Genomic DNA, 56,576 nt, shown 5'->3' on the forward strand with positions numbered 1-56,576 from the left:
CGTTGAGGGTTTTTGTTTTTTAGCGTGTCAGATCCGGATCTTTATGCCGTGCAGATGCAAAAAAACCACCGTCGAGGTGGTTTTTGATTTTTAAAGAGACTCAATCTCCGCGATATTCACACCCGCTGGTGCATGTCTCGTGAATACGAACGGCTGATAGCTCGGGCAGCAAAGGCTTCAGTTCATTCCAGATCCATTTTGCCAGGTTCTCACTGGTTGGATTTTCAAGTCCTGGAATGTCATTCAGGTAATTATGATCAAGGCGCTCGTACAGCGGTTTGAAGATAGCCTTGATTTCCGAAAAGTCCCTGATCCAGCCTGTATGGGGATCAACCTTGCCGGCCAGGTGAATGCCGACACGAAACGAATGCCCATGCAGACGCCCGCACTTGTGCCCTTCTGGAACGTGAGGGAGACGGTGTGCAGACTCGAAGGTAAACTCTTTGAAAATTTCCACTGTGTATTGGCCCCGGAAAAATGGCGATCGCTGACGCGATAAATGCAATCGACGAGTTTAACAGCAATGCTCCGAAACTCCATGCAGGGCTTGGTATGAAGCTCTTTTCAGACCCGAATTCGGATGATGGCATTCGGCCAGAACTATTCAGTTTGAGTTAAGTTGCACCGCGTAAGGTAAGCACCATAGAAGCATCGATCGCTATGGATACCTTCGATAATGAAAACGCGGACAACCCTGCTGGCGGCAATGACATGTGTTTTGGCAGCCACTGGCATTCAGGCACGCGGAGTCGATCCGCAGGAGGTATTGCGCCTCAGTGATGCCGGAACGCTTCAGTCGGCTGAAAAGCTCGAGGCCAAGGCGCTGAGCAAGCACCCCGGCGCCCGTATCATTGGTACGCAGTTCAAGAATAGATATGGCAGGTACGTTTATAATGTCGAGCTGCGCGACAAGCAGGATATTGAGTGGGTCCTAGAAATAGATGCCGCCACGGGCCAGGTCTACAGGAATCATCAGGATAACTAATGAATGTCGACAAGCGTCTCTGTGTCATCCTTGGTTTGAGTCTGACCTGCTCTTTTGTCTATGCCAGAGATCTTAATCAGGATGAAGCGCTCAGTTTGCGTCAGCGCGGTGTCATCCTGCCTCTCGAACAGTTTATCGAACGCGCATTGAGGCTTCACCCAGGGGCTCGTCTGCTGGAGGCTGAGCTTGAGGAAAAAAATAATATGTATGTGTATGAATTTGAGTTGCTGACCCCGCAGGGAGTTGTTCGTGAGCTCAAGTTCGATGCACGCGACAGCCGATTGCTGAAAGACGAGGATGATGACTGATGCGCCTGCTACTGGTTGAGGACCATGTGCCACTCGCAGATGAGCTGCTTGCGGCGCTAGGGCGGCAAGGCTATGCAGTAGACTGGTTGGCTGACGGTCGTGATGCGGTTTATCAAGGTGCAACCGAGCCTTATGACCTCATTGTTCTGGATCTGGGTTTACCTGGCATGCCCGGGCTCGAGGTCCTCCAGCAATGGCGTGGCAAAGGTCTGGCTACACCCGTACTCATTTTGACCGCGCGGGGATCGTGGTCAGAACGTATAGAAGGCTTGAAGGCAGGTGCTGACGATTACCTGACCAAGCCTTTTCATCCTGAAGAGCTGCAATTGCGCATTCAGGCGCTGTTGCGGCGTTCGCATGGGCTGGCTAACCAGCCTACGCTGGAGTCTGCGGGCCTTAATCTGGACGAAGGTCGTCAGTGCGTCAGTCGGGATGGCGTCGATATTCAGCTCACCTCTGCAGAGTTTCGCCTGCTGCGCTATTTCATGCTCCACCCTGGACAGATTCTCTCCAAAAGCCATCTATCAGAGCATTTGTACGATGGCGAAAACGAACGTGATTCCAATGTCATCGAGGTTCATGTCAATCACCTGAGGCGCAAGCTCGGTCGCGCAGTGGTCGAGACACGTCGTGGCCAAGGCTATCTGTACGGTGGGGCAGGAGGGTGAAATCCATCCAGCGGCGTCTGAGCCTGGGACTGATCGCAGTCATGGTGGTTGTCGGTCTGGTGATGGCGCAAACCGGCCTGTGGTTGTTCGAAATGGGCTTGCAGCGTTATCTGGAATCGGGTTTACGCAATGAGAGTGAGAACCTCCTCGTTGCGTTGGTACGAGGCCCTGCCGGGTTGCAACTGGATGACCATCGACTGTCGGGTGCATACCAGCGTCCGTTGTCCGGCCACTATTTCCGCATGGACTTGCCCCAGGGCCACTGGCGCTCCCGCTCCCTGTGGGATTTTGAGCTGCCGCAACCTGGCGCTGGTTTGCACGCCAACCTTGAACTCGGCAAGACAGGCCAGTCGCTGTTGATGCTGACAAGCGAATACCGAAAGTTCGGCAAGCAGGTTTCAATAACCGTCGCACAGGATTACACGCCGGTCAGGGCAAGCTTTCGTCTCATGCAGCAGATCGGTCTAGGGCTGGGGCTTGCAGCACTGATACTGGTGCTGGTTTTGCAACGCATCACCGTGCGAAGGGCGCTGCGTCCTCTGGAAACCGTTCGCGAGCAGATTTTCCAGTTGCAACAGGGGCAGCGTTCACAACTGGACAATCAGGTTCCCCTTGAGCTCGAGCCGCTGGTTGCGCAGATCAACCACCTGCTCGCGCATACCGAAGACAGTTTGAAACGATCACGCAATGCCCTGGGCAATCTGGGGCACGCCTTGAAGACTCCACTTGCCGTTTTGCTCAGCCTGGCGCTTAGCGGGCAATTGGACGCCAACCCGGCATTGCGCAAGACGCTGCAGGAACAACTCGAGAATATTCGTCTGCGTCTGGAGCGTGAGCTCAACCGTGCACGCCTTTCCGGGGATGCGCTGCCGGGAGCCCGCTTTGATTGTGATGCAGAACTTCCTGGGCTGTTTTCCACACTGGGCATGATTCATGGTGCTCATCTTCAGTTGGTCAACGACGTCGAGGCGGGCATGTATCTGCCGTGGGATCGGGAGGACATTCTCGAGTTGCTGGGCAACCTGCTGGACAATGCCTGCAAATGGGCCGACAGCGAAGTGCGTCTGAGCATTCTGAATCATGCTCAGGGCTTCAGCCTGCTGGTGGACGACGACGGGCCTGGTATCCCCGAGGCGCAGCGTGCCGAGGTATTCAGCCGTGGCGCTCGACTTGACGAGCAGATTACCGGTCATGGTCTTGGCTTGGGTATCGTGCGCGACATTGTCGAAGCCTGGGGCGGTCAACTGCAATTGCAGGAGAGTCCTGCCGGGGGGCTTCGCGTACGCATTGATCTCCCTGAACGCTCCGCTCCATGAGTTGCCGGACCGCAACACTTCAGAGTCTTCATACAAAAAAATACGCAAGGTCTTAATGTCGGCCGGATGAGGCCGATAGCCTGATGGGCACCTCTGACTTATAAAAATAACCATAAGGCCACTCCTATGCGTCTCAGTCTGAAAGCCAAGGTTCTGTCGCTGGCAGTCTTGCCGGTTCTGATATTTGCGCTGGTGATCAGCGCCACAACGGTATTCATGTTGCACCGGCAGGCTGAGCGTGAGGTCAGCGATACGCGAGAGCGTCTGCTCTCCGAGGCCAAGGCAACCTTGCAGAACTACGTTGCGATCGCCATGACGGCCATCAAGCCGCTGTACGACGCTGCGCCACCAGGCGATGAAACTGCGCGTGCTACTGCGATAAAGCTGCTTTCCTCAGTCAGTTACGGTAAGGATGGTTACATCTTTGGCTATGACTCTCAGGTCATCCGGATTTTCAGAAGCAACAGCGCGGATGGCGTGGGCAAGAGCTTCAATGACGCCCGAGATGCGAACGGTGTTTACATCAACCGGGAACTGGTAGCGGTCGGCAAGGCAGGCACTCATTATGTAATGTACTCGTCGGCCCTGCCTGGCAAGACCGAGCCTGTTCCCAAGATCGGTTACACGGATTATCTGCCTAAATGGGATCTGGTCATCGGCTCTGCCGTCAATATCGATGGCATCGATGCTCAGGTTGCCGAAGTGAGGCAAAACGTCGAGGCGCGTTTGAGGGAGATGCTTTACAGCATTCTGGGTATTACCGTTCTGGTGCTGGTCATCATCGGGGTTATCGGAATATTGATGGCTGGTACTCTGCTGCGTCCGCTGGGTTTGATGAAAAATAACCTGGATGATATCGCCGCAGGCGAAGGCGATCTGACTCGGCGTCTGGCCATTACCAGTAATGACGAGCTTGGCGATCTGGCAGGCTCTTTCAACCGGTTTGTCGACAAGATTCACGGCATGGTTCGTCAGGTTAGTGAAATGACCGGGCAACTCAATGGTCTGGTCGGAGAAGTTTCATCCCAGGCACAGCGGTCAGAAACCGCTATGGATCGCCAGCGTCACGAAACCGATCAGGTAGCAACGGCAATCAATCAGATGTCGGCTGCCGCCCAAGAGGTTGCCAAGAGCGCACAAGGTGCTTCCGTGGCTGCCCAGCAGACCGATGAACAAGGGCGCGCCGCCAAGCGCGTCGTGGATGGCAGCATCAGACAAATCCATGCGCTGGTAGACGACATCCGCAAAAGCGGTTCTTCACTGGACGTTCTGCAGAAGGATGTTTCTTCGATAGTCAGTGTGCTGGGCGTCATCCGCTCGATCGCCGAGCAGACCAACCTGCTTGCACTTAATGCCGCCATCGAGGCCGCAAGGGCAGGAGAGGCGGGGCGCGGTTTTGCTGTGGTGGCCGACGAGGTTCGTGCGCTGGCCAGTCGTACGCAGCAAAGCACACAGGAAATCCAGAGCATGATTGACCGTCTGCAGCAGGGTACTCAGGAAGCGGTAACGGCAATGCGCCACTCCAGCGAAGCGGGTGACGGGACCTCGGCGCAAGCCAACGAGGCCGGTACGTCTCTGGTGACCATTGGTGAGTTGATCGCCACTATCAATTCGATGAACGCACAAATCGCCAGTGCAGCCGAAGAGCAGACGGCGGTTGCGGAAGAAATAAATCGCAGTGTCCATCAGATCGCAGGCGCAGTCGAAAGCGTGGCCGATGAAACCAGGCAAAGCGCACAGACGTCACGCAGCCTGGCTGAGCTGGGCTCGCGCCTTGGCAGCCTGGTAGGTCAGTTCCGGGTCTGATGTCTCGCTGGCAGGGGCGCAATCCCCTGCCACCGCGTGTGCCTGTCGCCGTCATATTGCCTTCATATAATATGGCACTCGTACGTTCGAGTGCTGACTAAGCTCTAGGCCGGGCGCGAGGCGCGGTCTATTGACATGGACAGGACATGAACGAAACCACGTTGCAATACAAAACCCTCATTCTGCTACTGGTGCTGGTCACCATCGCTTTCATATGGATTCTGCTGCCGTTCTACGGCGCGGTCTTCTGGGCGGTGATCCTCGGGATCATCTTTGCACCCGTGCAGCGCAGGTTGCAGATCAAGTTCAACTGGTCACGCAACCTCACCTCCCTGTGCACTCTGACGATCTGCCTGGTCATTGCGATTTTGCCGGTGATCGTCATCAGCGCCTTGCTGGTTCAGGAGGGCACCACGCTGTACAAGAACGTCGAGACCGGGCAACTGGATATTGCCGGTTATCTGGCCGAGTTCAAGGACCTGCTGCCACACTCGGTCCAGGCACTGCTCGACCGGCTGGGCATGGGCGATCTTGAAGGGTTGCGTGACAAGATCACCAAAGGCGCCATGCAGGGCAGTCAGTACCTTGCCACCCAGGCGTTCAGCTTTGGGCAGGGCACATTCGACTTCGTGGTGAGCGTGTTCATCATGCTCTACCTGCTGTACTTTTTCCTGCGCGACGGCCAGGAACTGGTCCGCAAGATCCGTACGGCTTTCCCGTTGGGCGAGCAGCAGAAGCGCCGTCTGCAACTCAAGTTCACCCGAGTGGTACGTGCCACGGTCAAGGGCAATGTGGTGGTCGCGGTGACACAAGGCGCGCTGGGCGGCTTTATCTTCTGGGCGCTGGACATCCCGAGTGCGCTGCTCTGGGCGGTGATCATGGCTTTTCTTTCGCTGTTGCCTGCGGTCGGGGCTGGCATTGTCTGGGCCCCCGTAGCGATTTACTTCCTGCTCAGCGGTATGATTTGGCAAGGTGTGGTACTGGGGCTGTTCGGGGTCTTCGTGATCGGCCTGGTGGATAACGTGCTGCGTCCTATCCTGGTTGGCAAGGACACTAAAATGCCTGACTACCTGATCCTTATCTCTACGCTCGGCGGCATGTCGGTGTTTGGCTTGAACGGTTTTGTGATTGGTCCTCTGGTGGCTGCGCTGTTTATCTCCAGCTGGGGGTTGTTCAGCGGGGCCAAGAAGCCGGTCAAGTTACCGGGCTAGTTGTGCACGAACGCATGGACGTTGCATACCCGCGCATGTGCCGAGCTGCTTTATTGGGCAGGCCGCATACGCGGGATTTTCAGCAAGCTGGCGACAACTGTCAGCCAGAACGCTTGTCTGCCAAAACTGCCGGGTTGATAGAGGTTGTCGGGTCATGATCGAAGCGCTATGCCTCTTCCGGGATTGGCGCATGATCTGACTCTTCGTGCGTTCCACGTGTTGCCGAACAGCCCGTTTCAAGCGTTTTCAAGAACAAAAAAAACCCTGCGCCATGGCAGGGTTTTTTTGTTCCGGATGATCAGCCTGCTACGTGCAGGCCGGCATTGACCACCAGATCCAGCAGCGGTTGCGGGTAGACACCCAGCACGAAAGTCAGAATCGCAACGGCCAGCAGCATTACGCCGCCAGTACGTTGCGCCCAGTTGATTGCAGCATCGTGGCGAGGAAGCTTGTTGTCGACCAGATACATGGTGACCATCACCCGCAGGTAGTAGAAAACGCCGATGGCGCTGCCTATGACCAGGGCTCCGATCAGCCACCACAGTTGCGACTCGACACCGGTAGCAATGATGTAGAACTTGCCGATGAAGCCTGCAGTAAGCGGGATACCTGCCAACGACAGCATCATCAGGGTCATGACTGCCGTCAGGTATGGACGACGCCAGAACAGCCCGCGGTATTCGAACATCGCGTCGGCGTCACGTCCGCTATAAGGCGAAGACATCATGGTGATCACGCCGAAGCTGCCCAGCGAGGTCAGAACGTAAGTCGCCAGATAGACGCCAATGGCCTCGACCGCCATGCCTTTGCTGGCCACCAGTGCAATCATCAGGTAACCGAAGTGTGCGATGGAGGAGTAACCCAGCAGGCGCTTGAGGTTGGTTTGAGTCAATGCCAGCAGGTTGCCAACCAGTATCGACGCGACGGCGATCACCGCCAGTACGTCGTGCAGTACGCCGCTGCTGGCTGCCGGAGAAATCTGGAACAGACGCACCAGCACGGCGAAAACTGCCACTTTGCTGGCCGTGGCCAGAAAAGCTGCGACCGGTGCAGGAGCGCCTTCGTAAACGTCCGGGGTCCACAGGTGGAAAGGCACCAGTGACAGCTTGAACGCCAGACCGACGACCATCATGCCCAGACCCAGGCTTGCAATCGGGCTTGGCATGCCGGTCGCGGCAATGGCTTTGCCGATCCCATCGAAGCTCAGCGAGCCTGCTTCGGCATACAGAAGCGCCATGCCGAAGAGCAGGAAAGCCGAACCTGCGGCCGACAGCACCATGTACTTGATGCCGCCTTCCAGCGAACGCTTGTTGAAGAAGGCATACGCCACCAGACCGTAGACCGGCACCGAGAGCAACTCCAGGCCAATGAACAGCCCCGCCAGGTGTTGAGCACTGACCAGTACCAGACCGCCGGCAGCTGCCAGCAGGATCAGCAGGTAAAGCTCTTCACGATTGCCTGGATAGCCGGCCTTGCCATCACCCAGATAGGCGTGGGCCATGGTCACACAGGCCAGGGTAGAGGCGAGGATGATCGCCATGTACAGGCAGGCAAAGTTGTCGATATGCAGCAGTGGCGTCACGACCAGTGGGGCAACTTTCAGTGCCGGATAGATCGACAGCAGGGCCAGGTTAAGACCTGCCACCGAAAGCAGGAACGTTTGCGAGTGATTGCGGCGCCAGGCAATCGCCAGCATCACCACGACGATGGTGAGGCTGGTGATCAGCAGTGGCGCAAGCGCAATAAAGTGTTGAATCGTCAGGTCCATAGCGCTCTTACCGGGCCGAAGCGAGTTGAGTGAAGGCAGTGCCTAGCCATTGCTGCACGCCGTGCATGGTCGCTGCCGATGTGTCGAGGAACGGCTGCGGGAAAACCCCGAGCACAACCAGCAACACGGCGAGGCCCAGCACCATGATCATTTCCCGTGCGTCCATACCCTTCAGAACCTCGTCGGACTTCGACGGGCCGAAGTAGGCGCGATGGATCATGATCAACGAGTAGACAGAACCGAACACCAGGCCGGACGTGGCAATTGCCGTGATCCAGGGCGAGCTGGCGAAGCTGCCCAGCAGAATCAGGAACTCGCCCACAAAGTTGCCGGTGCCCGGCAGCCCCAGAGAAGCGGCGGCAAAGAACAGGCTGATGGCCGGGATGTAAGCGATGCGCGACCACAGACCGCCCATTTCACGCATGTCGCGGGTGTGCAAACGCTCGTACAACTGGCCACTGAGAATAAACAGCGCCGCAGCCGACAGGCCGTGGGCAATCATCTGAATCAGTACCCCTTGCAACGCTTGCTGGCTACCGGAATAGATACCGATCAGTACGAAGCCCATGTGCGAGACGCTAGAGAACGCGATCAGGCGTTTGATATCGGTCTGGGCAAATGCCAGGAACGCGCCGTAGAAGATACCGACCAAGCCCAGCGTCATTGCGATCGGTGCAAACTCGGCCGATGCGTTGGGGAACAGCGGCAGGGCGAAGCGCAACAGACCGTAGGCAGCTGTTTTGAGCAGGATACCTGCCAGGTCGACCGAACCGGCCGTTGGTGCCTGGGCATGCGCATCCGGCAGCCAGGAATGCAGTGGCACCACCGGGAGCTTGACGGCGAAAGCAATGAAGAAGCCCAGCATCAGGATGTATTCGGTACCCGGTGCCAGCTTGGTCTTCAGCAGGTCAGCGTAGGCAAAGGTGATCACGCCTGTCTGATTAAAGTGCACCAATACCAGACCGAGGATCGCCACCAGCATGATCAGGCCGCTGGCCTGAGTGAAGATGAAGAACTTGGTTGCCGCGTAGATACGGGTCTTCTTGCCGTCCGAAGAGCTATGACCCCAGAGCGCGATGAGGAAATACATCGGCACCAGCATCATTTCCCAGAAGAAGAAGAACATGAACAGGTCGATGGCCAGGAATACGCCGACGACACCGCCCAGGATCCACATCAGGTTCAGATGGAAGAAACCGACCTTGCGCTGGATTTCCTTCCACGAACACAACACCGACAGCACGCCAAGCAGGCCGGTCAGCAGGATCATGAGTAGAGAAAGGCCATCGAGTGCCAGGTGCACGTCGATGCCGAAGCGGGTGATCCACGGGTGGTGGAATTCCAGGGTCCAGGATGGATCGGCACCGGGAACCGGCGCATAGCCGAAGTTGCCGGTAGCCCACAGCCAAAGGCCGAGAACCAGTTCCAGGGTCATTGTCAGCAGCGCGATCCAGCGCGGCAGGGTGGAGCCGAAGCGCTCACCCAGCCAGCATAACAGGCCGCCGATAAAGGGGATCAGGATTAGCCAGGGCAGAATCATGACGGGCTCAATTCCTTTCGCAAATTCGCAAGGTTCATATCAGATCGCAACCAGAACGACGGCACCGAGTACCAGAACGGCACCCACGGCGATCGAGGCAGCATACCAACGCAGCTGGCCGGTCTCGGTGCGACTCATGGTGTCATGACCGCCTTTGACCAGACGTGGGATCAAGCCGATGGTGCGGTCGAACGGATCACTACGCAGCACATGGCTTATCGCCAGGTAAGGTTTGACGAACAGCTTGTCGTAGATCCAGTCGAAGCCCCAGGCGGCAAACCACCAGGCTGAGAGGAAACGGCCCGGGCCACTGTTGGCGATCGCCGTCGCCAGACGGCGCTTGCCAAGAAACAGCAGCGCTGCCAGCAGGATACCGGCCAGCGCGATGGCGCCGGAAGCGATCTCCAGACTGTGCTTGGCTTCTCCACCGGCGTGGCCCACGCTCTGCGGCAGGACGCCGGCCAGTGGCGGGGTGATCAGCGCGCCGATGAACGTCGACAGCACGATCAGCACCGACAGCGGCAACCAGTGAGCAATGCCATGACCTGCGTGTGCTTCGGTCTTGGCTTCACCGTGGAACGCGATGAAGATCAGGCGGAAGGTGTATAGCGACGTCATGAACGCGCCCACCAGACCGGCATATAGCAAGCCGTTGTTACCGCTGGCAAATGCTTCCCAGAGAATTTCGTCCTTGGAGTAGAAGCCTGCTGTCAACAGCGGCAGTGCGGCCAGGGCTGCACCGCCGACGATGAAGCTGGCATAGGCCAATGGCAGTTTCTTCCACAGGCCGCCCATCTTGAAGATGTTCTGCTCATGGTGGCAGGCAACGATCACCGCACCTGACGCAAGGAACAGCAGCGCCTTGAAGAATGCGTGCGTCATCAGGTGGAAGATCGCGCCTTCCCAGGCCCCGACACCCAACGCCAGGAACATGTAGCCGATCTGGCTCATGGTCGAGTAGGCGAGGATACGCTTGATGTCGGTCTGTACCAGCGCCGCAAAGCCCGCCAGAACCAGCGTCACGCCGCCGACGATGCCCACCAGGTGCAGGATGTCAGGTGCCAGTGCGAACAGGCCATGAGTACGCGCGATCAGGTAAACGCCGGCCGTTACCATGGTCGCTGCGTGGATCAGAGCCGAAACCGGGGTAGGACCGGCCATCGCATCTGCCAGCCAGGTTTGCAGCGGCAACTGCGCGGATTTACCCACAGCCCCGCCCAGCAGCATCAATGTCGCCAGCACGATCCAGAAATCGCCAACCTTGAAGTGCTCCGGTGCCTTGACCAGCAGCTCCTGAACATTGAGTGTGCCCAATTGCTGGAACAGGATGAACAGACCGATGGCCATGAACACATCGCCGATACGCGTAACGATAAACGCTTTCAGCGCTGCATTACCGTTGTTGCGGTTGCTGTAATAGAAACCGATCAACAGGTAGCTGCACAGGCCCACGCCTTCCCAACCAAAGTAGAGGAACAGCAAGTTGTCACCCAGGATCAGGAACAGCATGCTGGCAATGAACAGGTTGGTATAGGAGAAAAAGCGCGAGTAGCCCGCTTCACCACGCATGTACCAGGACGCGAAGAGGTGGATCAGGAAACCGACGCCAACCACTACGCCCAGCATCGTGACGGACAGCCCGTCCAGATACAGCGCGAAGTTGGGCTGGAAACCGTCGACGTCCATCCAGCGCCACAGCACCTGAGTGTAGTGGCCCCCTTCAGGCGGTGCGACGTTGAACTGCCAGATGACCCAGGCCGTGACGATGGCTGACAGACCGATGGAACCGACGCCAATCAGCGCGGCGAGGTTTTCCGAGATACGTCCACGCGAGAACGACAGCAGCAGAAAACCGATGAGGGGGAATACGAAAGTCAGAAAGAGAAGATTCATCCGCGCATCTCGCTGGCAGCATCGATATCGAGAGTGTGGAAGCGGCGATACAGTTGCATCAGGATCGCCAGGCCAATACTGGCCTCGGCCGCCGCAAGGCTGATCACCAGAATGAACATGACCTGCCCATCCGGTTGCGCCCAGCGACTGCCGGCAACGACGAACGCCAATGCAGCAGCATTCATCATGATTTCCAGGCTCATCAACACGAAGAGAATGTTGCGGCGCACCATCAGGCCGACCAGACCCAGGCAGAACAGCACCCCGGCGACTGCCAGACCGTGTTCAAGAGGGATAGCATTCATTGGCTTGGCTCCTTGGCCTCGTTGCGGCCCAGATGGAACGCCGTGATGGCTGCAGCAAGCAGCAGCATCGAGGCGAGTTCCACCACCAGCAGATAAGGCCCGAACAGGCTGATGCCGACCGCCTTGGCGTCGACCGTGGTGTGACCGACGCCAGCGCCGGTAGGGTTGGCGAACAGCACATACAGCAATTCAGCCAGCAACAATACGCCGAGAATGACCGGGCCGATCCAGATGCCGGGCTTGAGCCAGGCACGCTCCTGTTGAACCGAGGCCGGACCGAGGTTCAGCATCATCACCACAAACACGAACAGAACCATGATCGCGCCAGCGTAGGCGATCACTTCCAGTACACCGGCAAATGGCGCACCGAGGCTGAAGAAGGTCATGGCAACGGCGATCAACGAAATGATCAGGTAGAGCAGGGCATGCACCGGATTCGTGTTGGTGATCACCCGCAGGGTGGACACAACAGCGATACCGGATGCGAAGTAGAAAGCGAATTCCATCTTTACTTCCTTAAGGCAGCAAGCTCTTGACGTTGATCGGCTCGGCTTCGTTCTGTGCGGAGCCCTTGGGCTTGCCGCCGATGGCCATACCGGCAACGCGATAGAAGTTGTAGTCAGGGTTCTTGCCGGGACCGGAGATCAGCAGATCTTCCTTCTCGTACACCAGATCCTGACGCTTGAAGTCGGCCATCTCGAAGTCCGGTGTCAGCTGGATTGCAGTCGTCGGACACGCCTCTTCGCACAGTCCGCAGAAAATGCAGCGCGAAAAGTTAATGCGGAAAAAGTCCGGGTACCAGCGTCCGTCTTCTGTTTCGGCCTTCTGCAGCGAAATGCAGCCGACAGGGCAGGCCACTGCACACAGATTGCACGCCACACAGCGCTCTTCGCCATCGGGGTCGCGGGTCAGAACGATACGGCCACGGTAGCGGGGCGGCAGATAAACCTGCTCTTCGGGATATTGCAGGGTGTCGCGTTTGCGGAAGCCGTGGCCGAAGACCATGACCAGGCTGCGCAATTGGGTACCTGTACCCTTAACGATGTCACCAATATATTTGAACATGGGTCAAATCCTCACTGAACCGAGCCTGCCGGCGTGTTCAACAACACAATCGCAGCAGTCACCAGCAAATTGATCAGGGTCAGCGGCAGACAGAACTTCCAGCTGAAATCCATGACCTGGTCATAACGCGGGCGCGGAATGGAAGCGCGCAGCAGAATGAACAGCATGATGAAGAACGCGGTTTTCAAGGCGAACCAGAAAAATGCCAGCGATGGCAGAATGTCGAACGGGCCATGCCAGCCACCGAAGAACAGCGTCACCAGCAGCGCGGAGATCAAAATGATCCCGATGTACTCACCCACGAAAAACATGCCCCATTTCATGCCGGCATATTCAATGTGATAGCCGTCAGCCAGTTCCTGCTCGGCTTCGGGTTGGTCGAAAGGGTGACGGTGAGTCACCGCAACGCCCGCGATGAAGAACGTACAGAAGCCGAAGAACTGCGGAATGATGAACCACAGGTTCTGAGCCTGATATTCAACGATGTCGCGCATGTTGAACGAGCCAACCTGAACCACGATACCCATCAGCGCCAAGCCCATGAATACTTCGTAGGAAACGGTTTGCGCCGAGGCACGCAGGCTGCCGAGCAAAGCGAACTTGTTGTTGCTCGACCAGCCGGCGAACAGCACTGCATACACTGACAGACCGGCCATGGCGAAGAAGAACAGCAGACCGATATTCAGGTCCGCCACGCCCCAGGTCGGGGTAATCGGGATGACTGCAAAGGCGATCAACAAGGCGCTCATGGCAACGACCGGAGCCAGGGTGAAAATCACCTTGTCGGCGAACGGTGGTGTCCAGTCTTCCTTGAAGAACATTTTCAACATGTCTGCTGCGATCTGGAACATGCCGAACGGACCGACACGGTTCGGACCGTAACGATCCTGCCACCAGCCCAGCAGACGACGTTCGATGAAACTCAGCAGTGCACCGCAGACAACGACAGCCAGCAGCACGACAATGGCCTTGACCACCGCAATGATTGCGTCGATCACATCAGGAGTGAACCAGGTCATTGCGCTGCCTCCTGCAGACCGTCGATGGATTTGCCGAAGATTGCCGGCGGAATGCCCGGCAGCCCGGCTGGCAATGCCACAAGACCTGCGCCGAGTTGCTCATTGATGCGCAGCGGCAAGGTCAGCGATTCACCGTCAACGCTCAAGGAGAGCAGGGCACCGTCGTTGACGCCGAGACGATCGGCTTCGGATTTTGCCAGCGCTACATAAGGCTGCGGAATGCGTTCCTGAACCGGAGCGGCCAGAGAAGAGGTCTCGTCGCTGCCGAACAGGTGGAAGAACGGCACGACCTGCCAGGTGCCGCGCTCCGGAGAGAACGCGCGTGGTACGTCGGAGAACCATGACAGACCATCGCCCTGGCTCTCGATCAGACGAGCACCCGGATCGCCCGCACGCAAGTGGCCACCGACTTCGTCCTGGAACTTGTTCCAGGCCTGCGGCGAATTCCAGCCCGGAGACCAGGCGAAAGGCACTTGCTGACGAGGTTCGGCAGAACCCGAATATCCTTCCATAGAGAAGGAAAAAGCGGTATCGATGTCTTGCGAGGTGCGAGGCTCATGCACGCTGATGTTGGCACGCATCGCTGTGCGACCGCTGTAACGCAACGGTTCACGAGCCAGTTTCAGGCCTTTGATGCGGAATGAAGCAGACGGAGCCGCGTTGACGATGCCAGCCAGTTGAGCCGTGCTGCCGGCACAGGCTTCGGTGACGTGATCGAGTTGCGTCCAGTCTACCGGCTTGTTCAGCAGTGTGGCACGCAGGGCATGCAGCCAGCGCCAGCCTTCATGAACCAGAATGCTGGCATCCAGATAGGTCGGATCGAACACCTGGAAGAAACGCTGGGCGCGACCTTCCTGGCTGACCAGCGTACCGTCGCCTTCAGCGAAGCTGGCAGCGGGCAGGACCAGATGTGCACGATCACTGGTCGGTGTTTTCTGATGGTCGGCGACGATGACCACTTTTGCAACGCTCAGTGCAGCGTCGACGATTTTAGCGTCAACGCGACGATACAAGTCGTTTTCCAGCACCACAATGGCGTCTGCCTGCCCGGAAATGACTGCCTGCAGGGCGGCATCCACAGAACCGCCGCCGAACATCGCCAGACCCATGCTGTTGGCTTCCGGAACGATCAGGCTGATGGAGCCCTGCTTGTCGCGCAGTTTCAGTGCCTTGGCAATGTTTGCAGCAGCCTCGATCAAGGCTGTCGAACCCAGCGAGCTACCGGAAATGATCAACGGCCGTTTGGCAGCCAGAAGTGCGTCGGCAATACGTTGCGCCAGTTCCAGCGCTTCGCTGTCCAGACCGTCGACGGCCGGAGCACTGGCGTCCAGAGCATGAGCCACTGCAAAACCGATACGAGCAAGGTCGTCAGGTGCAGCGTGTACGCACTCTTCTGCGATGTCGTCGAGGCGGGTTTCGGCAAGGCTGGCGATGAACAGAGGGTTCAGTTCGTGTTGGCCGATGTTCTTCACGGCGGCGTCCAGCCACGGCTGGACTTTCATCGCTGCAGCCATGTCTTCAGCCTTGCCTTTGACCGCCTGACGCAGGCCGAGGGCCATACGAGCAGCGGTCTGGGTCAGATCTTCGCCGAGGACGAAAATGGCATCGTGATCTTCGATGTCGCGCAGGGTCGGGATCGGCAGAGGGCTGTCGTTCAGCACCTTGAGGATCAGTCGCACCCGCTCGAGTTCGCCGGCTTCGATGCCACTATAGAAATGCTCGGCTCCGACCAGTTCGCGCAGTGCGTAGTTGCTTTCAAGGCTGGCCCGAGGTGAGCCGATGCCCACGATGTTACGACCGCGCAGCAAGTCGGCTGCCTTGTCCAGTGCCTCGTCCAGGCTCAGTTTGACCTGACCGTCAGTCAGCAATGGCTGACGCGGACGATCTGTACGGTTGACGTAGCCATAGCCAAAACGTCCACGGTCGCAGAGAAAATACTGGTTGACCGAGCCGTTGTAGCGGTTTTCGATCCGGCGCAGTTCGCCGTAACGCTCGCCCGGACTGATGTTGCAGCCGCTGGAGCAGCCGTGACAGATACTTGGCGAGAACTGCATGTCCCACTTGCGGTTGTAGCGCTCGGAGTGGGTCTTGTCGGTGAACACGCCAGTCGGGCAGACCTCGGTGAGGTTGCCGGAGAATTCGCTTTCCAGCGTGCCGTCTTCTACGCGACCGAAGTAGACGTTGTCGTGAGCGCCGTAAACGCCCAGATCTGTACCGCCTGCGTAGTCTTTATAGAAGCGTACGCAGCGATAACAGGCGATGCAGCGGTTCATCTCGTGCGCGATGAACGGCCCCAGCTCCTGATTCTGATGGGTGCGCTTGGTGAAGCGATAGCGGCGCTCGTTGTGGCCGGTCATCACCGTCATGTCCTGCAGGTGGCAGTGGCCACCTTCCTCGCAGACCGGACAGTCGTGCGGGTGGTTGGTCATCAGCCATTCGACGACACTGGCCCGGAAGGCTTTGGATTCTTCATCTTCGATGGAGATCCAGGTGTTGTCGGTGGCTGGCGTCATGCAGGACATGACGATACGACCGCGTGTGTCGTTTTCGTCGGTGTACTGCTTGACCGCACACTGGCGACAGGCGCCAACGCTGCCAAGGGCGGGGTGCCAGCAGAAATAAGGGATGTCGAGGCCCAGCGACAGACATGCCTGTAACAGGTTGTCTGCGCCATCGACTTCGAGCGCTTTGCCGTCTACGTGAATAGTAGCCATGGTTCAAAGGTCTTCGTTGGCCCGTTGTCAGCGGGCGTGGCTAATGGAATCTCGGTAGTACCCGTATCGTTCAGCCCGGAGGGCGTCAGCAGGTACGAGGACGGCAGCCCGAACAGCCGCCGACCGTTGTGTCTTGTTATGCGCCGACCACGGTCGGACTCTTGCCCGGAACGAGTGTGGCTGCGCTGGCTGGCGCTATACCGGCTTCGAACTCCGAGCGGAAATACTTGATCGCACTGCCCAATGGTTCAACGGCACCCGGTGCATGGGCGCAGAAGGTCTTGCCAGGGCCGAGGAAATTGACCAGACCCAGCAGGGTTTCGATGTCCCCCGGCTGACCTTGACCTTTCTCGATGGCGCGAAGCATTTTCACGCTCCACGGCAGACCGTCACGACATGGGGTACAGAAGCCGCAGGATTCCTGAGCGAAAAACTCTTCCATGTTGCGCAGCAACGAAACCATGTTGACCGAATCGTCGACAGCCATGGCCAGACCTGTACCCATACGGGTGCCGACCTTGGCGATACCGCCTGCGTACATCTGTGCGTCCAGATGCTCGGGCAGCAGAAAACCTGTACCGGCACCACCGGGCTGCCAGCACTTGAGCTTGAAGCCGTCGCGCATGCCACCGGCGTAATCTTCGAACAGTTCGCGAGCCTGCACGCCGAACGGCAGCTCCCACAGGCCAGGGTTTTTCACCTTGCCGGAGAAGCCCATCAGTTTGGTGCCGTGGTCTTCACTGCCTTCGCGGGCCAGCGATTTGTACCAGTCGTTGCCGTTGTTGACGATAGCGGGCACGTTGCACAGCGTTTCGACGTTGTTTACACAGGTCGGTTTGCCCCAGACCCCTACCGCAGCGGGGAAGGGCGGCTTGGAGCGCGGGTTGGCACGGCGTCCTTCCAGCGAATTGATCAGCGCTGTCTCTTCGCCGCAGATGTAGCGCCCGGCACCCGTGTGGACAAACAGTTCGAAGTCGAAGCCGGTGCCAAGAATATTCTTGCCCAGCAGACCGGCTGCCTTGGCTTCTGCCACCGCACGATTGAGGTGTTTGGCGGCGGTCACATATTCGCCACGCAGGAAGATATAACCGCGGTAGGCTTTCAGCGCACGCGCACTGATCAGCATGCCCTCGACCAGCAGATGGGGCAGTTGCTCCATCAGCATCCGGTCTTTCCAGGTGTTGGGCTCCATCTCGTCCGCATTGCATAGCAGGTAGCGGATGTTCATGGATTCGTCTTTGGGCATCAGGCCCCACTTCACACCGGTGGGAAAGCCCGCACCACCGCGGCCCTTGAGGCCTGAATCCTTGACCGACTGGACGATGTCGTCGGGCGACTGCTGCGTCAGCGCCTTGCGCGCCGCAGCGTAGCCGTCCTTTGCCTGGTACTCTTCAAGCCAGACCGGCTCGCCGTCGTCACGCAGACGCCAGGTCAGCGGATGGGTTTCTGCCGTGCGCGCAATGCGGTTGGCAGGGCCGAAGGAAGTGATGGTCATAGGTAACCCTCCAGCATTTTGGCAACGCCAGCAGGCTGTACATCGCCGAAAGTGTCATCGTCGACCATCACGGCCGGCGCCTTGTCACAGTTGCCGAGGCAGCAGACCGGCAGCAAGGTGAAGCGCCCGTCAGCGGTGGTCTGACCCAGGCCGATGCCCAGTGAACTCCTGATCTCGTCCACCACGTTTTCGTGGCCGCCGATGAAGCACACCATACTGTTGCAGACACGAATGATGTGACGTCCGACAGGCTGGCGGAAGATTTGACTGTAAAAGGTGGCAACACCCTCGACGTCGCTGGCGGGGATGCCCAGCAAGTCGCCGATCGCGTAGATGGCACCGTCGGGCACCCAGCCACGTTCCTTTTGAACAATCTTCAGGGCTTCGATGGACGCCGCGCGCGGGTCCTCGTAGTGATGCATCTCGTGCTCGATGGCCGAGCGCTCGGTTTCGCTCAATGCGAAACGGTCAGTCTGGATTAGCGGGCTATTCATGCTTAGCGGTCCACGTCGGCCATAACGAAGTCGATACTACCCAGGTACGCAATCAAGTCCGCGACCATGCTGCCTTTGATCACCGAGGGGATCTGCTGCAGGTGCGGGTAACTCGGGGTGCGGATCCGGGTACGGTAGCTCATGGTGCCGCCGTCGCTCGTCAGGTAGTAGCTGTTGATACCCTTGGTCGCTTCGATCATCTGGAAGGATTCGTTGGCCGGCATCACCGGGCCCCACGAAACCTGCAGGAAGTGCGTGATCAGGGTCTCGATGTGCTGCAGGGTGCGCTCTTTCGGCGGTGGCGTAGTCAGCGGGTGATCCGCCTTGTACGGGCCTTCCGGCATGTTGCGCATGCACTGGTCGATGATCTTGATGCTTTGGCGCATCTCTTCGACGCGGACCATGCAGCGGTCATAGGCATCGCCGTTGGCGGCCAGCGGCACTTCGAATTCGAAGTTCTCGTAACCCGAGTAAGGACGGGCCTTGCGCAGGTCGAAATCGCAACCGGTGGAGCGCAGGCCTGCACCCGTGACGCCCCATTCAAGGGCCTCCTTGGTGTTGTAGGCGGCAACGCCGACGGTACGACCCTTGAGGATGCTGTTCTGCAGGGCCGCCTTGGTGTATTCGTCGAGGCGCTTGGGCAGCCAGTCGACGAAGTCCTTGACCAGTTTTTCCCAGCCACGCGGCAGGTCGTGAGCAACCCCGCCGATGCGGTACCAGGCCGGATGCAGGCGGAAGCCGGTAATGGCTTCGATCACGGTATAGGCTTTCTGCCGGTCGGTGAACGTGAAGAATACCGGTGTCATGGCGCCCACGTCCTGGATATAGGTACCCAGGAACAGCAGGTGGCTGGTGATGCGGAAGAACTCGGCCATCATGATACGGATGACATCGACTTTTTCCGGCACCTTGATGCCTGCCAGCTTCTCGACCGAGAGGACATAGGGCAGGTTGTTCATGACCCCGCCGAGGTAATCGATACGATCGGTGTAGGGAATGAAGCTATGCCATGACTGGCGCTCAGCCATCTTTTCGGCACCACGGTGGTGGTAGCCAATGTCCGGGACGCAGTCGACGATCTCTTCGCCATCGAGCTGCAGAATGATACGGAACGCACCGTGAGCAGACGGGTGGTTCGGTCCCAGGTTGAGGAACATGTAGTCCTCATTCGCGCCGGAGCGTTTCATGCCCCAGTCTTCCGGGCGGAAGCGTGCGGCTTCCTCTTCAAGTTGCTGTTTGGCGAGGGTCAGGCTGTAAGGGTCAAACTCCGTGGCTCGGGCAGGGAAGTCCTTGCGCAGCGGGTGACCTTCCCAGGTCGGCGGCATCATGATGCGGCTCAGGTGCGGGTGGCCCGGAAAGTCGATTCCGAACATGTCCCACACTTCGCGCTCGTACCAGTTGGCGTTCGGCCAGATACTGGTGATCGTCGGCACGCTAAGGTCGCTTTCGGACAGCGCTACCTTGATCATCACGTCGCTGTTTCGCTCGATCGACAGCAGGTGATAGAAAACAGTGAAGTCCGCACCTGGCAGGCCGCGGCGGTGGGTGCGCAGGCGCTCGTCCACACCATGCAGGTCATAAAGCATGGAGTAGGGTTTGGGCACGTTGCGCAGGAACGTCAGAATTTCAAACAGTCGGGCGCGCTCGACCCACAGCACAGGCATGCCGGTGCGAGTCGGCTGGGCGGTGAAGGCCTCGGCACCAAAACGGTTGTTCAGTTCAACGACGACATCTTGGTCGTCAGCCTTGTAAGGCGGGATGTACAGAGCGTTGTCTGCAGTCATAGGTCTCAATCACTTCGGTCAACGTACAGAATCAACCCCGGTTCTTGTCTTTTTTATAAGAAGAACGGGCTGGATCAGACTTCGTCGGGGCTGCGCAGGTTGGTTACCTGAATACGCTGTTCGCGGCGCTGTTCCTTTTGCGAAGGCATCTCGGCGCGGTAAACGCCTTGATCGCCAACGACCCAGGAAAGAGGGCGACGCTCCTTGCCGATGGATTCCTGCAGCAGCATCAAGCCTTGCAAAAACGCTTCGGGGCGGGGCGGGCAGCCGGGCACGTAGACATCCACGGGAAGGAATTTGTCCACCCCCTGGACCACTGAGTAGATGTCGTACATGCCACCGGAGTTGGCACATGAACCCATGGAAATGACCCATTTGGGTTCGAGCATTTGCTCGTAGAGACGCTGGATGATCGGCGCCATCTTGATGAAGCAAGTCCCGGCAATAACCATGAAATCCGCCTGCCGTGGCGATGCCCGGATGACTTCCGCGCCAAAGCGCGCAATGTCGTGGGGAGCCGTGAAGGCGGTGGTCATTTCCACATAGCAGCACGACAAGCCGAAATTGTAGGGCCATAGGGAGTTTTTACGCCCCCAGTTGACCGCACCGTTCAGCACGTCTTCCAGCTTGCCCATGTAGATGTTTTTGTGGACTTGATCTTCTAACGGATCGGAAACGGTTTCCCGTTTGCCGATGGGGTACTGCTCGTTAGGAGCGTCCGGGTCGATCCTGGTGAGATTATATTGCATCGCCAAAGCCTCATTGTTTCAGCTTCGCTTGCCGGTTACGGCGACCTTCAGGAGCCCAGTCAAGTGCTCCAACCCGCCATAGGTAGACAAGACCTGCCAACAGAATTGCTATGAAAACGAGAGCTTCGACGAATCCGGTCCAGCCGCTTTCGCGGACGGACACAGACCAGGCAAAGAGAAAAAGGGCTTCAATGTCAAAGATCACGAAGAGCATCGCGACCAGATAGAATTTTGCGGAGAGCCGCAGACGCGCGCTGCCGGTGGGCAGCATGCCGGATTCGAAAGGTTCGTTCTTGCTGCGGCCCCATGCCTTGTTTCCGAGCAGGCTGGACAGACCGAGCATGAAGGCGCAAAGGCCGACAACACCCAAAAGGAAAATGGCGAAGCCCCAGTTGTGGGCAATCAGACCTGTCGATTCGGGCATGCTGGCAGTCCTTGTTAGAGAGCAAAGGTCTCTGTGCTTGATAAAGAGTCGAGGCAGTGACGAAATGTCGCAGCGCGGTCAACGGATTGATTTTATGTGCAAACAGTTGGCAAGTAAATTTTCTACATCAAATTTATTTACGGAATTAATCGCATTGTGCCCTTGGGGAAGGCTGCAAGGCCTGCCAGGCGGGCGTCAGCAGGCTTTTCGCTAATTATGTTTCTTGGTGACGAAAAGGAATAAAAGGCAATTTGAATGATAATTGATATCATTTAAAAGGGTTTGGGTAGTTCATTGCCGGATCCTCAGACCCTAGTTGTGAAGAAGGCCGCTTATAAACTGCGTCTTTTGTAGCATCCGGTGTGGAACTGCGCATTGTCCGAAATCAATACCGGCGATATCTGACACAAAAAACAGACCGCCCTTACGGACGGTCTGTTTTTTCAACGCCTTGCGCGGTGGATCAGTGGAATTGCTCCTCTTCGGTCGAGCCAGTCAGCGCGGTTACCGAGGACACGCCGCCCTGGATCACTGTGGTCATGTCATCGAAATAGCCGGTGCCCACTTCCTGCTGGTGAGCGACAAAGGTGTAGCCCTTGGCAGCGTCGGCGAACTCCTGTTCCTGCAGTTTCACGTAGGCAGTCATGTCATTGCGGGCATAGTCGTGGGCCAGATTGAACATGCTGTGCCACATGTTATGGATGCCTGCCAGAGTGATGAACTGATGCTTGTAGCCCATGGCCGAAAGCTCGCGCTGAAACCTGGCGATGGTCGCGTCGTCGAGGTTTTTCTTCCAGTTGAAGGAAGGCGAGCAGTTGTAGGAAAGCAGCTGGTCCGGGTATTCCTTCTTGATGGCCTCGGCAAAGCGCCGTGCTTCATCCAGGTCCGGTTTGGCGGTTTCACACCAGATCAGATCCGCATAGGGCGCGTAAGCCAGGCCGCGTGAGATGGCCTGATCAAGACCTGCACGGACCTTGTAGAACCCTTCATGAGTCCGCTCGCCTGTCACGAATGGCTTATCGTACGGGTCGCAATCGGAGGTCAGCAGATCTGCAGCGTTGGCGTCTGTTCTTGCCAGAATAATCGTCGGCACACCGGCCACGTCAGCGGCAAGCCGGGCGGCGACCAGCTTCTGGACCGCTTCCTGAGTCGGAACCAGAACTTTGCCGCCCATGTGCCCGCATTTCTTCACTGATGCCAACTGATCTTCGAAATGCACCCCGGCAGCACCCGCTTCGATCATGCTCTTCATCAGTTCGTAAGCATTGAGCACACCGCCGAATCCGGCCTCGGCGTCTGCCACGATCGGTGCGAAATAGTCGATATAGCCTTCGTCACCCGGGGCTTTGCCGGCTTTCCACTGGATCTGGTCAGCACGGCGGAACGAGTTGTTGATACGCTTGACCACGGTTGGCACTGAGTCGACCGGGTACAGCGACTGATCCGGGTACATTGATTCGGCAGAGTTGTTGTCGGCAGCGACCTGCCAGCCAGACAGGTAGATGGCCTGAATGCCGGCCTTGACCTGCTGAACGGCCTGACCGCCTGTAAGAGCGCCCATGCAATTGACGAAATCCTTGTCCGGTCGGAAGGATGGCTTCGCACCCTGGGTCACCAGATTCCAGAGTTTGTCTGCACCCAGTCTCGCGAAGGTATGTTCGGGTTGGACCGAGCCGCGCAGGCGGACCACATCTGCTGCGGAATAAGTACGGGTCACGTCTTTCCAGCGCGGATTTTCAGCCCAGTCTTTCTCGAGAGCCGCTATTTGTTGTTCGCGTGTCAGTGCCATGGTGATAAACCTCTAGAAGTAGGTCTCGTTGGAAAGTCCTGCTCCGCCAATACGCCCTGTTTATCGAAGGCACTGTAGATGGCTGCTCGCTGTTTCGAGGTCTTGCGTGAGGCCGCACTTGATGTGGGTCGCGACGGATGAACGATGTGCTCAAGGGGGGAGCGGGTGTCCGGACACGATGCTGTCAGGTGGACAGTCGGGCCTGCAGTAGCGTTGTTCACCACCGTCAGCCTTGCCAGGTTACCGTTTACGCTTCCGTCCCTCGGGACAACTTCGTTCCAGTCGCAACCTCGTCAAACTGCCTTGTGGGCGGTACGGACACGAACCGGCTCTGGTGGGTGGGTGAGAGCGGCGATTCGAAGGCTCTTTGCAAAGCCTCTGATTAGCGGGAGCGAGGCAATCATGCCTCGCACATTGAGGGTCGTCAAACGTTTTGTAGTGATTTTTTCAAGTCACTACATATTCGCGTAAAGCCGACTGGTCAGTCACCAAAAGGCCCGCAGGTGCTGGGTTTCAGGTCAGCGCAGGCTAATCAAGGGTTTCGACCTTCACACGTAAAATCATGTCGTCCCTGCCCTGTGTGGAATAGCGTTGCGCCAGCCCTCTCTGATCGGCAACGGATTGATCGCTGTTGCTCGCCAGTGTGATCCATTCTCCGAGTCGTCCGCTGACCTGGCTGTCGGTGCTTTGCACCTTGATAGCGTCAGGCCGTTCCTGGCTCATACGGTCATGATTGGTGCTGATATTCAGGTGGACGGTATCGCCGGTCACACTGGCGGTCACGTAAAACCCCTGGGTCACATTGCGATATTCAGTGTTGTTCTGCGAGTAGCCGTAGGAGTCCGTGGAAGAAGACGTCAGCGGAACGCTTTGGCCGATCTGGATAAGCGCAGGCGTGCCTTCACTCGTCTGCACCTGTTGCACGCCGCCTTCACGGCTGGCCGTGCCGTATTCTATGACGCGTGATCCGCCGCTATTGCGCGTTGCGTTATCGCTGGTATCGACACTGATCAACAGGCGTTTTGGCGCGATGTCCAGCTGTGAAATCAGGGCGCGAAGCTCTTCGATCTTGCGTGACTCTGCGTTGACGATCAGTTGATTGCCATAAGCGCTGACCGAGCCTTCGGTACCCAGAAAAGATTTGGCGACCGGTAGCAGATCGGCACTGGTGCGGTAGTTGAGCGGGACGACTTCGGTCGCCGCGAGGCTATGAGCGCTGAATACGATCAGCATTGAGGTGAGCGCTGCATTGAGCAAGTTACGTACTGACATGTTCATTCTCCGCGGTAGGCGCGTAAAGCATGAGTTTGCCACTGTGTCGGCTGCATGCAATCAAGCTGGATGGTGAGGCATAAAAATGCCCTGCCGTTTTTCGCTCCGACCTCGGTAGTGGCGAGTGAAAAAGGGCAGGGCGATCATTATGTAGTGCCTCGATAAGCGCCTACACAAACACACCGATCACGCTTCGCGAAGCATATCGACATGCGGTAGACCGGCTTCGAGGAATTCGTCGCTGATAACCGAAAAACCGAAGCGCTGATAAAACTCTACCGCCTGTACTTGCGCGCTGAGCTTGAGCGGTTTGAGCCCGCGCTGTTCGGCCTCGTGAATCACCGCGCGAAGCAGGGCTTCACCGACCTTCAGGCCGCGCCAGTCCTTGAGGACTGACAGTCGCCCGATTTCACCGTCCGGTAGCAGGCGGGCAGTACCGACTGCGTACTCGCCTTCATAAGCGAGAAAGTGCACCGCACCTGCGTCTTCGGCATCCCATTCGAGCTCCGGCGGCACCGATTGCTCGGCGATAAATACCGAGTCGCGTATGCGCCGGATGTCGGCATTGTTCTTCTGCCATTGTGCGACAGCTACAGTGACTTTATTCATCGGCAAATCCCAGGCTTCCTTGTTTTACGAGTTCGCAAAGCAGACTGCGTCCATCGTCGTCAGCCAACCATTGGCTGAGATTTTCACTGTGCAGGGCGTCGGCGGCACAGATGAGTTTGAGCAGTTCGCGCAGGCTGCCCGGTAGCAGGCGACTCTGGCCACTGGCAAACAGTAGCAGATCGTCGTCAACTTCAGACCAGGCCAGCCTTGCGCTCGGGTTACGAATCAGCACTGCACCCTGTTCGAGACTTTCGAGGAGGTCGTCTTCTTCCAGTTCCGGTCCGGTGACCAGCTCCGGGTAGCGCGGTTCGGTCATGAACTGGCCAAACCAGGTCAGCAGCAGACGCTCGTCACTCATATGTTCTGTCAGCAGCGCCTTGAGGCGGTCGAGCGCGTCGTGCTGGATCTGATGGGGATCACTGACCGGCTGGGCGTCGGCGTCGGTGTAACGCTCCTCATCCGGGATGAACTGGCTGAGAAAATCGGTGAAATGAGTCAGGACCTCGGCAGCGCTTGGCGCGCGGAAACCGACCGAGTAGGTCAGGCAGTCGTCGACGGCAATGCCGCAGTGAGCCAGTCGGGGAGGCAGGTAAAGCATGTCGCCCGGTTCCAGTGTCCACTCTTCGGTTTTTTCGAATTCGGCAAGGATGCGCAGGTCGGCATGCTGGAGCAGCGGGCTTTCTGCATCGCACATCTGGCCGATCTGCCAGTGACGCTTGCCATGCCCTTGAAGCAGGAAGACGTCATAGTTGTCGAAATGCGGGCCTACGCTGCCGCCAGGCGCGGCGTAGCTGATCATCACATCGTCAATGCGCCAGCTTGGCAGAAAGCGAAAGTTTTCCAGCAGTTCACTGACTTCCGGAACGAACTGATCCACAGCCTGAACCAGAAGGGTCCAGTCGCGCTCGGGCAGTTTGCTGAATTCATCCTCGGCGAAAGGGCCTCGGCGCAGCTCCCAGGGACGTTCACCGTTTTCGAGAACCAGGCGTGATTCGACTTCCTCCTCCAGAGCAAGGCCGGCAAGCTCGTCCGCATCGATCGGGCTTTGAAAGTCCGGCAGAGCCTGGCGGATCAGCAGCGGTTTTTTCTGCCAGTAGTCACGCAGAAAAACGCGTGCGCTGATGCCGCCCAGAAGTTGCAGAGGAATATCAGGATTCATGTGTAAGCCCTTGAAATGAAAACGCCCGGCACAGCCGGGCGTGTGCAATTTTTTTGCGTGTCAGATGCGCTTGGCCTGAGCCGCTGCGTTACCGATGTAATTGGCTGGCGTGAGCTTCTTCAGCTCTGCCTTGGCTTCGGCAGGCATGGCCAGACCGTCGATGAAAGTCTGCAACGCTTCAGGGCTGATGCCCTTGCCGCGGGTCAGCTCTTTCAGTTTTTCATACGGGTTTTCGATGTTGTAACGACGCATCACGGTCTGAATCGGCTCTGCCAGAACTTCCCAGCACGCGTCCAGGTCGGCAGCAATGCGTTGTTCGTTCAGCTCCAGCTTGCTGATGCCCTTGAGGCTGGCTTCGTAAGCAATCACGCTGTGGGCAAAACCGACACCCAGGTTGCGCAGCACGGTGGAGTCGGTGAGGTCGCGCTGCCAGCGAGAGACAGGCAGTTTGCTCGCCAGATGCTGGAACAGTGCATTGGCGATGCCCAGATTGCCTTCCGAGTTTTCGAAGTCGATCGGATTGACCTTGTGTGGCATGGTCGAAGAGCCGATTTCGCCGGCAATTGTGCGCTGCTTGAAGTAACCCAGCGAGATATAGCCCCAGATATCGCGATCGAAATCGATCAGGATTGTGTTGAAGCGTGCAATGGCATCAAACAGCTCGGCAATGTAGTCGTGCGGCTCGATCTGCGTGGTGTAGGGGTTGAAGCCCAGACCTAGTTCGTCTTCGATGAACGCACGCGCGTTGGCTTCCCAGTCGATGTCCGCATAAGCGGAAAGGTGCGCGTTGTAGTTGCCGACTGCGCCATTGATCTTGCCCAGCAGGGGAACTGCGGCGATCTGGCCAATCTGGCGCTCCAGGCGGTATACAACGTTGGCCAGTTCCTTGCCCAGCGTGGTCGGGGAGGCTGGCTGGCCATGAGTGCGCGAGAGCATCGGAACGTCGGCGAAGCGGATCGCCAGCTCGCGGATGGCATCGGCAATCTGGCGCATCAACGGCAGCACTACCGTGTCGCGGCCCTCGCGCAGCATCAACGCATGGGACAGGTTATTGATGTCTTCGCTGGTGCAGGCGAAGTGGATGAACTCACTGACCTTTTCCAGCTCGGGCAACTTGGCAGCCTGCTCCTTGAGCAGATACTCCACGGCTTTGACGTCGTGGTTGGTGGTGCGCTCGATCTCTTTGACGCGTTCGGCGTGCTCCACAGAGAAGTCTTCAGCCAAGGTGTCGAGGATGGCGTTGGCTTGTGCGGAGAAGGCCGGGACCTCGGTAATCTGCGGGTGGGCCGCCAGACGCTGGAGCCAGCGAACCTCAACCATCACGCGAAAACGGATCAGGCCGTATTCGCTGAAAATAGGGCGCAAGGCCTGGGTTTTGCCGGCGTAGCGGCCATCAACAGGGGAAACCGCAGTGAGCGAAGAAAGCTGCATGGGATGCTCTCGGACAGTCGGGCAACGAAAAGGGCGCATATCATACATGAAAAGTCAGTCGGACCGGAGCCCGCTGACCAGCGTAGACGGCGTCGTGCCTGAGGTGGTGAAGGTCATTGGTACGCGGCGGTTCAGCCGTGAAGCAATGGATAGAGTTCTTTCAACAGCTTGCGACGGCTGAACACCAATTGCCAGCGATGACCGCCAACTTGTCGCCACAGGCGAGCGGAGCGAATACCTGCCAGAAGGATGGCGCGAATCTTCGAAGCGTTGTTCGGTTGCTGAAGATTGCGCATGTCACCCTGGACCTGAATGCGCTGGCGTAATGTGCTCAAGGTGTCCTGATACAGCGCGCCTGTCGCGGCAATCACGTTCTCGTGTGCCACGCCGAAATGCTCGACCTGGGACTGAATGACCGGGATGCGTTTGCCGATCACTTCGAGCAGGTCATCGCGCTTGGCCAATTGGCGTTCGAGCCCGAGCATCGACAGGGCGTAACGCAACGGTTCACGCTGCAGTGTGGCCGGGTCGCGTTCGAGGGCGCTGGCCATCGCTCGATAGCCTTCGTGCAGGTTAAGGTCATCGCCGCCATAGACATCCAGCGTATCTTTCGGGTCAACCACCAGCAGGCTGCCGAGCATGCAGCTCAGCGCCGCTTCGCTGACCTGACCGGTCTTGGCGATCCGGTCGACCAGCACGGCGGCCTGGAATACGCCGCCCAACGCGATCAATTGTTCCTGAATCGGGGTCATCAACGCTTGTCCTTGCTGGTCCAGGGCTCGGCAATTTCGATCACGCCGCCGCCCAGACAGATTTCGCCATCGTAGAACACCACTGACTGGCCGGGTGTTACAGCGCGTTGCGGGTCATCGAACGTGGCTCGGTAGCCGTCAGCAGTCTTTTCCAGCGTGCATGGCTGGTCGCCCTGACGATAGCGGACTTTTGCCGTGAGCCTGCGCGGGCTGCTCAGATCAACCGGGTTGACCCAGTAGATCTCCGAAGAAACCAGAGCGCGGGAAAACAGCCACGGATGGTCGTTGCCCTGGCCAACGATCAATTCATTGTCGTCCAGGTCCTTGACCAGTACGTACCACGGGTCATCGCCGGCATCCTTGAGGCCGCCAATGCCCAGACCCTGGCGCTGACCGATGGTGTGATACATCAGGCCGCTGTGACGGCCGATGACTTCGCCTTCTGTGGTCTTGATTTCGCCGGGCTGGGCGGGCAGGTACTGGCGCAGGAAATCCGTGAAACGGCGCTCGCCAATGAAGCAGATCCCGGTGGAATCCTTCTTTTTGGCAGTAGCCAGGCCGTGTTTTTCAGCGATGGCACGTACTTCCGGTTTTTCCAGCTCGCCAACCGGGAACAGCGTCCTGGCAATCTGTTCGCCGCCGACGGCGTGCAGGAAGTAACTCTGGTCCTTGTTCGGGTCCAGGCCCTTGAGCAGTTCCGTGCGGCCATCGATATCGCGGCGGCGCACATAGTGGCCGGTGGCGATCAAATCGGCACCCAGCATCAATGCATAGTCAAGAAATGCCTTGAACTTGATTTCACGGTTGCAGAGGATGTCCGGGTTGGGCGTTCGTCCGGCCTTGTACTCTTCCAGGAAATGCTCGAAGACATTGTCCCAGTACTCGGCAGCGAAGTTGGCTGTGTGCAGCTTGATGCCGATCTTGTCGCAAACGGCCTGGGCATCGGCCAGGTCTTCGCGGGCGGTGCAATATTCCGTTCCGTCGTCTTCTTCCCAGTTCTTCATGAACAAGCCTTCCACCTGATAACCCTGCTCCATGAGCAGTACGGCGGAAACGGAAGAGTCCACGCCGCCGGACATGCCGACTATGACGCGCTTCATTTCTGAGTTCGAGGGGGCTGGATCACGCATGGGGATTCAACGGCTGACCTGTAAAAGGACGCGATTCTATCAGGCTGAGGGCGTCGAGTCTCACGCCTTGTCGCGCAGCAGGTCGAGACTGAAATGTTCGGCATTGAGGTAATCGTCCAGGCAGCGCAGCACCAGTTCGCTGCGCCAGCGCTCCTGTTGGGCCAGCAGCTCGTCGCGAGTCAGCCAGACCGCGCCAACGATGCCCTCGTCCAGCTGATATTCGGGATTGTGTCGCAAGGCCTTCGCGGCGAAGCAGATACGCTGGTAGGTCACGCCATTGCTCGGCGCGGTGTAAAGGTAGATGCCCACCACGCCGCTCAATTCGACGTCCCAGCCTGTTTCCTCAAGGGTTTCACGTATTGCCGCGCGTTGCAGGCTTTCGTTCGGATCGAGGTGCCCGGCGGGTTGGTTGAGTACCGCGCGTCCACCTTTGATTTCCTCGACGAAAAGAAAGCGGCCTTGATCTTCGACGATGGTTGCGACGGTAACGTGGGCTTGCCAGGTCATGAAGTAGTCTCTCTGTCAGTTGATTTTGGCTGATTTCAGGCGTGCCATGCGGCATTACCTTGATTTGCCGTGCCATCAATGCAAAAGCCCCGGCGCGCAGGCCGGGGCTTTTGGCTGGGCGACGCCGTATCGCGCCGCACCGCTCATGCCGTTTACGCTTTCAGCGCATCGATAGCGGCGTTGAGAGTCGCGCTCGGGCGCATGGCCTTGCTGGTAACTTCCGGGTTAGGGAAGTAGTAGCCGCCAATTTCCACCGGCTTGCCCTGAACAGCGTTCAGCTCGGCAACGATTTTTTCTTCGTTGTCGGTCAGGGTCTTGGCCAAAGGAGCAAATTGCGCCTTGAGGTCTGCATCGTCGTTCTGAGCAGCCAGTGCCTGAGCCCAGAACAGGGTCAGGTAAAAGTGACTGCCGCGGTTGTCGATGCCGCCGACCTTGCGCGAAGGCGACTTGTTGCGGTCCAGGAACTCGCCAGTGGCCTGGTCGAGGGTCTTGGACAGCACCAGCGCTTTCGGATTGCTATAGGCATGGCCCAGATGCTCGAGAGACGCTGCCAGAGCCAGGAATTCGCCCAGCGAATCCCAGCGCAGGAAGTTTTCCTCGACGAACTGCTGGACGTGCTTCGGAGCCGAGCCACCAGCGCCGGTTTCGAACAGACCGCCGCCGTTCATCAGCGGAACGATCGACAGCATCTTCGCGCTGGTGCCCAGTTCCATGATCGGGAACAGGTCGGTCAGATAGTCGCGCAATACGTTGCCGGTCACCGAAATGGTGTCCTTGCCAGCGCGAGTACGCTCCAGGGTCAGCTTCATTGCATCGACCGGCGACAGGATCTGGATATCCAGGCCCGACGTGTCGTGATCGCCCAGGTACTTACGCACTTTTTCGATCATCACGCCGTCGTGCGCGCGCGACGAATCCAGCCAGAAGATAGCCGGGGTGTCGCTGGCGCGAGCGCGGTTGACGGCCAGTTTTACCCAGTCCTGAATCGGTGCATCCTTGGCCTGGCACATGCGCCAGATATCGCCGGCTTCGACGTTCTGTTCCATCAGCAGGTTGCCCTGGCTGTCGGTAACACGAACCACGCCGTTGGTCTGGATGTGGAAGGTCTTGTCGTGCGAGCCATATTCTTCGGCTTTCTGGGCCATCAGACCCACGTTCGGTACGCTGCCCATGGTAGTCGGGTCAAACGCGCCGTTTTTCTTGCAGTCTTCGATGATCGCCTGATAGATGGTGGCGTAGCAGCGATCCGGGATAACTGCCTTGGCATCGTGCAACTGGCCGTCTGTGCCCCACATCTTGCCGGAGTCACGGATCATCGCAGGCATCGATGCGTCGACAATTACGTCGCTTGGCACGTGCAGGTTGGTGATGCCCTTGTCGGAATTGACCATCGCCAACTGAGGGCGAACGGCGTAGACCGCTTCGATGTCAGCCTTGATTTCTGCCTGCTTGTCGGCGGGCAGGGTAGTGATGCGGTCGTACAGGTCGCCGATGCCGTTGTTGAGGCTGAAGCCGATCTGCTTGAGGGTATCGGCGTGCTTGGTCAGCGCATCCTTGTAGAACTCGTCGACGATCTGGCCGAACATGATCGGGTCGGAGATCTTCATCATGGTGGCTTTCAAGTGCACCGAAAACAGTACGCCCTGCTTGCGGGCGTCTTCGATTTCGGCAGCAATGAAGCTGCGCAGTGCCTTGGCGCTCATTACAGAGCAGTCGACGACTTCGCCAGCCTTGACGGCGGTTTTTTCCTTCAGAACGGTGGTGCTGCCGTCCTGAGCGATCAGTTCGATCTTGACGGTGTCGTCAGCTGCGATCTCGGCGGCTTTTTCACTGCCGTAGAAGTCGCCGTTGCTCATGTGGGCAACGTGAGCCTTGGAATCGGCAGACCAGGCGCCCATCTTGTGCGGGTGCTTGCGAGCGTAATTCTTGACCGAGAGGGGCGCGCGACGGTCGGAGTTGCCTTCACGCAGGACCGGGTTCACGGCACTGCCTTTGGTCTTGTCATAGCGCGCGCGGGTTTCTTTTTCCGCGTCAGTGTCAGGGTTTTCAGGGTAGTCAGGAATGTTGTAGCCCTGATTCTGGAGTTCCTTGATGGTCGCCTTCAATTGCGGGACCGAGGCGCTGATGTTAGGCAGCTTGATGATGTTGGCCTCTGGCGTGGTGGCCAGTTTGCCCAGCTCGGCGAGATGATCCGGCACTTTTTTGTCGGCAAGCAATTCAGGGAAGCTGGAAAGAACACGGCCCGCCAGAGAAATGTCGCGTGTCTCCACGTCGATATCGGAGGTTGCCGTGAACGCTTCGATAATAGGCAGCAGGGAGTAGGTGGCGAGGGCCGGAGCTTCGTCGGTGAAGGTGTAGATGATCTTCGAGCGGTTGGACATTCGTATTAACTCTCTTTTGCTGAGCATGCACAAAATCTCGATACGCGCATTCTAGGCGCGCTTGCCCACGGTTCGGCCATGAGCCAGGTCGAGGTTTATTCGCGGTGATGTTGGGTGCATCAGTCGAGCGTCAAGCTGTCAGGTCAGGTAGCGACCCGACGCATAAGAAGGTTGAGGGTCTGATTTCAGACGGGTCAGCCTTTATGACTCTTCGGTCACGGCGCGAGTATATCAAACCATTGGCGCGAGGCATTAATGCTACGCGTGCTATCGAATAATGAATATCCGCCGTTGGTCGAACGACGAGCTATCAGGGGGGGCGGCGGGTGCAGCAGGAGGGGGGCAGAATTTCTGGCGCTGTCAGGGTCCGGCTTGCGTTACCAGCCAGGTGTTGCGGTAGGGGCATCCGCGGTGCAATAACCGCTAATTCGATACCCTGTGGAGTCGCGGCGATTTGAAAGACCAAAGCTGCGGTCTTTCGAGGTCTGGCGCAGGCTCATTGCATGTTTCTGACTATTCAATCAGCTGGCTCGAAAGCTCCTGGGTCAGCTGTCGATTGTTTTCATGATCGATTTCAAGCGTGTGCATGTGCGTGCTCATGTTGAGGCGCGGCATGCGTATCGGTTACCGGCTCGCCTGTCCTGGCCAGCAGTGATGTGATATTCACTGCATGCAACCCTTTTGGTCCCTGAATAATCTCGAAATTGACCTGCTGGCCCGCTTTGAGGGTCTTGTAACCGTCCATATGGATGGCTGAATAGTGAGCGAACAGGTCCTCCGTCTTGCCGTCTTCGATTATGAACCCATAGCCTTTTGCGTTATTGAACCACTTGACTTTTCCGCTGAGCATCGCCATATCCCTCTGCAAAGGACTCCGTCAGGAGTATCATCCACTTCAATCCGCCTCGCCCCAAAAATTTTGGTTGACTGCGCGGACCCTTTTTACCCAATGTGGGCTCTATTGTTTGTAACACCGTTTAGCTGATAGTCAAGGTCATGTGGCAGTCCGTTTGAAAACCGTCCAGACTGCGACTGACTGTTCAATCCGCCCCCAAACGAACATTTCTTTCCATGCATGCATTCAGCAAGATTCGACTAACATTCAATCAGGATGGTCCGCAGTCGCATGAGGACGACTCGGCGGGTATCGCGGTGCAGGACGCCAAACCGACCCTGCAGGCCCCACCGATGTACAAGGTGGTTTTATTCAACGATGACTACACCCCGATGGATTTCGTTGTAGAAGTGCTCGAGGTGTTCTTTAACCTGAATCGTGAGCTGGCCACCAAAGTCATGCTGGCCGTCCATACAGAGGGACGGGCAGTCTGCGGATTGTTTACCCGTGACATCGCCGAGACCAAGGCGATGCAGGTCAATCAATACGCCAGGGAGAGCCAGCATCCGCTACTCTGTGAGATCGAGAAGGACGGTTAAACGCCGACCACTTGGGTATGAGGTGAAGCTATGTTAAACCGTGAGCTCGAAGTCACCCTCAATCTTGCCTTCAAGGAGGCACGTTCGAAGCGTCATGAGTTCATGACGGTCGAACACCTTCTGCTGGCTCTATTGGATAACGAGGCTGCAGCCACTGTCCTGCGTGCCTGCGGCGCAAACCTCGATAAACTCAAGCATGATCTGCAGGAGTTCATCGACTCCACCACCCCGCTGATCCCTGTACATGACGAGGATCGCGAGACACAACCGACGCTCGGGTTCCAGCGCGTGCTGCAACGGGCAGTCTTCCACGTGCAGAGCTCCGGCAAGCGCGAAGTGACCGGCGCCAACGTACTGGTTGCAATTTTCAGTGAGCAGGAAAGCCAGGCCGTATTTCTGCTCAAGCAGCAGAGCGTGGCCCGGATTGATGTCGTCAACTATATCGCCCATGGTATTTCCAAGGTTCCTGGGCATGGCGAACACTCTTCTGAAGGTGAACAGGATATGCAGGACGACGAGGGCGGTGAAGCATCTTCCTCAGGCAATCCTCTGGATGCCTATGCCAGCAATCTGAACGAGTTGGCGCGCCAGGGGCGCATCGATCCGCTGGTCGGTCGCGAAAGCGAAGTCGAGCGTGTGGCTCAGATTCTCGCTCGTCGTCGCAAGAACAATCCGTTGCTGGTCGGTGAAGCGGGGGTCGGCAAGACGGCTATTGCCGAAGGTCTGGCCAAGCGCATCGTGGATAACCAGGTCCCTGATCTGCTTGCCAACAGTGTTGTCTACTCGCTTGACCTGGGTGCCTTGCTGGCCGGGACCAAATACCGTGGCGATTTCGAGAAGCGTTTCAAGGCGCTGCTCAATGAGTTGCGCAAGCGTCCTCAGGCGATCCTGTTTATCGATGAGATCCACACAATCATCGGCGCTGGCGCAGCTTCCGGCGGGGTGATGGATGCGTCCAATCTGCTCAAGCCATTGCTGTCGTCTGGCGAGATCCGCTGCATTGGCTCTACGACCTTTCAGGAATTTCGCGGAATTTTCGAAAAAGACCGCGCCTTGGCGCGTCGTTTCCAGAAAGTCGATGTGTCCGAGCCTTCGGTCGAGGACACCATCGGGATCCTGCGAGGCCTGAAAAGCCGTTTCGAGCAGCATCACAGTATCGAATACAGTGACGAGGCCCTGCGCGCCGCCGCCGAGCTCGCATCGCGCTATATCAACGACCGGCATATGCCGGACAAGGCTATCGATGTAATCGATGAAGCGGGGGCCTATCAGCGTCTGCAGCCTGTCGAGCAACGCGTCAAGCGTATCGACGTGCCTCAGGTCGAAGACATCGTTGCCAAGATTGCGCGTATTCCGCCAAAACACGTCAATAGCTCCGACAAGGAACTGCTGCGTAACCTGGAGCGCGATCTGAAGCTCACCGTGTTTGGTCAGGATGCGGCCATCGACTCGTTGTCCACGGCTATCAAGCTTTCGCGTGCAGGCCTCAAGTCGCCTGACAAGCCGGTAGGTTCATTCCTGTTCGCGGGTCCTACCGGTGTCGGCAAGACCGAGGCGGCTCGCCAGCTGGCCAAGGCGCTGGGCGTCGAGCTGATTCGTTTCGACATGTCCGAATACATGGAGCGGCATACTGTTTCCCGTCTGATCGGCGCGCCTCCAGGCTACGTCGGTTTCGACCAGGGCGGTTTGTTGACTGAAGCAATCACTCGCCAGCCACATTGTGTGTTGCTGCTCGATGAAATCGAAAAGGCCCACCCGGAAGTCTTCAACCTGCTTCTGCAGGTAATGGATCACGGTACGCTGACCGATAACAACGGGCGCAAGGCTGATTTCCGCAATGTGATCGTGATCATGACTACCAACGCCGGGGCTGAGTCCGCTGCACGGGCTTCGATCGGATTCACGCATCAGGACCACTCGTCTGACGCGATGGAAGTGATCAAGAAGAGCTTCACGCCAGAGTTCCGCAACCGTCTGGACACCATCATTCAGTTTGGTCGCCTCAGTCACGAAGTCATCAAGAGCGTGGTCGACAAGTTCCTTACCGAGCTTCAGGCCCAGCTGGAAGACAAGCGTGTATTGCTCGAAGTGTCCGAGGCGGCGAGAAGCTGGCTGGCGCAGGGCGGTTATGACGCGGCAATGGGTGCCAGGCCGATGGCTCGCCTGATTCAGGACAAGATCAAGCGGCCACTTGCCGAAGAGATTCTGTTCGGCGAATTGTCAGAGCATGGCGGCGTGGTTCACATCGACATCAAGGATGGCGAGATCACCTTCGATTTCGAAACCACGGCAGAAATGGCCTGACGTCCGGAGCTTATCCCCGCATGGGTGGTAGATGCGGGGACAGGCCCGGGAAGCCAGCGGTATGCAACAGGCAAACAAAAACGCCCGGCTTATGCCGGGCGTTTTCGTCAATGCCTGTTTAACGAGCGCGGTAGGTGATGCGCCCTTTGCTCAGGTCATAGGGCGTCAGTTCTACACGCACTTTGTCACCGGTCAGAATACGGATGTAATTCTTGCGCATCTTGCCGGAGATATGCGCGGTTACGACGTGCCCGTTTTCCAACTCCACGCGAAACATGGTGTTGGGCAGGGTGTCGACGACAGTGCCTTCCATTTCGAAGCTGTCTTCTTTCGACATGCAGTAAAGCCCTCGGTATACAAATGAGTGGCCCGGTGCAAGTGGCGCCAGGCAAAAGCGGCGTGCATTGTGCCCGAAAAAACCAGTTTAAGCCAAGGGGTTCAATACAGAGTGACCCATCTTTGATTGGTCAGTAGCTCAATGGGGCGATATTGGGTCTTGTAATTCATCTTTTTGCAGTTCTTGATCCAGTAACCCAGGTACACCGCCTGCAGTTGGAGCCTGGCGGCTTCGGCGATCTGCCACAAAATCGCGTAGCGGCCCAGGCTGCGGCGTTCTTCATCGGGTTCATAGAACGTGTAGACCGCAGAAAGGCCATTGGGTAGCAGGTCGGTGACGGCCACGGCCAACAGGCGCTGATCGACACGAAACTCGTAAAACCGCGAAAAAGGCAGGTCACGAACCAGAAATGTCGAAAACTGCTCTCGGCTGGGTGGAAACATGTCGCCATCAGCGTGTCGTTGTTCTATGTAGCGCTGATAAAGATCGAAATACTCCTCGGTGAAAGCCGGTCTGGCGCTGTGTACCTGAATATCGGTATTCCGTTTCAAGATGCGTTTTTGCTGTCTGTCGGGTACGAAAAGGTTCACGGGAATGCGCGCGGGTACGCAAGCGCTGCAGTTTTGACAGTGGGGGCGGTAAAGGTGGTCGCCGCTACGGCGAAAGCCCATGTCCGACAGATCGGCGTAGACCTGCACATCCATCGGCTGGCTGGGGTCCAGGAACAGGGTGGTCGCCTGCTCCTCGGGCAAGTAACTGCAGGTGTGCGGTTGAGTGGCATAAAACTTCAGCCTCGCCAGCTCTGTCATGGTTTTCGCCTAATCGTAAATCCCTGACCATGAGTGTATGCCAGCCTGTCAAACTCGCCTAGATGACCAGTCGGCATCGGTCGGCTGATCCAGATGGCGGCGCAGATAATCGGCAAAAGCCTGTCGAGAAATGGAGCGCGCGCCGAAGCTGCTGAGGTGTTGGGTCGGCATCTGGCAATCGATCAGCACAAAGCCCCATTCGGTCAGGTAATTTACCAGTGTGGCGAATCCGACTTTGGATGCGTTGTCCGCATGACTGAACATCGATTCTCCGAAGAATAGCCGTCCCATCGCCAGACCATACAGTCCGCCGACCAGCTCATCCTGATCCCATACCTCGACACTGTGCGCGTGGCCGCGCCGGTGCAGCTCAAGGTAGGCATCCTGCATCGAACCGGTAATCCAGGTTTCATTGGCGTAGCTGCGAGGCGCGGCGCAGGCCTTGATCACGCTGGCGAAATCCTCGTCGAAGGTCACGCGATAGCGAGACTGACGCAGCATTTTGCCGAGGCTGCGCGATACATGCAGCTCTTCGGGAAAGAGCACCGTACGTGGATCGGGAGACCACCAGAGAATCGGCTGACCTTCCTGAAACCATGGAAAGCAGCCGTGCCGGTAGGCGTTTATCAGGCGATCCGCCGACAGGTCTCCGCCCGCGGCAAGTAAGCCGTTGGGCTCACGAAGAGCTTTTTCCAGTGGCGGGAAATCTAGGCTGTTGCGGTTCAACCAGGTCAGCATGGCATCACAACTTTGCAGAAGGGGAGGGCGCACCTGCCTGTGAGTGCAACTCTGTGCAGCAGGCGTGGTCACAAGCGGTTGTCATTATGGCGCGTACCTGGCACATGCGGTAGGGCACGGATGCAGGAGTGAGGAGGGAGCCGTTATGAGGCTATGGGCGGTTGATAGAAACACATCATAAGCCTTTGTCACAAAACGGAATGCGTGCTCAAATTGGACATCGTCAGCGAACATTAAAGCCTGTGTCGGGCTGCAGAACTGTCTGAAGTCGGTCTGACGCGTTTTCGTACAGACCCAGGTGCCTGTAAAGCCGTACAATGCCTGCTTTGGGCGTTATCATTCAAGCGTCTGCCGAACGGGCTTTGCGGTGTCTGCCACCCCTGTCCATACGGGAGCAGTCAGCGCCGTCCGACAGCCGTTTCTGGTCAATCAACGAGATGTTCGCGCTACAGCGCAGGAAATAAAGCGTTTTGAAGAAATCCACCCCAGCACCCAGCGCTGTTCCGCTTTGGCGGCAGCAATTGCACTACCGGCTCAAGGAAGGGGCCCTGATCGCCTTTGGCGCCCTGTGCCTGTACCTGATGATGGCATTGTTGACCTACGATCAGAGCGATCCCGGCTGGAGCCACACCAGCAGCAATGCCGCGCAAGTGCAGAACGCGGCAGGCCGTGCCGGTGCATTCTGCGCCGATATCCTGTTCATGATTCTGGGTTATTTTGCCTATATCTTCCCGTTGTTGCTGGCGATCAAGGCCTGGCAGGTCTTTCGTCATCGTCATGAACCGTGGCAGTGGAGCGGCTGGCTTTTCTCCTGGCGTCTGATCGGTCTTGTGTTCCTGATACTGGCAGGTGCAGCGCTGGCGCATATTCATTTTCATTTTTCGGCCGGCTTCCCGGGTTCCGCGGGCGGTGTGCTTGGCGAAGTGCTGGGTGATCTGGCCAAAAAGGCCCTGAATATCCAGGGCAGCACGTTGCTGTTCATAGCCTTGTTTCTGTTCGGCCTGACCGTGTTTACGGATCTGTCGTGGTTCAAGGTGATGGACGTCACCGGCAAGATCACTCTGGATCTGTTCGAACTGTTTCAGGGGGCGGCGAACCGCTGGTGGACCGCCCGTGCCGAGCGCAAGCAGATGGTTGCGCAACTGCGCGAAGTCGACATGCGCGTCAATGATGTGGTCGCGCCTGTTGCTCCCGACCGTCGCGAACAGGCCAAGGCCAGAGAGCGTCTGATGGAGCGTGAAGCGTCGCTCGGCAAGCACATGGCCGAGCGCGAAAAACACGTACCGGCCGTAATCGCACCAGCCCCGTCAAAGCCAGCGGAGCCGAGCAAGCGTGTCCTGAAAGAAAAACAGGCTCCGCTGTTCGTCGACAGCGCAGTGGAGGGCACCTTGCCACCGATCTCCATTCTCGACCCGGCAGAAAAGAAGCAGCTCAATTACTCGCCTGAGTCCTTGGCGGCGGTCGGTCATCTGCTGGAAATCAAGCTCAAGGAGTTTGGTGTCGAGGTCTCGGTAGACTCGATTCATCCCGGTCCGGTCATTACCCGTTACGAGATTCAGCCGGCGGCTGGCGTCAAGGTCAGTCGCATTGCCAACCTCGCCAAGGACCTTGCGCGTTCACTTGCGGTCACCAGCGTGCGCGTGGTCGAGGTCATCCCGGGCAAGACCACGGTCGGTATCGAGATCCCCAACGAAGACCGCCAGATCGTGCGCTTCTCCGAAGTGCTGTCGACCCCCGAGTACGATAACGCCAAGTCGCCTGTCACGTTGGCGCTGGGGCATGACATCGGTGGCAAGCCGGTGATTACCGATCTGGCCAAGATGCCGCACTTGCTGGTGGCCGGTACGACCGGTTCCGGTAAGTCGGTGGGTGTGAACGCCATGATCCTGTCGATCCTGTTCAAGTCCGGCCCGGAAGACGCCAAGCTGATCATGATCGACCCGAAAATGCTTGAGCTGTCCATCTATGAAGGCATTCCGCACTTGCTGTGTCCGGTTGTAACCGACATGAAGGACGCTGCCAACGCCTTGCGCTGGAGCGTTGCCGAGATGGAGCGCCGTTACAAACTGATGGCGAAGATGGGCGTGCGTAACCTGTCCGGCTTCAACCAGAAGGTCAAGGAAGCCCAGGATGCCGGTGAGCCGCTGGCCGATCCGCTGTACAAGCGTGAAAGCATCCACGACGAAGCGCCGCTGCTGAGCAAGCTGCCAACCATCGTGGTGGTGGTGGACGAATTCGCCGACATGATGATGATCGTCGGCAAGAAGGTCGAAGAGCTGATCGCCCGTATCGCCCAGAAGGCTCGTGCTGCCGGGATCCACCTGATCCTCGCGACCCAGCGTCCTTCGGTGGATGTGATTACCGGTCTGATCAAGGCCAACATCCCCACGCGCATGGCGTTTCAGGTGTCGAGCAAGATCGATTCCCGGACCATCATCGATCAGGGCGGTGCCGAACAACTGCTGGGCCATGGTGACATGCTGTACATGCCGCCGGGCACCAGCCTGCTGATTCGCGTGCACGGCGCGTTCGTTTCCGACGAAGAGGTGCATCGTGTAGTCGAAGCCTGGAAACTGCGCGGCTCTCCTGACTACAACGACGACATTCTCGCCGGTGTGGAAGAGCCCGGTAGCGGTTTCGACGGCGGTGGCGGTGAAGGCAGTGAAGACAGCGAAAGCGACGCGCTTTACGATGAGGCCGTCAAGTTCGTACTCGAAAGCCGTCGTGCATCGATCTCTGCGGTGCAGCGCAAGCTGAAGATCGGCTACAACCGCGCAGCGCGCATGATCGAAGCGATGGAAATGGCCGGTGTCGTAACCTCCATGAATACCAACGGATCGCGTGAAGTCCTGGCTCCAGGGCCGGTGCGCGACTGATTTTTATCACCCCGAACTGCGGCGGCAGCGTGCCAGGTACGCTGTCGCATCATCATCGACTTCAAAGAGGAATCCCATGCGTCTTATCCGCATGCTGTTGGCCACCGCACTGACCTTCTCCGTGATGTCCGCCCATGCCGACAGCAAGGACGTGGCACGTCTGACCCAGTTGCTGGAGAAATCCCAGACTCTGACCGCACGTTTCTCGCAACTGACACTGGACGGTGGCGGTACCCAACTGCAGGAGACTACAGGCGAAATGGCCTTGCAGCGCCCAGGCCTGTTCAACTGGCACACTGATGCGCCTCAGGAGCAGTTGATGGTCTCCGACGGCAAGAAAGTGTCGTTGTGGGACCCTGATCTTGAGCAGGTCACGATCAAAAAGCTCGATCAGCGCCTGACCCAGACCCCGGCCTTGCTGCTGTCCGGTGATGTGTCGAAAATCAGCGAAAGCTTCGATATCACCGCGAAGGAAGCAGGCGGCGTGATCGACTTCGTGCTCAAACCCAAGACCAGAGACACGCTGTTCGACAGCCTGCGTCTGTCGTTTCGCAACGGCATCATCAATGACATGCAACTAATCGACAGCGTGGGTCAGCGCACCAATATTCTGTTCACCGGCGTCAAGGCCAACGAGCCGATTGCGGCCAGCAAGTTTCAGTTCCAGATTCCCAAGGGCGCTGATGTCATTCAAGAGTAAGAGGGCCAATTCCTGATCATGGATCTGTTCAGCCGCGAACCGATAGCTCAGCCTCTGGCTGCACGTTTGCGTGCTACCAATCTGGACGAGTACGTCGGTCAGGAGCACGTGCTAGCGCACGGTAAGCCACTGCGTGAGGCGCTGGAGCAAGGCGCGCTGCACTCGATGATTTTCTGGGGGCCGCCGGGTGTGGGGAAAACCACGCTGGCAAGGCTCCTCGCCAAGGTGTCGGATGCGCATTTCGAGACTGTTTCCGCCGTTCTGGCGGGGGTCAAGGAAATCCGTCAGGCAGTGGAAGTCGCCAAACAGCAGGCCGGGCAATATGGCAAACGCACGATTCTGTTCGTCGACGAAGTGCACCGTTTCAACAAGTCGCAACAGGATGCGTTCCTGCCTTACGTCGAAGATGGCACGCTGATTTTTATCGGCGCTACTACCGAAAACCCTTCGTTCGAACTCAATAATGCCTTGTTGTCCCGGGCCCGCGTCTATGTGCTGAAAAGCCTCGACGAAGCGGCGCTGCGCAAGCTGGTCAATCGTGCTCTTACCGAAGAGCGTGGGTTAGGCAGACGGCAGCTGACCCTGAGCGACGAGGGTTTTACGATTCTCATGGCCGCTGCCGATGGGGATGGCCGGCGCATGCTCAATCTGCTGGAGAATGCTTCCGATCTGGCCGAAGATGGCAGCGAGATCGATGTCGAGCTTCTGCAGAGCCTGCTTGGCGACAGTCGACGCCGCTTCGACAAGGGCGGCGAGGCTTTTTACGACCAGATATCGGCTTTGCACAAATCAATTCGCGGGTCTGACCCGAATGCAGCGCTGTACTGGTTTGCGCGCATGATCGACGGTGGCTGCGACCCGCTGTATCTGGCGCGGCGCGTAGTGCGTATGGCCAGCGAAGATATCGGCAACGCCGATCCTCGTGCGCTGCCATTGTGCATGTCAGCCTGGGACGTGCAGGAGCGGCTTGGTAGTCCTGAGGGCGAACTGGCGGTGGCACAGGCCATCGTTTATCTGGCCTGTGCCCCGAAAAGCAACGCGGTCTACATGGCGTTCAAGGCGGCGATGCGTGAAGCCGGTGAGCATGGTTCGCTTGAGGTTCCGCTGCACTTGCGCAATGCGCCCACCAAGTTGATGAAACAGCTCGGTTACGGTGAAGAATACCGCTACGCCCATGATGAGCCAGAAGCTTATGCGGCTGGCGAAGACTACTTTCCGGACGAGCTGGAACCGCGGCAGTATTATCAGCCTGTGCCGCGCGGTCTGGAGCTTAAGATCGGCGAGAAGCTCAGGCACCTGGGTGCATTGGACGACGCCAGCCCTCGCAAGCGGAGAAAGTGATGATTCAGACCATTCTTGCGGTGTCGATCGCCGGGATCGCTGGTACATTATTGCGCTTTGCGGCGGGGACCTGGGTAAGCGCCAACTGGCCACGCCATTTTTATGCGGCGACACTCGCGGTGAACATCGTCGGATGCCTGATCATCGGAGTGCTATACGGGTTGTTTCTGCTGCGCCCTGAAGTGCCCATCGAAATTCGTGCCGGCTTGATTGTCGGCTTTGTAGGCGGTCTGACGACCTTTTCATCCTTTTCACTGGATACGCTGCGCTTGCTGGAAAGCGGGCAAGTACCGCTGGCCCTTGGTTATGCCGGTATCAGCGTATTCGGCGGGCTGCTCGCAACCTGGGTTGGCCTGTCCCTGACCAGACTTTGATAGACGAGAGAACGATATGCTCGATTCCAAACTGTTACGTACTCAACTTCAGGACGTAGCGGATCGCCTGGCTTCCCGTGGTTTTACACTGGATGTGGCGCGCATCGAAGCGCTGGAAGCTCAGCGCAAAGTGGTGCAGACCCGCACCGAACAACTGCAGGCCGAGCGCAATGCACGTTCCAAATCCATTGGACAGGCCAAACAGCGCGGCGAAGACATTGCGCCGTTGATGGCTGATGTCGAGCGTATGGGCAACGAGTTGAGCGAAGGCAAGGTCGAGCTGGACGGCATTCAGGCCGAACTGGATGCACTGGCGTTGCGCATTCCGAACCTGCCTCACGAATCCGTTCCGGTGGGTGCCGATGAAGAAGGCAACGTCGAAGTGCGTCGCTGGGGTACGCCGACTGCCTTCGATTTCGAGGTCAAGGATCACGTTGCGCTGGGCGAGAAGTTCGGCTGGCTTGATTTCGAGACCGCTGCCAAGCTGTCCGGTGCGCGTTTTGCGCTGTTGCGTGGCCCCATCGCGCGCCTGCATCGTGCGCTGGCACAGTTCATGATCAATCTGCACATCAACGAGCACGGTTACGAAGAGGCCTACACGCCTTATCTGGTGCAGGCACCCGCGTTGCAGGGTACAGGCCAGTTGCCCAAGTTCGAAGAAGACCTGTTCAGGATTTCCCGCGAAGGCGAAGCCGATCTGTACCTGATCCCGACCGCTGAAGTGTCGCTGACCAATATCGTGTCGGGTGAAATTCTCGATGCGAAACAGCTGCCCCTCAAGTTTGTTGCCCACACTCCTTGCTTCCGCAGCGAAGCGGGCGCGTCCGGTCGTGATACGCGCGGCATGATTCGCCAGCACCAGTTCGACAAGGTAGAGATGGTCCAGATCGTCGCGCCCGAGGACTCCATGGCCGCGCTCGAATCGCTGACCGGCAACGCCGAGCGCGTTCTGCAATTGCTGGAACTGCCATACCGTACGCTGGCGCTGTGCACTGGCGACATGGGATTCAGCGCTGTGAAGACCTACGACCTGGAAGTGTGGATTCCGAGCCAGGACAAGTACCGCGAAATCTCTTCGTGCTCCAACTGCGGTGATTTTCAGGCACGTCGCATGCAGGCTCGCTGGCGCAACCCGGAAACCGGCAAGCCGGAGCTGGTCCACACCCTTAACGGGTCGGGGCTGGCGGTGGGGCGCACACTGGTTGCGGTGCTGGAAAACTACCAGCAGGCGGATGGGTCGATTCGCGTGCCCGAGGTTCTCAAGCCTTACATGGGCGGCCTTGAGGTCATCGGTTAAATGGAATTTCTGCCGCTGTTCCATAACCTGCGTGGCAGCCGGGTGCTGGTGGTCGGCGGTGGTGAAATTGCCCTGCGCAAATCACGCCTGATTGCCGATGCCGGCGCAGTGTTGCGCGTGGTTGCACCGGAAATAGAAACTCAGTTGCGTGAGCTGGTCGTACACAGCGGCGGAGAGTTGATTCTGCGCGGCTACAATGAAAGCGATCTTGACGGTTGCGTGCTGATTATCGCTGCAACGGATGACGAGCCGCTCAATGCTCAGGTTTCCCATGACGCCCGGTTGCGTTGCGTTCCGGTCAATGTCGTGGACGCCCCGGCGTTGTGTACGGTTATCTTCCCGGCCATCGTCGACCGCTCGCCACTGGTGATTGCCGTGTCCAGTGGCGGGGATGCGCCAGTGCTGGCGCGTTTGATCCGCGCCAAGCTCGAGACCTGGATCCCCTCCACCTACGGGCAGCTCGCCGGGCTGGCCGCGCGGTTTCGCAATCAGGTCAAGGGTCTGTTTCCGAATGTGCAGCAACGCCGGGCATTCTGGGAGGATGTTTTTCAGGGTGCCATTGCCGACCGCCAACTGGCCGGGCAGGGGGCCGAGGCCGAGCGTCTGCTGATCGCCAAGATCGCCGGCGAGCCGCCACCGGAGACCGGTGAGGTGTATCTGGTCGGTGCCGGCCCGGGTGATCCTGATCTGCTGACCTTCCGAGCCTTGCGTCTGATGCAGCAAGCGGATGTGGTGCTGTATGACCGCCTTGTCGCGCCGACGATTCTTGACCTGTGCCGTCGTGATGCCGAGCGTGTCTACGTTGGCAAGCGCCGTGCCGAGCACGCGGTTCCGCAGGAGCAGATCAACCAGCAACTGGTTGCACTGGCCAGACAAGGCAAGCGGGTGGTGCGCCTCAAAGGCGGCGATCCGTTTATCTTCGGCCGTGGCGGCGAGGAAATCGAAGAGCTGGCGGCGCACGGTATTCCGTTTCAAGTGGTCCCTGGCATTACCGCCGCCAGCGGTTGTGCAGCGTATGCGGGTATACCGCTGACGCATCGTGATCATGCGCAATCCGTGCGTTTTATCACCGGTCACTTGAAAGATGGCACCACAGACTTGCCGTGGTCCGATCTGGTAGCACCCGCCCAGACGCTGGTGTTCTACATGGGGCTGATCGGTTTGCCGGTCATCTGTGAAGAGTTGATCAGGCATGGTCGCTCTGCTGATACGCCGGCCGCACTGGTCCAGCAGGGCACCACGGTCAATCAGCGTGTGTTCACGGGCACCCTGGCCAATCTGCCGCAACTGGTCGCCGAGCATGAGGTGCACGCGCCGACGCTGGTGATCATTGGCGAAGTGGTCAAATTGCGTGAGAAGCTGGCGTGGTTCGAAGGAGCTCAGGCGACTGTCTGAAGCCTGTGACGGATAGCCCGCTCGGGCCATCCGTCCTTCTTTCAATGCATCAATGTCTCCAGACACCCTCACCGGACAGCCGCTCACGGTCGTGGTCCGCCTGCAGATCAAGCGCTGGTCCCTTCGGTATGATGCCAGTCGGGTTGATGGTGCGATGGCTTGCGTAGTAATGACCCTTGATGTGCTCGAAGTTCACGGTTTCTGCGAGGCTTGGCCATTGGTACAGCTCGCGTAGCCAGTTGCTGAGGTTCGGGTAGTCGGCAATGCGCCGCAGGTTGCATTTGAAGTGGCTGTAATACACCGCATCGAAGCGCACGATGGTAGTGAACAGACGTATGTCGGCTTCGGTCAGATATTTGCCCGTCAGGTAGCGCTTTTCGCCCAGCAGGTTTTCCAGCAGGTCCAGTTCGGCGAACACATCATTGAACGCTTCTTCGTACGCCCCCTGCGAGGTGGCGAAACCGGCCCTGTACACACCGTTGTTGACGTTCGGGTAGATCTGCTCGTTCAGCTCGTCAATGCTCGCTTGCAGCGCTTGCGGATAAAAGTCCAGCGTGTTCCCGTTCAGCTCGTCGAATGCGGAATTGAACATGCGGATGATGTCCGCAGACTCGTTGCTGACGATGCATTGCTGCTGTTTGTCCCACAGCACCGGAACGGTGACACGGCCAGTGTATTGGGGATCATCCGCCGTGTAGCGCTGGTGGAAGAACTGGAAGTCATCCAGCGCATCACCACTGGAGCCTTTCTGCTGATCGAACGTCCAGCCATTTTCCAGCATCAGCCAACTGACCACCGAAACATCGATCAAGCCTTCCAGCCCTTTGAGCTTGCGCATAATGAGGGTGCGATGCGCCCACGGGCATGCCAGAGAGACATACAGGTGGTAGCGCCCCGCCTGAGCAGCAAAGCCGCCTTTACCGGACGGTCCCGGTTGCCCATCGACCGTTACCCAGTTGCGTCGCTGGGCCTGCTCGCGCTGAAAGGCACCGTCTTTGCTGCTTTCGTACCACTGGTCTTGCCAGTGTCCTTCGACCAGAAGGCCCATGTCTGACTCCAATATCCAGGTTATAGGGTTTGGAGGTCAGTCCGGGCGCATCGGTTCGACCGAAAAAGCACAAGAATGTGGTTGCTGGTCATCGCCACAGCCGATAGATCAGACGCTTTTGTCGCGGCGATCCCAGAACACTCGGGCTTGCTCAAAAGCCTCCTCGCGAGCGACACCCAGACCGCGCAGGGCAAGCGCTATCGTCGATATCAATGCCAGTTGCGGGTAACTGTCTTCGATTTCTCCACGCCACAAGGCCAGTAGTTGCTGCGGGTCGAGCGTCGCTGGTTTTACATGACGGCGCGGCGAAAGCGCTGGCCATTCCTCGTCCCAGGGCTGGCCGCCAGTGGTGCCGTACAAATGGCTGATGGTGTCGGGGTTGATCTCGATTTCGCCGCCATCACCCTTGACCACAATGGCAGTGTCGCCCAGCAGGCTGCTGGCATCGCGATGCACGCTCTGGTAGCCCGGATGAAAGATGCTTTGCAGGCCGCAGCGGGCCTGCAGCGGGTTGAGGATGCGTGCCAGTGAATGAATGGGCGAGCGCAGGCCCAGCGTATTGCGCAGATCGATCATGCGTTGCAGCTGCGGGGCCCAGTCGGCCAGCGGAATAAACGCCAGATTGTCTTGCTCGAGCGAGGTGGCCACGGCTGACCAGTTGCGGCACAGAGGAATCTTCAGCAGGCCGAGCAGTTGTTCGGTGTACAGGCGTCCTGCCGTATGAGCGCCGCCGCCATGCAGAAGGACCTTCACGCCGTTTTGCGCAAGACACCTGGCCGCCAGCAAGTACCACGGCAGGTGACGCTTTTTGCCAGCATAGGTTGGCCAGTCGATATCGACCTGCATGGCGGGAGCGCTCAGGCGTTCGCGTACCGCTTCGGTAAACCCCGCCAGTTCCTCCGGGCTTTCTTCCTTGTGGCGCAAAAGCATCAGAAAAGCCCCGAGCTGAGTGTCCTCGACTTTTTCATCGAGCAACATGCCCATGGCTTCTCGCGCTTCTTCGCGAGTCAGGTTGCGCGCACCGCGTTTGCCTTTGCCCAGAATGCGCACAAACGTCGCAAAGGGATGCTCTTCAGGTGTCTCGGTAACAAGCTCAGCGTAATCATTCATATGCAATTGGTCGGCTTTGGCAGGCCCGCCAGTCTGGCGGCGAGTTTGGCGGGAGTACCGTTGAACAGGCGGTTGAGGTGCAGGCTGTTGCCCTTTTCCGTGCCCAGCTTCAGCGCGGTGTATTTGATCAGTGGCCGCGTGGCTGGCGAGAGCTGGAATTCGGCGTAGAACTCCCTCAGCAACTGAAGGATTTCAATGTGCTCGGCACCCAGGGCGATACCTTCCTCGGCGGACAGAGCGCGAGCGACGTCCAGCGACCAGTCTTCCAGGTCTTTCAGAAAGCCATCCTTGTCCAGTTCGATGCTGCGCCCGTCAATCGTCAACTGTTTCATAGCCAGGTATTGACCTTGTCAAAGCGCAACGACAGTGCCACGAAGGCAGGGTAGTCGATGCCGTTTGCTCCGGCAGGGAGCGGCAGATTGCGCGCCTTGATGTCCTCGTCAAGCACAAACAGCTGCGATGAGCCGAACAGGTGCTGTACGGCCAGGAACGGTGCGCTGGACGGCATCAGCGCATAGGTGGCGTCGCCGCAGAGCAGAACGCCGTCATCATTGCCCAGCAAGCGCAGGCAGCTGGCCAGTCGGGTGTCGGCAAACGGTGAGTGAGAGAGAACGTGCAAGGTAGCCATCAGATCGTAATGACCTCGTCGTAACGGTCAAAAAGTGCCGACAAACCGGCGCGGGTGGACAGCGGGCTGATTTCTTCACTCAAAGCGTCGAGTGGGATGCTGCGCTCGGCCAGGCTATGTCCGCAGGCATAGAGCTCTTCAACGCCAAACATCGACAACGCCTTCAGGTTCGCGGTCAGGTCTTTCTGTTGCAGGGCACCTGGAAACTGCTGTGGCGACAACTGGAAAACGCCGTCATCCAGAAACAGCAGGCCGATCGACAGATCGAATGCACCGCCCGCCAGGACGATGTCCAGTGCTTCACGGGCTCCGGGGCCGGACCACGGCGACTGGCGGCTGATAACCAACAGTGATCTGGACATCTCACGGCCCTCCGAAACAGATCAAACGGTCGGCCGATTGCACGGCATCGTGCAACTGACCCAGCCCGGACAACTCCCAAGGCTGGTGCAGGTTGGCCGCTGGTCGTTGATAGCGCTCGGCCTCTTGCGTGTCGAGCACGCCACGTCGCAGTGCTGCAGCAATGCACACCACACCGTCCAGGCTGTGCTCGGCGATCAAGTCACGCCACTGCGACGCCACGTCCTGTTCGTCCTGAGGCGTCACGATATTGGCCGACGCGCTGTGTACGCCGTCCTGATAGAAGAACAGCCGGACAATTTCATGCCCACCGGCCAGCGCCGCTCTGGCAAACAGCAAGGCACGCCGCGAGGAGGGTGCATGGGCGGCTGAAAAAAGGGAGATGGCGAATTTCATGATCGGCTCTGCCAACAAAACATGCGCAATGATAAAGAATTCATGGGCCGGCGTGTGAGTTTGGCGCGGGTTGACCTGCAAGTGCCGGGGCAGGGCGCAACCGTCTGAGTTTCCATTGATGTTCATAGAGCATCAATCGATGAAAACATAGCACTTATCGTTTCAAAGTGTGTCCGGCAGACTCTTCCCTCATAAGCGCTTACAACACTCTAATAAGATCGCTGGAGAACACTGATGCACGGCTCATCCCCATTACGAAAAGAATCCTCCCGGTCGAAGGCAGGCGCGGTATTTCGGGTCACCTCCGGTAATTTCCTCGAGCAATTCGATTTCTTCCTGTTCGGCTTTTATGCCACCCAGATCGCCTCCGCCTTTTTCCCGGCCAGCAGTGAGTTTGCTTCGCTGATGATGACCTTTGCGGTCTTCGGAGCGGGCTTCCTGATGCGCCCGTTGGGTGCCGTGATTCTGGGCGCTTACATCGATGACGTGGGCCGGCGCAAAGGTTTGATCGTGACACTGTCGATCATGGCCAGTGGCACGCTGCTGATTGTCCTGGTGCCCGGCTACGCGAGCATCGGCTTGTGGGCACCAGCTTTGGTATTGGTCGGCCGCTTGCTGCAAGGCTTTTCCGCAGGCGCGGAATTGGGTGGCGTGTCGGTATATCTGGCAGAGATGGCGACGCCTGGTCGCAAGGGGTTCTACACCAGTTGGCAGTCAGGCAGTCAGCAGGTGGCAATCGTTGTCGCTGCCGCGCTGGGTTATGCCTTGAACCAATGGATGTCGCCTGCGGCCGTTGCCGACTGGGGCTGGAGGATTCCGTTCGCCATCGGCTGCCTGATCATCCCGTTCATTTTCCTGTTACGCCGCAGCCTGCAGGAAACCGAGGAATTCGCCACTCGCGCTCAGCGTCCGACCATGCGACAAGTGTTTGCCACGCTGCTGCAAAACTGGCGTGTGGTCATTGCTGGAATGCTGATGGTTGCGATGACTACCACGACGTTCTATCTGATTACTATCTATGCACCGACCTTCGGCAAGACGGTGCTTAGCCTGACTACTGCTGATGCTCTTCTGGTCACCTTGCTGGTCGGTGTCTCCAATTTTCTCTGGTTGCCTGTCGGTGGCATGTTGAGCGACCGTTTCGGACGCAAGCCGCTGCTGGTAGCGATGACACTGCTGACCATTATCAGCGCTTACCCGGCGTTGTCCTTTCTCGCCCAGGCACCAAGCTTTGCTCATATGCTGGAAGTGCTGTTGTGGTTCTCGTTTCTCTACGGCCTGTATAACGGCGCGATGATTCCGGCGCTGACTGAAATCATGCCGGTAGAGGTGCGGGTGGCCGGGTTCTCTCTGGCCTACAGCCTGGCGACCGCGGTTTTCGGCGGTTTTACCCCGGCGATTTCGACCTGGCTGATCCATCTGACCGGTGACAAGGCCGCGCCTGCTTACTGGATGACGTTCGCTGCAGCCTGCGCGCTGGGCGCGACGCTGGTGCTCTATCGGCACCTTTCGGTTCGCCCGCAACTGGCTGTGTAATCAAGGAAAACAACGATGAAAACTTTGCATAAACATCCATTGGCGTTACTTTTTCTGGGCTGCATGGCCATCAGCGCTGCTGCTCAGGCTGAAGAGCTCAAGGTCATGACATCGGGCGGCTTCACCGCTGCTTACAAATTGCTCGGGCCACACTATGCGGCGTCCAGCGGGGACACGCTGGACACTATTCTTGGGCCGTCTATGGGCAAGGCACCCGAGGCTATTCCCAATCGTCTGGCCCGTGGCGAGCATGCCGATGCAGTGATCATGGTCGGCTATGCGCTGGATGATCTGATCAGGCAAGGCAAGGTAGACCCTGCATCACGTGTCGAGCTGGCGGATTCGCGAATCGGGATGGTGGTGAAGGAGGGGGCGGCCAAGCCTGCAATCGGCACCGACAGTGAACTCAAGGCCACCTTGCTCAAGGCGAAATCGGTCGCGTACTCCGACAGCGCCAGTGGCGTGTACATCGAAAAAGAGCTTTTCAAAAAGCTTGGTATCGAGAAGGAGCTCACGCCCAAAGGCAAGATGATCGAGCGTATCCCGGTTGCATCCGTCGTTGCCAAGGGCGACTACGAAGTGGGCTTTCAGCAGGTTGCCGAGCTGCTGCCGATTCCCGGCGTGACGTTTGTGGCGAAGATCCCGGAAGATGTTCAGTCGGTTACCCGGTATGCCGCTGGCATCCCGGTCAATGCCGAGCACCCGAAAGAAGCGAAGGCCTTGCTGGATTACCTCGCCTCCCCGGAAGCCCAGGACACGGTGCAGTCTACGGGGCTGGATTCAGTTCCCCGCTGAGCGTGATGGCATTTTCCTGACCAGCTGTTCCAGCTCGAGGGCTGCCGGTGTCAAGGTCCTGCCACGGCGCTTGATCAGCCCTACGTTGCGAATCACCTCGGGCGCAACCAATGGCACGCTCACCAGAAACGGGTGAGCGGTCATCGGCATGGCGATCGACGGTACTGCCGCCACGCCAAGCCCGGCTTCCACCAGTCCGATCATGGTGGTGACATGGCGTGTTTCGCAGATGCTCTCGTTATGCGGGCGCGAAGGTGCCAGCGCCTGATCCAGCACCAGGCGGTTGCCGGATGTGATGTCCAGCGCGATGTAGTCGTGGCGGTACATCTCTTCCCAACTGACGCTGTCGCACGTTGCAAGCGGATGATCCCGCCTGCAGGCCATCACATAGCGTTCCTGCAAAAGCAGTTCGAAATCCACTTCCGGTGCCAGATTGCCGCTGAAACTCACCCCGAAATCTGCTTCGCCCAAGGCAACTGCGCTGTTGACTTCATTGGCGCTGGCGTCCATGACCCGGATTCTGATTTTCGGAAACAGGCGGTGGAAGGCGCTGATAACCTGAGGCATGAAGTAATAGGCGGCTGAAGGCACACAGGCAATCGTTACGCTGCCCATTCGCGTGGAGCCGACACCGTCGATGGTCATCAATGCGCTGTCCAGATCATCCAGGATCCGCTCGACCTGGGGCAGAAATGCACGGCCGACCGTGGTCAGGCTGACCCTGCGGGTCGTACGCTCGAACAGCTTCACGTTCAGCGCAGACTCGAGCTTTTCTATGCGGCGACTAAGGGCAGGCTGGGTGATCTGTACGGCGTCTGCTGCCTTGCGGAAGCTGCCGTTCTCGACCACGGCACGAAATGCCTGGAGGTCGTTGAGGTCGAAATTGATGGGCATTGCATGAACCAGAAGGATTGATACGGAACGGGCATCAATATATCAGGTTGCGCGTATAGGCTTGCAAGAGGAGGAGGAGGCTGCATTTCACGAAAGGCAGAAACGACAAAGCCCTGAATAATCAGGGCTTTGCGCTGCCAAATATGGCGGAGGCATAGAGATTCGAACTCTAGGACCTGTTACAGTCGGCAGTTTTCAAGACTGCTGCCTTAAACCACTCGGCCATACCTCCACTTCGTTGCGGGCGCCATAATACCGGAATGAAACAAGCTGTCAAACTCTGTGACTAGCCAGTTGCAGCGCCTCTGTTATGATCTTTGCAACTCAACATTTCAACAGCAAGGAGTTTCGCCATGCGCGAACAGGATTACAGCCTTAAAACCGGCATGCAGGCCGACCAGCTAGAGGTTAGTCGTGTCCTGCGCAACACTTACGGTCTTCTCGCCCTGACGCTGGCTTTCAGCGGTGTCATGGCATTCGTCGCTCAGCAGATGCGCGTCGGCTACCCGAACATTTTCGTGGTGCTGATCGGCTTCTATGGCCTGTTCTTCCTGACCAACAAATTGCGTGATTCGGTATGGGGTCTGGTTTCTACTTTTGCCCTGACAGGTTTCATGGGTATTCTGCTTGGCCCGATCCTCAATCGCTATCTGGGCATGGCCGGTGGTGCCGAAGTCGTCAGTTCTGCCTTCGCGATGACTGCACTGGTTTTCGGCGGTCTGTCGGCTTATGTACTGATTACCCGCAAGGACATGAGCTTCCTGGGTGGTTTCATCACCGCAGGTTTCTTCGTGCTACTGGGTGCGGTGCTGGCGAGCATGTTCTTCCAGATCAGCGGCCTGCAGCTGGCGATCAGCGCCGGTTTCGTGCTGTTCTCTTCGGTCTGCATCCTGTTCCAGACCAGCGCGATCATTCAGGGCGGTGAGCGCAACTACATCATGGCGACGGTCAGCCTGTATGTGTCCATTTACAATCTGTTCGTCAGCCTGCTGCAGATTTTCGGCATCATGAGCCGCGACGATTGATGACGACCGGCCTGAATCTTCAGGCCGTTCCGCTACACACAAAAGCCCCGACCTGTCGGGGCTTTTGCATTTCTACGGCTTGGGAACCATCAGAACGTTCGGGTAAGCCGGGTTGGCTGAAATCGGTCCGTCAGGTGAAGTCCGAATCATAAGACGTCTGACCGATCAGTCATCTTTATCAAGAATGCTCTCGTCGATTCAGGTAGTTATCGGCTTTCGTTCATCACGAAAAATAATATCGGGCGATTCCCCCAAGGCCTGTAGGCACTTTCCGGTTTTGGGCCACTTGACATCATCGAACAGCGCTGGACACAAGATTTCAAGATGTGTCAGTTTTGTTACGCAACACGATTTTACGCTTCGCAAAGCGAGTGACTGGACTCTCTCGCTACAGGGGAGAGTCCTGTCGTACCTAACCTGTTCAATCAGCAAACAAGGAAGTGTCATGACGAAAGTCAAAGAAAATGCTGCAATTCAACTTTCTGCGGCTACCAGTACCGCATACGATCAGATCAACACCTTCGCTCACCAGTATGACCGTGGCGGCAACCTCACGATCAATGGCAAGCCTTCGTATTCGGTCGACCAGGCCGCCGATTACATCCTTCGCGATGACGCCGCGTGGACTGATCGCGATGGCAACGGCACCATCAACCTCACTTATACCTTCCTGACTGCCAAGCCTGCCGGGTTCGACAATTCGCTGGGTACTTTCAGTGCGTTCAACGCGCAGCAGAAAGCGCAGGCCGTATTGTCGATGCAGTCCTGGGCGGACGTTGCCAAGGTCAGCTTCACTCAGGCGGCCTCTGGCGGCGACGGGCACATGACCTTCGGCAATTACAGCAACGGCAGTGCTGGCGGAGCGGCGTTTGCCTACCTGCCCAGCGGCAACAGCCGTACTGACGGTCAGTCCTGGTACCTTGTCGATAACAGCTACAAGGTCAACACCACGCCGGACAATGGCAATTATGGTCGCCAGACCCTGACCCATGAAATCGGCCATACACTGGGCCTGTCCCACCCTGGCGACTATAACGCCGGAGAAGGCAACCCGACCTATAAGGACGCTAGCTACGCAGAAGACACGCGTGGTTACAGCGTCATGAGTTACTGGAGTGAGTCCAATACCGACCAGAACTTCGTCAAGGGCGGCGCTGCGGCGTATTCCTCGGCGCCGTTGCTGGACGATATTGCGGCGGTTCAGCAGCTCTACGGTGCGAATATGAGCACCCGTGCAGGTGATACGGTCTACGGTTTCAACTCCACTGCCGGGCGCGATTTCTACAGCGCCACTTCTGCCTCTTCCAAGGTGGTGTTTTCGGTATGGGACGGCGGGGGCAAGGATACTCTCGACTTCTCGGGCTTCACCCAGAACCAGAAGATCAACCTCAATGCGGCCTCGTTCTCGGACGTGGGTGGCATGGTGGGCAACGTCTCAATTGCCAAAGGCGTGGTGGTTGAAAACGCGGTGGGCGGTTCGGGCAACGACCTGTTGATCGGCAATGCCGCTGCCAACGACCTCAAAGGTGGTGCCGGCAACGACATCATCTACGGCGGCGGTGGTGCGGACAGCCTGACCGGTGGTGCCGGTGCGGACATTTTCGTGTTTGGTGCCAGTTCCGATTCCAATCGTGCTGCCCAGGACACGATTCGCGATTTCGTCAGCGGTCAGGACAAAATCGATGTATCGGCCATATCCACACTGAGCGCGCTGCAGTTCGTCAATGCGTTCAGCGGCCATGCCGGCGAGGCGATTCTGAACTACAACCAGAGCAGCAATCTGGGCAGCCTGGCGATCGACTTCACCGGTCAGGGTGTGGGGGACTTCCTCGTGGGGACTGTTGGTCAAGCGTTGGCTACTGATATCGTGGTTTAATCTGTAACAATCATGGACGACCCTGCTGTCGTCCATGATCTGGAAAGTACCCCATCATGAAGATCAATCACGTTGTTCGAATCGTGCCAGTGGCTTTTGCGCTGCTGGTGGGTATTTCTGGAGCAAGCATGGCCATGAGTTTGAAACTGCCCGACCCAGCTGAACTCAGCGGCAAGTGGCGACTTTCGCTTCAGGGAAACACGGACGAAGTCTGTGAGCTGCACCTCAACACTGATGTGCCGAAACTGACGGGCGATCTCGCCTGTGCAGTAAAGTGGTTGCACGAAGCCCCCACTGGCTGGTTTCCGACTCCGGATGGCCTGGCATTCACCGACAAGGAAGGCAATCGCCTGATTCACCTCAATAACATGGGGGAGCAGATCTATCAGGCGCGTCTGCCCGGCGGTGAAGTGCTGGTACTTGGACGGCTCGCCGATTAAGCGTTTCATGGACCTGCGCGAGTTGTTTGTTAAAACCCAGGGATGTCACTCCGTCACCAGCAAGACCATCAAGGAACAATCATGAGTGCGTTGCCCCAAAGCGCCCGGCCGCCGCTTTATAAAGCGCTGGCTGACTATAAGAGCGCGTTGACTGGTGTCGGTTGTTTTACCGCGCTGATCAACGTGTTGATGCTCGCTCCATCGATTTACATGTTGCAAGTCTATGACCGTGTACTGACGTCGCAGAACCAGACTACTCTGGCCATGCTGACGCTGATGGTGGTCGGGT

54 protein-coding genes, 1 tRNA gene and 1 pseudogene (1 of these 56 running past the window's edge) are annotated in these 56,576 nt (G+C 57.9%); 21 read left to right on the forward strand and 35 right to left on the reverse strand.

The window, feature by feature from the left end:
* Window positions 1–100: 100 nt before the first annotated feature.
* On the reverse strand, window positions 101–457 hold the full coding sequence (queD, locus tag ALO80_RS05935) for a 6-carboxytetrahydropterin synthase QueD (protein WP_003317991.1): 357 nt from the start codon (window positions 455–457) through the stop codon (window positions 101–103).
* A 219-nt stretch (window positions 458–676) separates the two neighbouring features.
* Between queD and ALO80_RS05940 the strand changes: the two genes are divergently transcribed.
* The 7 genes and pseudogenes from ALO80_RS05940 to ALO80_RS05965 all read left to right on the forward strand — a co-directional run bounded on the left by ALO80_RS05940 (window position 677) and on the right by ALO80_RS05965 (window position 6,294).
* Complete coding sequence (locus ALO80_RS05940) at window positions 677–985, forward strand: PepSY domain-containing protein (protein WP_055008287.1); 309 nt, start codon at window positions 677–679, stop codon at window positions 983–985.
* The gene (locus tag ALO80_RS05945) at window positions 985–1,293 is read left to right on the forward strand and encodes a PepSY domain-containing protein (RefSeq protein ID WP_054988075.1); all 309 of its coding nucleotides are present in this window, start codon (window positions 985–987) and stop codon (window positions 1,291–1,293) included. The genes ALO80_RS05940 and ALO80_RS05945 overlap by 1 nt, the downstream gene beginning before the upstream one ends.
* Window positions 1,293–1,961: a response regulator transcription factor gene (locus ALO80_RS05950; RefSeq protein ID WP_054988074.1), complete on the forward strand. Its 669-nt coding sequence runs from the start codon at window positions 1,293–1,295 to the stop codon at window positions 1,959–1,961. The genes ALO80_RS05945 and ALO80_RS05950 overlap by 1 nt, the downstream gene beginning before the upstream one ends.
* Window positions 1,958–3,277, forward strand: coding sequence for a sensor histidine kinase (locus ALO80_RS05955; protein WP_055008288.1), 1,320 nt, complete (start codon window positions 1,958–1,960; stop codon window positions 3,275–3,277). The genes ALO80_RS05950 and ALO80_RS05955 overlap by 4 nt, the downstream gene beginning before the upstream one ends.
* 216 nt (window positions 3,278–3,493) lie before the next feature.
* A pseudogene (locus ALO80_RS32445) lies at window positions 3,494–4,225 on the forward strand (cache domain-containing protein); the annotation flags it as partial.
* A 102-nt stretch (window positions 4,226–4,327) separates the two neighbouring features.
* Complete coding sequence (locus ALO80_RS32450; protein ID WP_375233316.1) at window positions 4,328–5,083, forward strand: methyl-accepting chemotaxis protein; 756 nt, start codon at window positions 4,328–4,330, stop codon at window positions 5,081–5,083.
* A gap of 146 nt (window positions 5,084–5,229) precedes the next feature.
* Complete coding sequence (locus ALO80_RS05965) at window positions 5,230–6,294, forward strand: AI-2E family transporter (protein ID WP_055008290.1); 1,065 nt, start codon at window positions 5,230–5,232, stop codon at window positions 6,292–6,294.
* 298 nt (window positions 6,295–6,592) lie between these two features.
* On the opposite strand, the gene nuoN is transcribed toward ALO80_RS05965, so the two are convergent.
* The 23 genes from nuoN to cspD form a co-directional block, all read right to left on the reverse strand.
* Window positions 6,593–8,062 (reverse strand): NADH-quinone oxidoreductase subunit NuoN, encoded by a 1,470-nt coding sequence (gene nuoN, locus ALO80_RS05970; protein ID WP_003371717.1) that lies wholly within the window; start codon window positions 8,060–8,062, stop codon window positions 6,593–6,595.
* 7 nt (window positions 8,063–8,069) lie between these two features.
* Window positions 8,070–9,602, reverse strand: coding sequence for an NADH-quinone oxidoreductase subunit M (gene nuoM, locus ALO80_RS05975; RefSeq protein WP_054988069.1), 1,533 nt, complete (start codon window positions 9,600–9,602; stop codon window positions 8,070–8,072).
* A 39-nt stretch (window positions 9,603–9,641) separates the two neighbouring features.
* A complete protein-coding gene (gene nuoL, locus ALO80_RS05980) occupies window positions 9,642–11,495 on the reverse strand; it encodes an NADH-quinone oxidoreductase subunit L (RefSeq protein ID WP_054988068.1) in 1,854 nt (617 codons plus the stop codon).
* The gene (nuoK, locus tag ALO80_RS05985; protein ID WP_003380111.1) at window positions 11,492–11,800 is read right to left on the reverse strand and encodes an NADH-quinone oxidoreductase subunit NuoK; all 309 of its coding nucleotides are present in this window, start codon (window positions 11,798–11,800) and stop codon (window positions 11,492–11,494) included. The genes nuoL and nuoK overlap by 4 nt, the downstream gene beginning before the upstream one ends.
* Window positions 11,797–12,306, reverse strand: a complete 510-nt coding sequence (gene nuoJ, locus ALO80_RS05990; protein WP_054988067.1) for an NADH-quinone oxidoreductase subunit J — start codon at window positions 12,304–12,306, stop codon at window positions 11,797–11,799. Before nuoJ ends, nuoK begins: the two co-directional genes overlap by 4 nt.
* Window positions 12,307–12,316: 10 nt before the next feature.
* On the reverse strand, window positions 12,317–12,865 hold the full coding sequence (gene nuoI, locus ALO80_RS05995) for an NADH-quinone oxidoreductase subunit NuoI (protein WP_002554018.1): 549 nt from the start codon (window positions 12,863–12,865) through the stop codon (window positions 12,317–12,319).
* 11 nt (window positions 12,866–12,876) lie between these two features.
* Window positions 12,877–13,884 carry an NADH-quinone oxidoreductase subunit NuoH gene (nuoH, locus tag ALO80_RS06000; protein WP_003371726.1) on the reverse strand — a complete coding sequence of 336 codons (1,008 nt, stop codon included), beginning with the start codon at window positions 13,882–13,884 and terminating at the stop codon, window positions 12,877–12,879.
* On the reverse strand, window positions 13,881–16,598 hold the full coding sequence (gene nuoG / locus ALO80_RS06005) for an NADH-quinone oxidoreductase subunit NuoG (RefSeq protein ID WP_055008291.1): 2,718 nt from the start codon (window positions 16,596–16,598) through the stop codon (window positions 13,881–13,883). Before nuoG ends, nuoH begins: the two co-directional genes overlap by 4 nt.
* A 136-nt stretch (window positions 16,599–16,734) precedes the next feature.
* A complete protein-coding gene (nuoF, locus tag ALO80_RS06010) occupies window positions 16,735–18,093 on the reverse strand; it encodes an NADH-quinone oxidoreductase subunit NuoF (protein WP_055008292.1) in 1,359 nt (452 codons plus the stop codon).
* Window positions 18,090–18,587, reverse strand: a complete 498-nt coding sequence (nuoE, locus tag ALO80_RS06015) for an NADH-quinone oxidoreductase subunit NuoE (protein WP_054988064.1) — start codon at window positions 18,585–18,587, stop codon at window positions 18,090–18,092. The genes nuoF and nuoE overlap by 4 nt, the downstream gene beginning before the upstream one ends.
* A 2-nt stretch (window positions 18,588–18,589) precedes the next feature.
* Window positions 18,590–20,371, reverse strand: coding sequence for an NADH-quinone oxidoreductase subunit C/D (nuoC, locus tag ALO80_RS06020; protein WP_055008293.1), 1,782 nt, complete (start codon window positions 20,369–20,371; stop codon window positions 18,590–18,592).
* A 74-nt stretch (window positions 20,372–20,445) separates the two neighbouring features.
* Window positions 20,446–21,120 carry a NuoB/complex I 20 kDa subunit family protein gene (locus ALO80_RS06025; protein WP_002554012.1) on the reverse strand — a complete coding sequence of 225 codons (675 nt, stop codon included), beginning with the start codon at window positions 21,118–21,120 and terminating at the stop codon, window positions 20,446–20,448.
* A gap of 10 nt (window positions 21,121–21,130) precedes the next feature.
* Window positions 21,131–21,544 carry an NADH-quinone oxidoreductase subunit A gene (locus tag ALO80_RS06030; protein WP_055008294.1) on the reverse strand — a complete coding sequence of 138 codons (414 nt, stop codon included), beginning with the start codon at window positions 21,542–21,544 and terminating at the stop codon, window positions 21,131–21,133.
* A gap of 463 nt (window positions 21,545–22,007) precedes the next feature.
* Window positions 22,008–23,333 (reverse strand): isocitrate lyase, encoded by a 1,326-nt coding sequence (gene aceA, locus ALO80_RS06035; protein ID WP_055008295.1) that lies wholly within the window; start codon window positions 23,331–23,333, stop codon window positions 22,008–22,010.
* A 528-nt stretch (window positions 23,334–23,861) separates the two neighbouring features.
* Window positions 23,862–24,605: a secretin N-terminal domain-containing protein gene (locus tag ALO80_RS06040; protein WP_055008296.1), complete on the reverse strand. Its 744-nt coding sequence runs from the start codon at window positions 24,603–24,605 to the stop codon at window positions 23,862–23,864.
* A gap of 186 nt (window positions 24,606–24,791) precedes the next feature.
* The gene (locus tag ALO80_RS06045) at window positions 24,792–25,214 is read right to left on the reverse strand and encodes a GNAT family N-acetyltransferase (RefSeq protein WP_055008297.1); all 423 of its coding nucleotides are present in this window, start codon (window positions 25,212–25,214) and stop codon (window positions 24,792–24,794) included.
* Window positions 25,207–26,373 carry a ribosomal protein uL16 3-hydroxylase gene (locus ALO80_RS06050; RefSeq protein WP_055008298.1) on the reverse strand — a complete coding sequence of 389 codons (1,167 nt, stop codon included), beginning with the start codon at window positions 26,371–26,373 and terminating at the stop codon, window positions 25,207–25,209. Before ALO80_RS06050 ends, ALO80_RS06045 begins: the two co-directional genes overlap by 8 nt.
* Before the next feature lie 60 nt (window positions 26,374–26,433).
* Window positions 26,434–27,804: an adenylosuccinate lyase gene (gene purB, locus ALO80_RS06055; protein WP_054986948.1), complete on the reverse strand. Its 1,371-nt coding sequence runs from the start codon at window positions 27,802–27,804 to the stop codon at window positions 26,434–26,436.
* Window positions 27,805–27,935: 131 nt separating this feature from the next.
* Window positions 27,936–28,556: a high frequency lysogenization protein HflD gene (gene hflD, locus ALO80_RS06060; RefSeq protein ID WP_054986949.1), complete on the reverse strand. Its 621-nt coding sequence runs from the start codon at window positions 28,554–28,556 to the stop codon at window positions 27,936–27,938.
* Window positions 28,556–29,686, reverse strand: coding sequence for a tRNA 2-thiouridine(34) synthase MnmA (gene mnmA / locus ALO80_RS06065; RefSeq protein WP_055008299.1), 1,131 nt, complete (start codon window positions 29,684–29,686; stop codon window positions 28,556–28,558). Before mnmA ends, hflD begins: the two co-directional genes overlap by 1 nt.
* Window positions 29,687–29,746: 60 nt before the next feature.
* Window positions 29,747–30,193, reverse strand: a complete 447-nt coding sequence (locus ALO80_RS06070; RefSeq protein ID WP_055008300.1) for an NUDIX hydrolase — start codon at window positions 30,191–30,193, stop codon at window positions 29,747–29,749.
* A 152-nt stretch (window positions 30,194–30,345) separates the two neighbouring features.
* Window positions 30,346–32,574: an NADP-dependent isocitrate dehydrogenase gene (locus ALO80_RS06075; protein ID WP_055008301.1), complete on the reverse strand. Its 2,229-nt coding sequence runs from the start codon at window positions 32,572–32,574 to the stop codon at window positions 30,346–30,348.
* A gap of 574 nt (window positions 32,575–33,148) precedes the next feature.
* Window positions 33,149–33,424, reverse strand: coding sequence for a cold shock domain-containing protein CspD (gene cspD, locus ALO80_RS06080; RefSeq protein ID WP_083493162.1), 276 nt, complete (start codon window positions 33,422–33,424; stop codon window positions 33,149–33,151).
* Window positions 33,425–33,645: 221 nt separating this feature from the next.
* Between cspD and clpS the strand changes: the two genes are divergently transcribed.
* A complete protein-coding gene (gene clpS, locus ALO80_RS06085) occupies window positions 33,646–34,008 on the forward strand; it encodes an ATP-dependent Clp protease adapter ClpS (RefSeq protein ID WP_004884680.1) in 363 nt (120 codons plus the stop codon).
* Window positions 34,009–34,038: 30 nt separating this feature from the next.
* A complete protein-coding gene (gene clpA, locus ALO80_RS06090; RefSeq protein ID WP_003371759.1) occupies window positions 34,039–36,312 on the forward strand; it encodes an ATP-dependent Clp protease ATP-binding subunit ClpA in 2,274 nt (757 codons plus the stop codon).
* Between the two features lie 118 nt (window positions 36,313–36,430).
* Here the strand turns inward: clpA and infA are convergent, their stop codons facing one another.
* The 3 genes from infA to aat all read right to left on the reverse strand — a co-directional run bounded on the left by infA (window position 36,431) and on the right by aat (window position 38,196).
* Complete coding sequence (gene infA, locus ALO80_RS06095) at window positions 36,431–36,649, reverse strand: translation initiation factor IF-1 (protein ID WP_002553999.1); 219 nt, start codon at window positions 36,647–36,649, stop codon at window positions 36,431–36,433.
* Window positions 36,650–36,750: 101 nt separating this feature from the next.
* Window positions 36,751–37,458, reverse strand: coding sequence for an arginyltransferase (locus ALO80_RS06100; RefSeq protein WP_054986955.1), 708 nt, complete (start codon window positions 37,456–37,458; stop codon window positions 36,751–36,753).
* 48 nt (window positions 37,459–37,506) lie between these two features.
* Window positions 37,507–38,196: a leucyl/phenylalanyl-tRNA--protein transferase gene (gene aat / locus ALO80_RS06105; protein ID WP_055008303.1), complete on the reverse strand. Its 690-nt coding sequence runs from the start codon at window positions 38,194–38,196 to the stop codon at window positions 37,507–37,509.
* A 470-nt stretch (window positions 38,197–38,666) separates the two neighbouring features.
* On the opposite strand from aat, the gene ftsK reads away from it, so the two are divergent.
* From ftsK to cysG, 6 genes are all read left to right on the forward strand, one after another.
* Complete coding sequence (gene ftsK, locus ALO80_RS06110; protein WP_055008304.1) at window positions 38,667–41,072, forward strand: DNA translocase FtsK; 2,406 nt, start codon at window positions 38,667–38,669, stop codon at window positions 41,070–41,072.
* A 76-nt stretch (window positions 41,073–41,148) separates the two neighbouring features.
* Complete coding sequence (lolA, locus tag ALO80_RS06115; RefSeq protein ID WP_054986958.1) at window positions 41,149–41,772, forward strand: outer membrane lipoprotein chaperone LolA; 624 nt, start codon at window positions 41,149–41,151, stop codon at window positions 41,770–41,772.
* Between the two features lie 18 nt (window positions 41,773–41,790).
* Window positions 41,791–43,113: a replication-associated recombination protein A gene (locus tag ALO80_RS06120; RefSeq protein WP_055008305.1), complete on the forward strand. Its 1,323-nt coding sequence runs from the start codon at window positions 41,791–41,793 to the stop codon at window positions 43,111–43,113.
* Entirely contained in the window at window positions 43,113–43,487 is a 375-nt protein-coding gene (crcB, locus tag ALO80_RS06125) for a fluoride efflux transporter CrcB (RefSeq protein ID WP_002553993.1), read from the forward strand. The genes ALO80_RS06120 and crcB overlap by 1 nt, the downstream gene beginning before the upstream one ends.
* Window positions 43,488–43,503: 16 nt before the next feature.
* A complete protein-coding gene (gene serS / locus ALO80_RS06130) occupies window positions 43,504–44,784 on the forward strand; it encodes a serine--tRNA ligase (protein WP_054986960.1) in 1,281 nt (426 codons plus the stop codon).
* Window positions 44,785–46,179 carry a siroheme synthase CysG gene (gene cysG, locus ALO80_RS06135; protein ID WP_055008306.1) on the forward strand — a complete coding sequence of 465 codons (1,395 nt, stop codon included), beginning with the start codon at window positions 44,785–44,787 and terminating at the stop codon, window positions 46,177–46,179.
* A gap of 49 nt (window positions 46,180–46,228) precedes the next feature.
* Here the strand turns inward: cysG and ALO80_RS06140 are convergent, their stop codons facing one another.
* The 6 genes from ALO80_RS06140 to tusD form a co-directional block, all read right to left on the reverse strand.
* Window positions 46,229–47,227, reverse strand: coding sequence for a glutathione S-transferase family protein (locus tag ALO80_RS06140; protein WP_055008307.1), 999 nt, complete (start codon window positions 47,225–47,227; stop codon window positions 46,229–46,231).
* Between the two features lie 108 nt (window positions 47,228–47,335).
* Window positions 47,336–48,337, reverse strand: a complete 1,002-nt coding sequence (locus ALO80_RS06145) for a glycosyl transferase family protein (protein ID WP_055008308.1) — start codon at window positions 48,335–48,337, stop codon at window positions 47,336–47,338.
* On the reverse strand, window positions 48,334–48,669 hold the full coding sequence (locus ALO80_RS06150) for a TusE/DsrC/DsvC family sulfur relay protein (protein ID WP_054987558.1): 336 nt from the start codon (window positions 48,667–48,669) through the stop codon (window positions 48,334–48,336). Before ALO80_RS06150 ends, ALO80_RS06145 begins: the two co-directional genes overlap by 4 nt.
* Window positions 48,666–48,965: a sulfurtransferase complex subunit TusB gene (gene tusB / locus ALO80_RS06155; RefSeq protein ID WP_055008309.1), complete on the reverse strand. Its 300-nt coding sequence runs from the start codon at window positions 48,963–48,965 to the stop codon at window positions 48,666–48,668. Before tusB ends, ALO80_RS06150 begins: the two co-directional genes overlap by 4 nt.
* A complete protein-coding gene (gene tusC, locus ALO80_RS06160) occupies window positions 48,965–49,327 on the reverse strand; it encodes a sulfurtransferase complex subunit TusC (RefSeq protein WP_055008310.1) in 363 nt (120 codons plus the stop codon). The genes tusB and tusC overlap by 1 nt, the downstream gene beginning before the upstream one ends.
* Window position 49,328: 1 nt before the next feature.
* Window positions 49,329–49,721, reverse strand: coding sequence for a sulfurtransferase complex subunit TusD (gene tusD, locus ALO80_RS06165; protein WP_055008323.1), 393 nt, complete (start codon window positions 49,719–49,721; stop codon window positions 49,329–49,331).
* Window positions 49,722–49,955: 234 nt separating this feature from the next.
* Between tusD and tcuC the strand changes: the two genes are divergently transcribed.
* Together tcuC and ALO80_RS06175 are read left to right on the forward strand one after the other, a co-directional pair.
* Window positions 49,956–51,257 carry an MFS transporter gene (tcuC, locus tag ALO80_RS06170; RefSeq protein WP_055008311.1) on the forward strand — a complete coding sequence of 434 codons (1,302 nt, stop codon included), beginning with the start codon at window positions 49,956–49,958 and terminating at the stop codon, window positions 51,255–51,257.
* Between the two features lie 15 nt (window positions 51,258–51,272).
* On the forward strand, window positions 51,273–52,052 hold the full coding sequence (locus ALO80_RS06175) for a substrate-binding domain-containing protein (protein WP_055008312.1): 780 nt from the start codon (window positions 51,273–51,275) through the stop codon (window positions 52,050–52,052).
* Here the strand turns inward: ALO80_RS06175 and ALO80_RS06180 are convergent.
* A complete protein-coding gene (locus tag ALO80_RS06180; RefSeq protein ID WP_054987562.1) occupies window positions 52,038–52,946 on the reverse strand; it encodes a LysR family transcriptional regulator in 909 nt (302 codons plus the stop codon). The genes ALO80_RS06175 and ALO80_RS06180 overlap by 15 nt on opposite strands.
* A 144-nt stretch (window positions 52,947–53,090) precedes the next feature.
* A tRNA-Ser gene (locus tag ALO80_RS06185) sits at window positions 53,091–53,178 on the reverse strand.
* 121 nt (window positions 53,179–53,299) lie between these two features.
* Here ALO80_RS06185 and ALO80_RS06190 point away from each other — a divergent pair.
* The 4 genes from ALO80_RS06190 to ALO80_RS06205 all read left to right on the forward strand — a co-directional run.
* Complete coding sequence (locus tag ALO80_RS06190; protein ID WP_055008313.1) at window positions 53,300–53,971, forward strand: Bax inhibitor-1/YccA family protein; 672 nt, start codon at window positions 53,300–53,302, stop codon at window positions 53,969–53,971.
* Between the two features lie 445 nt (window positions 53,972–54,416).
* Window positions 54,417–55,847, forward strand: coding sequence for a serralysin family metalloprotease (locus ALO80_RS06195; protein ID WP_055008314.1), 1,431 nt, complete (start codon window positions 54,417–54,419; stop codon window positions 55,845–55,847).
* 56 nt (window positions 55,848–55,903) lie between these two features.
* Complete coding sequence (locus tag ALO80_RS06200) at window positions 55,904–56,287, forward strand: protease inhibitor Inh/omp19 family protein (RefSeq protein ID WP_005731893.1); 384 nt, start codon at window positions 55,904–55,906, stop codon at window positions 56,285–56,287.
* A gap of 81 nt (window positions 56,288–56,368) precedes the next feature.
* Window positions 56,369–56,576, forward strand: the 5' end (the start) of a protein-coding gene (locus ALO80_RS06205; RefSeq protein WP_055008315.1) for a type I secretion system permease/ATPase. Its footprint extends 1,625 nt past the window's final position; 208 of the gene's 1,833 nt are visible here — the first part of the coding sequence; it begins with the start codon at window positions 56,369–56,371; its stop codon lies beyond the right edge, outside the window.

It is taken from the genome of Pseudomonas caricapapayae (genome assembly GCF_001400735.1).
Taxonomy (GTDB): Bacteria; Pseudomonadota; Gammaproteobacteria; order Pseudomonadales; family Pseudomonadaceae; genus Aquipseudomonas; species Aquipseudomonas caricapapayae.

Excerpts from the sequence above, each read along its gene's own strand:
- ALO80_RS05940 (WP_055008287.1), top strand. The coding sequence starts at position 677 with ATGAAAACGCGGACAACCCTGCTGGCGGCAATGACATGTGTTTTGGCA.
- ALO80_RS05945 (WP_054988075.1), top strand. The coding sequence starts at position 985 with ATGAATGTCGACAAGCGTCTCTGTGTCATCCTTGGTTTGAGTCTGACC.
- ALO80_RS05950 (WP_054988074.1), top strand. The coding sequence starts at position 1,293 with ATGCGCCTGCTACTGGTTGAGGACCATGTGCCACTCGCAGATGAGCTG.
- ALO80_RS32450 (WP_375233316.1), top strand. The coding sequence starts at position 4,328 with ATGGATCGCCAGCGTCACGAAACCGATCAGGTAGCAACGGCAATCAAT.
- ALO80_RS05965 (WP_055008290.1), top strand. The coding sequence starts at position 5,230 with ATGAACGAAACCACGTTGCAATACAAAACCCTCATTCTGCTACTGGTG.
- nuoN (WP_003371717.1), bottom strand. The coding sequence starts at position 8,062 with ATGGACCTGACGATTCAACACTTTATTGCGCTTGCGCCACTGCTGATC.
- nuoM (WP_054988069.1), bottom strand. The coding sequence starts at position 9,602 with ATGATTCTGCCCTGGCTAATCCTGATCCCCTTTATCGGCGGCCTGTTA.
- nuoL (WP_054988068.1), bottom strand. The coding sequence starts at position 11,495 with ATGAATCTTCTCTTTCTGACTTTCGTATTCCCCCTCATCGGTTTTCTG.
- nuoK (WP_003380111.1), bottom strand. The coding sequence starts at position 11,800 with ATGAATGCTATCCCTCTTGAACACGGTCTGGCAGTCGCCGGGGTGCTG.
- nuoJ (WP_054988067.1), bottom strand. The coding sequence starts at position 12,306 with ATGGAATTCGCTTTCTACTTCGCATCCGGTATCGCTGTTGTGTCCACC.
- nuoI (WP_002554018.1), bottom strand. The coding sequence starts at position 12,865 with ATGTTCAAATATATTGGTGACATCGTTAAGGGTACAGGTACCCAATTG.
- nuoH (WP_003371726.1), bottom strand. The coding sequence starts at position 13,884 with ATGACCTGGTTCACTCCTGATGTGATCGACGCAATCATTGCGGTGGTC.
- nuoG (WP_055008291.1), bottom strand. The coding sequence starts at position 16,598 with ATGGCTACTATTCACGTAGACGGCAAAGCGCTCGAAGTCGATGGCGCA.
- nuoF (WP_055008292.1), bottom strand. The coding sequence starts at position 18,093 with ATGACCATCACTTCCTTCGGCCCTGCCAACCGCATTGCGCGCACGGCA.
- nuoE (WP_054988064.1), bottom strand. The coding sequence starts at position 18,587 with ATGAATAGCCCGCTAATCCAGACTGACCGTTTCGCATTGAGCGAAACC.
- nuoC (WP_055008293.1), bottom strand. The coding sequence starts at position 20,371 with ATGACTGCAGACAACGCTCTGTACATCCCGCCTTACAAGGCTGACGAC.
- ALO80_RS06025 (WP_002554012.1), bottom strand. The coding sequence starts at position 21,120 with ATGCAATATAATCTCACCAGGATCGACCCGGACGCTCCTAACGAGCAG.
- ALO80_RS06030 (WP_055008294.1), bottom strand. The coding sequence starts at position 21,544 with ATGCCCGAATCGACAGGTCTGATTGCCCACAACTGGGGCTTCGCCATT.
- aceA (WP_055008295.1), bottom strand. The coding sequence starts at position 23,333 with ATGGCACTGACACGCGAACAACAAATAGCGGCTCTCGAGAAAGACTGG.
- ALO80_RS06040 (WP_055008296.1), bottom strand. The coding sequence starts at position 24,605 with ATGTCAGTACGTAACTTGCTCAATGCAGCGCTCACCTCAATGCTGATC.
- ALO80_RS06045 (WP_055008297.1), bottom strand. The coding sequence starts at position 25,214 with ATGAATAAAGTCACTGTAGCTGTCGCACAATGGCAGAAGAACAATGCC.
- ALO80_RS06050 (WP_055008298.1), bottom strand. The coding sequence starts at position 26,373 with ATGAATCCTGATATTCCTCTGCAACTTCTGGGCGGCATCAGCGCACGC.
- purB (WP_054986948.1), bottom strand. The coding sequence starts at position 27,804 with ATGCAGCTTTCTTCGCTCACTGCGGTTTCCCCTGTTGATGGCCGCTAC.
- hflD (WP_054986949.1), bottom strand. The coding sequence starts at position 28,556 with ATGACCCCGATTCAGGAACAATTGATCGCGTTGGGCGGCGTATTCCAG.
- mnmA (WP_055008299.1), bottom strand. The coding sequence starts at position 29,686 with ATGCGTGATCCAGCCCCCTCGAACTCAGAAATGAAGCGCGTCATAGTC.
- ALO80_RS06070 (WP_055008300.1), bottom strand. The coding sequence starts at position 30,193 with ATGACCTGGCAAGCCCACGTTACCGTCGCAACCATCGTCGAAGATCAA.
- ALO80_RS06075 (WP_055008301.1), bottom strand. The coding sequence starts at position 32,574 with ATGTCCAACCGCTCGAAGATCATCTACACCTTCACCGACGAAGCTCCG.
- cspD (WP_083493162.1), bottom strand. The coding sequence starts at position 33,424 with ATGCTCAGCGGAAAAGTCAAGTGGTTCAATAACGCAAAAGGCTATGGG.
- clpS (WP_004884680.1), top strand. The coding sequence starts at position 33,646 with ATGCATGCATTCAGCAAGATTCGACTAACATTCAATCAGGATGGTCCG.
- clpA (WP_003371759.1), top strand. The coding sequence starts at position 34,039 with ATGTTAAACCGTGAGCTCGAAGTCACCCTCAATCTTGCCTTCAAGGAG.
- infA (WP_002553999.1), bottom strand. The coding sequence starts at position 36,649 with ATGTCGAAAGAAGACAGCTTCGAAATGGAAGGCACTGTCGTCGACACC.
- ALO80_RS06100 (WP_054986955.1), bottom strand. The coding sequence starts at position 37,458 with ATGACAGAGCTGGCGAGGCTGAAGTTTTATGCCACTCAACCGCACACC.
- aat (WP_055008303.1), bottom strand. The coding sequence starts at position 38,196 with ATGCTGACCTGGTTGAACCGCAACAGCCTAGATTTCCCGCCACTGGAA.
- lolA (WP_054986958.1), top strand. The coding sequence starts at position 41,149 with ATGCGTCTTATCCGCATGCTGTTGGCCACCGCACTGACCTTCTCCGTG.
- ALO80_RS06120 (WP_055008305.1), top strand. The coding sequence starts at position 41,791 with ATGGATCTGTTCAGCCGCGAACCGATAGCTCAGCCTCTGGCTGCACGT.
- crcB (WP_002553993.1), top strand. The coding sequence starts at position 43,113 with ATGATTCAGACCATTCTTGCGGTGTCGATCGCCGGGATCGCTGGTACA.
- serS (WP_054986960.1), top strand. The coding sequence starts at position 43,504 with ATGCTCGATTCCAAACTGTTACGTACTCAACTTCAGGACGTAGCGGAT.
- cysG (WP_055008306.1), top strand. The coding sequence starts at position 44,785 with ATGGAATTTCTGCCGCTGTTCCATAACCTGCGTGGCAGCCGGGTGCTG.
- ALO80_RS06140 (WP_055008307.1), bottom strand. The coding sequence starts at position 47,227 with ATGGGCCTTCTGGTCGAAGGACACTGGCAAGACCAGTGGTACGAAAGC.
- ALO80_RS06145 (WP_055008308.1), bottom strand. The coding sequence starts at position 48,337 with ATGAATGATTACGCTGAGCTTGTTACCGAGACACCTGAAGAGCATCCC.
- ALO80_RS06150 (WP_054987558.1), bottom strand. The coding sequence starts at position 48,669 with ATGAAACAGTTGACGATTGACGGGCGCAGCATCGAACTGGACAAGGAT.
- tusB (WP_055008309.1), bottom strand. The coding sequence starts at position 48,965 with ATGGCTACCTTGCACGTTCTCTCTCACTCACCGTTTGCCGACACCCGA.
- tusC (WP_055008310.1), bottom strand. The coding sequence starts at position 49,327 with ATGTCCAGATCACTGTTGGTTATCAGCCGCCAGTCGCCGTGGTCCGGC.
- tusD (WP_055008323.1), bottom strand. The coding sequence starts at position 49,721 with ATGAAATTCGCCATCTCCCTTTTTTCAGCCGCCCATGCACCCTCCTCG.
- tcuC (WP_055008311.1), top strand. The coding sequence starts at position 49,956 with ATGCACGGCTCATCCCCATTACGAAAAGAATCCTCCCGGTCGAAGGCA.
- ALO80_RS06175 (WP_055008312.1), top strand. The coding sequence starts at position 51,273 with ATGAAAACTTTGCATAAACATCCATTGGCGTTACTTTTTCTGGGCTGC.
- ALO80_RS06180 (WP_054987562.1), bottom strand. The coding sequence starts at position 52,946 with ATGCCCATCAATTTCGACCTCAACGACCTCCAGGCATTTCGTGCCGTG.
- ALO80_RS06190 (WP_055008313.1), top strand. The coding sequence starts at position 53,300 with ATGCGCGAACAGGATTACAGCCTTAAAACCGGCATGCAGGCCGACCAG.
- ALO80_RS06195 (WP_055008314.1), top strand. The coding sequence starts at position 54,417 with ATGACGAAAGTCAAAGAAAATGCTGCAATTCAACTTTCTGCGGCTACC.
- ALO80_RS06200 (WP_005731893.1), top strand. The coding sequence starts at position 55,904 with ATGAAGATCAATCACGTTGTTCGAATCGTGCCAGTGGCTTTTGCGCTG.